At 35.6% G+C, this 49,629-nt stretch carries 45 protein-coding genes and 3 pseudogenes (1 of these 48 only partly in view); 20 read left to right on the plus strand and 28 right to left on the minus strand.

Features of this window, described 5'->3' with window-relative positions; genetic code table 11:
• Nucleotides 1-58, plus strand: the end of a protein-coding gene (locus tag BXU11_RS11945; protein WP_078212693.1) for a 1-deoxy-D-xylulose-5-phosphate synthase. It extends 1,721 nt beyond the left edge of the window; only the last 58 of its 1,779 coding nucleotides appear in the window; its start codon lies off the left edge, out of view; its stop codon occupies nt 56-58.
• Nucleotides 59-82: 24 nt separating this feature from the next.
• Nucleotides 83-1,153 carry a DUF3078 domain-containing protein gene (locus BXU11_RS11950; RefSeq protein ID WP_024981927.1) on the plus strand — a complete coding sequence of 357 codons (1,071 nt, stop codon included), beginning with the start codon at nt 83-85 and terminating at the stop codon, nt 1,151-1,153.
• A 3-nt stretch (nt 1,154-1,156) separates the two neighbouring features.
• Here BXU11_RS11950 and BXU11_RS11955 read toward each other — a convergent pair whose 3' ends face one another.
• From BXU11_RS11955 to BXU11_RS11980, 6 genes are all read right to left on the minus strand, one after another.
• Nucleotides 1,157-2,503, minus strand: a complete 1,347-nt coding sequence (locus tag BXU11_RS11955; RefSeq protein ID WP_078212694.1) for a deoxyguanosinetriphosphate triphosphohydrolase — start codon at nt 2,501-2,503, stop codon at nt 1,157-1,159.
• Nucleotides 2,504-2,558: 55 nt separating this feature from the next.
• Complete coding sequence (locus BXU11_RS11960; RefSeq protein WP_078212695.1) at nt 2,559-3,278, minus strand: AAA family ATPase; 720 nt, start codon at nt 3,276-3,278, stop codon at nt 2,559-2,561.
• Between the two features lie 130 nt (nt 3,279-3,408).
• Nucleotides 3,409-3,615 (minus strand): addiction module protein, encoded by a 207-nt coding sequence (locus BXU11_RS11965; RefSeq protein WP_078212696.1) that lies wholly within the window; start codon nt 3,613-3,615, stop codon nt 3,409-3,411.
• Between the two features lie 135 nt (nt 3,616-3,750).
• Entirely contained in the window at nt 3,751-6,174 is a 2,424-nt protein-coding gene (locus tag BXU11_RS11970; RefSeq protein ID WP_024981924.1) for a ribonucleoside-diphosphate reductase subunit alpha, read from the minus strand.
• 211 nt (nt 6,175-6,385) lie between these two features.
• Entirely contained in the window at nt 6,386-7,363 is a 978-nt protein-coding gene (locus BXU11_RS11975; protein ID WP_078212697.1) for a ribonucleotide-diphosphate reductase subunit beta, read from the minus strand.
• A gap of 265 nt (nt 7,364-7,628) precedes the next feature.
• Nucleotides 7,629-8,195: a DUF3109 family protein gene (locus tag BXU11_RS11980; protein WP_024981922.1), complete on the minus strand. Its 567-nt coding sequence runs from the start codon at nt 8,193-8,195 to the stop codon at nt 7,629-7,631.
• A 245-nt stretch (nt 8,196-8,440) separates the two neighbouring features.
• Between BXU11_RS11980 and BXU11_RS11985 the strand changes: the two genes are divergently transcribed.
• The 3 genes from BXU11_RS11985 (at nt 8,441) to BXU11_RS11995 (ending at nt 9,939) form a co-directional block, all read left to right on the plus strand.
• Nucleotides 8,441-9,019 (plus strand): MarC family protein, encoded by a 579-nt coding sequence (locus tag BXU11_RS11985; RefSeq protein ID WP_024981921.1) that lies wholly within the window; start codon nt 8,441-8,443, stop codon nt 9,017-9,019.
• A 96-nt stretch (nt 9,020-9,115) separates the two neighbouring features.
• On the plus strand, nt 9,116-9,319 hold the full coding sequence (locus tag BXU11_RS11990; protein ID WP_024981920.1) for a hypothetical protein: 204 nt from the start codon (nt 9,116-9,118) through the stop codon (nt 9,317-9,319).
• On the plus strand, nt 9,319-9,939 hold the full coding sequence (locus BXU11_RS11995) for an FAD-dependent oxidoreductase (RefSeq protein WP_078212698.1): 621 nt from the start codon (nt 9,319-9,321) through the stop codon (nt 9,937-9,939). The genes BXU11_RS11990 and BXU11_RS11995 overlap by 1 nt, the downstream gene beginning before the upstream one ends.
• A 2-nt stretch (nt 9,940-9,941) precedes the next feature.
• Here the strand turns inward: BXU11_RS11995 and BXU11_RS12000 are convergent, their stop codons facing one another.
• From BXU11_RS12000 to BXU11_RS12010, 3 genes are read right to left on the minus strand one after another with little or no spacing between them, the layout of a single operon-like run.
• On the minus strand, nt 9,942-11,513 hold the full coding sequence (locus BXU11_RS12000) for a S41 family peptidase (protein ID WP_078212699.1): 1,572 nt from the start codon (nt 11,511-11,513) through the stop codon (nt 9,942-9,944).
• Nucleotides 11,514-11,945, minus strand: a complete 432-nt coding sequence (locus tag BXU11_RS12005) for a dCMP deaminase family protein (protein WP_024981917.1) — start codon at nt 11,943-11,945, stop codon at nt 11,514-11,516.
• 2 nt (nt 11,946-11,947) lie between these two features.
• Nucleotides 11,948-12,541: a HupE/UreJ family protein gene (locus BXU11_RS12010; RefSeq protein WP_024981916.1), complete on the minus strand. Its 594-nt coding sequence runs from the start codon at nt 12,539-12,541 to the stop codon at nt 11,948-11,950.
• Nucleotides 12,542-12,805: 264 nt separating this feature from the next.
• Here BXU11_RS12010 and BXU11_RS12015 point away from each other — a divergent pair, with 264 nt between their 5' ends.
• Nucleotides 12,806-13,237: a TerB family tellurite resistance protein gene (locus BXU11_RS12015; RefSeq protein WP_078212700.1), complete on the plus strand. Its 432-nt coding sequence runs from the start codon at nt 12,806-12,808 to the stop codon at nt 13,235-13,237.
• A gap of 646 nt (nt 13,238-13,883) precedes the next feature.
• On the opposite strand, the gene fbp is transcribed toward BXU11_RS12015, so the two are convergent.
• Complete coding sequence (gene fbp / locus BXU11_RS12025) at nt 13,884-14,897, minus strand: class 1 fructose-bisphosphatase (protein ID WP_078212702.1); 1,014 nt, start codon at nt 14,895-14,897, stop codon at nt 13,884-13,886.
• Nucleotides 14,898-15,067: 170 nt separating this feature from the next.
• On the opposite strand from fbp, the gene BXU11_RS12030 reads away from it, so the two are divergent.
• Together BXU11_RS12030 and BXU11_RS12035 are read left to right on the plus strand one after the other, a co-directional pair.
• Entirely contained in the window at nt 15,068-15,541 is a 474-nt protein-coding gene (locus BXU11_RS12030; RefSeq protein WP_024981913.1) for a GNAT family N-acetyltransferase, read from the plus strand.
• Nucleotides 15,542-15,608: 67 nt separating this feature from the next.
• Nucleotides 15,609-16,868, plus strand: coding sequence for an aspartate kinase (locus BXU11_RS12035; RefSeq protein WP_078212703.1), 1,260 nt, complete (start codon nt 15,609-15,611; stop codon nt 16,866-16,868).
• Nucleotides 16,869-16,935: 67 nt separating this feature from the next.
• On the opposite strand, the gene BXU11_RS12040 is transcribed toward BXU11_RS12035, so the two are convergent.
• Nucleotides 16,936-18,234: a TlpA disulfide reductase family protein gene (locus BXU11_RS12040; RefSeq protein WP_078212704.1), complete on the minus strand. Its 1,299-nt coding sequence runs from the start codon at nt 18,232-18,234 to the stop codon at nt 16,936-16,938.
• Nucleotides 18,235-18,294: 60 nt separating this feature from the next.
• Nucleotides 18,295-18,999 carry a CPBP family glutamic-type intramembrane protease gene (locus BXU11_RS12045; protein WP_078212705.1) on the minus strand — a complete coding sequence of 235 codons (705 nt, stop codon included), beginning with the start codon at nt 18,997-18,999 and terminating at the stop codon, nt 18,295-18,297.
• Nucleotides 19,000-19,251: 252 nt separating this feature from the next.
• Between BXU11_RS12045 and BXU11_RS12050 the strand changes: the two genes are divergently transcribed.
• From BXU11_RS12050 to BXU11_RS12060, 3 genes are all read left to right on the plus strand, one after another.
• Nucleotides 19,252-22,683: a hypothetical protein gene (locus BXU11_RS12050; protein WP_078212706.1), complete on the plus strand. Its 3,432-nt coding sequence runs from the start codon at nt 19,252-19,254 to the stop codon at nt 22,681-22,683.
• Between the two features lie 415 nt (nt 22,684-23,098).
• A complete protein-coding gene (locus BXU11_RS12055) occupies nt 23,099-23,623 on the plus strand; it encodes a hypothetical protein (RefSeq protein WP_078212707.1) in 525 nt (174 codons plus the stop codon).
• Between the two features lie 163 nt (nt 23,624-23,786).
• Nucleotides 23,787-24,866, plus strand: coding sequence for a glycosyltransferase (locus tag BXU11_RS12060; protein WP_078212708.1), 1,080 nt, complete (start codon nt 23,787-23,789; stop codon nt 24,864-24,866).
• 61 nt (nt 24,867-24,927) lie between these two features.
• Here the strand turns inward: BXU11_RS12060 and phoU are convergent, their stop codons facing one another.
• From phoU to BXU11_RS12095, 7 genes are all read right to left on the minus strand, one after another.
• A complete protein-coding gene (phoU, locus tag BXU11_RS12065; RefSeq protein ID WP_078212709.1) occupies nt 24,928-25,596 on the minus strand; it encodes a phosphate signaling complex protein PhoU in 669 nt (222 codons plus the stop codon).
• 71 nt (nt 25,597-25,667) lie between these two features.
• Nucleotides 25,668-26,426 carry a phosphate ABC transporter ATP-binding protein PstB gene (pstB, locus tag BXU11_RS12070; RefSeq protein ID WP_078212710.1) on the minus strand — a complete coding sequence of 253 codons (759 nt, stop codon included), beginning with the start codon at nt 26,424-26,426 and terminating at the stop codon, nt 25,668-25,670.
• Nucleotides 26,427-26,767: 341 nt separating this feature from the next.
• On the minus strand, nt 26,768-27,715 hold the full coding sequence (pstA, locus tag BXU11_RS12075; RefSeq protein WP_078212711.1) for a phosphate ABC transporter permease PstA: 948 nt from the start codon (nt 27,713-27,715) through the stop codon (nt 26,768-26,770).
• A 3-nt stretch (nt 27,716-27,718) separates the two neighbouring features.
• The gene (gene pstC, locus BXU11_RS12080) at nt 27,719-28,894 is read right to left on the minus strand and encodes a phosphate ABC transporter permease subunit PstC (protein WP_078212712.1); all 1,176 of its coding nucleotides are present in this window, start codon (nt 28,892-28,894) and stop codon (nt 27,719-27,721) included.
• Between the two features lie 64 nt (nt 28,895-28,958).
• Entirely contained in the window at nt 28,959-29,792 is an 834-nt protein-coding gene (locus tag BXU11_RS12085; RefSeq protein ID WP_078212713.1) for a phosphate ABC transporter substrate-binding protein, read from the minus strand.
• A 366-nt stretch (nt 29,793-30,158) separates the two neighbouring features.
• Nucleotides 30,159-31,241, minus strand: a complete 1,083-nt coding sequence (locus BXU11_RS12090) for a cell wall metabolism sensor histidine kinase WalK (protein ID WP_024981901.1) — start codon at nt 31,239-31,241, stop codon at nt 30,159-30,161.
• Between the two features lie 166 nt (nt 31,242-31,407).
• Nucleotides 31,408-32,091, minus strand: coding sequence for a response regulator transcription factor (locus BXU11_RS12095; protein WP_024981900.1), 684 nt, complete (start codon nt 32,089-32,091; stop codon nt 31,408-31,410).
• Between the two features lie 242 nt (nt 32,092-32,333).
• On the opposite strand from BXU11_RS12095, the gene BXU11_RS12100 reads away from it, so the two are divergent.
• The 5 genes from BXU11_RS12100 (at nt 32,334) to BXU11_RS12120 (ending at nt 38,764) form a co-directional block, all read left to right on the plus strand.
• Nucleotides 32,334-35,117, plus strand: coding sequence for a TonB-dependent receptor (locus BXU11_RS12100; RefSeq protein WP_024981899.1), 2,784 nt, complete (start codon nt 32,334-32,336; stop codon nt 35,115-35,117).
• 191 nt (nt 35,118-35,308) lie between these two features.
• Complete coding sequence (locus BXU11_RS12105) at nt 35,309-36,490, plus strand: hypothetical protein (protein WP_078212714.1); 1,182 nt, start codon at nt 35,309-35,311, stop codon at nt 36,488-36,490.
• Nucleotides 36,491-36,600: 110 nt separating this feature from the next.
• Nucleotides 36,601-36,939 (plus strand): T9SS type A sorting domain-containing protein, encoded by a 339-nt coding sequence (locus BXU11_RS12110; RefSeq protein WP_024981897.1) that lies wholly within the window; start codon nt 36,601-36,603, stop codon nt 36,937-36,939.
• Between the two features lie 114 nt (nt 36,940-37,053).
• The gene (locus BXU11_RS12115; protein WP_078212715.1) at nt 37,054-38,034 is read left to right on the plus strand and encodes an acyl transferase; all 981 of its coding nucleotides are present in this window, start codon (nt 37,054-37,056) and stop codon (nt 38,032-38,034) included.
• 10 nt (nt 38,035-38,044) lie between these two features.
• Nucleotides 38,045-38,764 carry a hypothetical protein gene (locus BXU11_RS12120; RefSeq protein ID WP_078212716.1) on the plus strand — a complete coding sequence of 240 codons (720 nt, stop codon included), beginning with the start codon at nt 38,045-38,047 and terminating at the stop codon, nt 38,762-38,764.
• A gap of 50 nt (nt 38,765-38,814) precedes the next feature.
• Here the strand turns inward: BXU11_RS12120 and tyrS are convergent, their stop codons facing one another.
• Complete coding sequence (gene tyrS, locus BXU11_RS12125) at nt 38,815-40,107, minus strand: tyrosine--tRNA ligase (protein ID WP_078212717.1); 1,293 nt, start codon at nt 40,105-40,107, stop codon at nt 38,815-38,817.
• Nucleotides 40,108-40,188: 81 nt separating this feature from the next.
• Between tyrS and BXU11_RS12130 the strand changes: the two genes are divergently transcribed.
• Complete coding sequence (locus BXU11_RS12130; protein ID WP_078212718.1) at nt 40,189-41,181, plus strand: NAD-dependent epimerase/dehydratase family protein; 993 nt, start codon at nt 40,189-40,191, stop codon at nt 41,179-41,181.
• Between the two features lie 158 nt (nt 41,182-41,339).
• On the opposite strand, the gene BXU11_RS12135 is transcribed toward BXU11_RS12130, so the two are convergent.
• The 5 genes from BXU11_RS12135 to BXU11_RS12155 form a co-directional block, all read right to left on the minus strand.
• A complete protein-coding gene (locus BXU11_RS12135) occupies nt 41,340-41,894 on the minus strand; it encodes a YbhB/YbcL family Raf kinase inhibitor-like protein (RefSeq protein WP_024981892.1) in 555 nt (184 codons plus the stop codon).
• Nucleotides 41,895-41,982: 88 nt separating this feature from the next.
• On the minus strand, nt 41,983-42,819 hold the full coding sequence (locus BXU11_RS12140; RefSeq protein WP_078212719.1) for an AraC family transcriptional regulator: 837 nt from the start codon (nt 42,817-42,819) through the stop codon (nt 41,983-41,985).
• Nucleotides 42,820-42,923: 104 nt separating this feature from the next.
• Nucleotides 42,924-43,367, minus strand: coding sequence for a DUF4296 domain-containing protein (locus tag BXU11_RS12145; protein ID WP_139363495.1), 444 nt, complete (start codon nt 43,365-43,367; stop codon nt 42,924-42,926).
• On the minus strand, nt 43,357-44,697 hold the full coding sequence (locus BXU11_RS12150; protein WP_078212721.1) for a dihydroorotase: 1,341 nt from the start codon (nt 44,695-44,697) through the stop codon (nt 43,357-43,359). The genes BXU11_RS12145 and BXU11_RS12150 overlap by 11 nt, the downstream gene beginning before the upstream one ends.
• 11 nt (nt 44,698-44,708) lie before the next feature.
• Nucleotides 44,709-45,434 carry a polyprenol monophosphomannose synthase gene (locus BXU11_RS12155; RefSeq protein ID WP_024981888.1) on the minus strand — a complete coding sequence of 242 codons (726 nt, stop codon included), beginning with the start codon at nt 45,432-45,434 and terminating at the stop codon, nt 44,709-44,711.
• Nucleotides 45,435-45,537: 103 nt separating this feature from the next.
• Here BXU11_RS12155 and BXU11_RS12160 point away from each other — a divergent pair, with 103 nt between their 5' ends.
• From BXU11_RS12160 to BXU11_RS12170, 3 genes and pseudogenes are all read left to right on the plus strand, one after another.
• The gene (locus tag BXU11_RS12160; RefSeq protein ID WP_139363496.1) at nt 45,538-46,209 is read left to right on the plus strand and encodes a DUF4271 domain-containing protein; all 672 of its coding nucleotides are present in this window, start codon (nt 45,538-45,540) and stop codon (nt 46,207-46,209) included.
• 12 nt (nt 46,210-46,221) lie between these two features.
• A pseudogene (locus tag BXU11_RS12165) lies at nt 46,222-46,968 on the plus strand (uroporphyrinogen-III synthase).
• A gap of 372 nt (nt 46,969-47,340) precedes the next feature.
• Nucleotides 47,341-47,806 (plus strand): annotated as a pseudogene (locus BXU11_RS12170) (Lrp/AsnC family transcriptional regulator).
• A gap of 160 nt (nt 47,807-47,966) precedes the next feature.
• Here BXU11_RS12170 and BXU11_RS12175 read toward each other — a convergent pair.
• From BXU11_RS12175 to BXU11_RS12185, 3 genes and pseudogenes are all read right to left on the minus strand, one after another.
• Nucleotides 47,967-48,644, minus strand: a pseudogene (locus tag BXU11_RS12175) (zinc metallopeptidase).
• 124 nt (nt 48,645-48,768) lie between these two features.
• The gene (locus tag BXU11_RS12180; protein ID WP_078212723.1) at nt 48,769-49,293 is read right to left on the minus strand and encodes a hypothetical protein; all 525 of its coding nucleotides are present in this window, start codon (nt 49,291-49,293) and stop codon (nt 48,769-48,771) included.
• Nucleotides 49,280-49,629: RNA polymerase sigma factor (locus BXU11_RS12185; protein ID WP_078212724.1), on the minus strand; the 350-nt coding region annotated here is incomplete at its 5' end. The genes BXU11_RS12180 and BXU11_RS12185, both read right to left, overlap by 14 nt.

The following is a 49,629-nucleotide window of genomic DNA, read 5'->3' on the forward strand; positions in this document are numbered from 1 at the left end:
GTGCAAAATTGACGTTAAAAACTTGATAGATTTTTTTTCATCCTACAAAATCAGTTAATTTGCAATTACTAAATAGTTTATAATGAAATTTATACAGAATCATATTTTATTACTTTTTTTAATAAGTTTTTCTTTACAAAATTATAGCCAAGAAATCCCGGTATCAGAAGAAGAAAAGGATACCTTGTTCATTCTAACTCCAACAACAAAACCTACCTTTAGGCCTTTTGTAATTCCCAAAACATTGCCACCATTAAAAGCTCCTACTATTAGAAAAACATCCGTAAACACATTGGGAATTTCAAATTGGATTAAAACAAATAAATTAGGTTTTGACATCACCCAAATATCATTTCTAAACTGGAACGCAGGGGGAACAAGTTCTATATCAGGGTTGGTAAAAGGGAATTTCACCCGAGTATATACCCGTGAAAAATTTAAATGGCAAAACGAACTCATTGTTCGATATGGTTTAAATAAGCAAGATGGCATCGAATTAAGAAAAACGGATGATGCTATACTCATCAACTCTACCTTTGGATACAGACGCGACACCTTGACCAATTGGTATTATTCGGCCAAATACAACTTTAATACACAATTTACTGATGGTTATTCGTATCCAAACAAAGAAGTAGCTATTTCACGATTTTTCGCTCCTGCCTATGTTTTTATGGGTCTTGGTGCTGAAAACATAAATAAGGACAAAAAATATTCTTACTACATTTCACCTTTTACCATGAAAAAAACCTTTGTATTAGACCAAAGATTGGCTGATCAAGGTGCTTTTGGTGTTGATGGTGCCGTTTATGACGAAAACAATATTTTAATCAGAAAAGGAAAAAGAACAAAAACTGAGTTAGGTCTTTTACTACAATACCAGATCAAGAAAGAAATTTTCAAAAACATCATACTAGACAACCGTCTTATCCTCTATTCTGATTACGTAAATAATTTTGGAAATGTTGATGTCGACTGGAATATTCAACTGGAATTAGTCGTGAATAAATACGTTAAGGCCAATATAGGGACGCAAATTATTTATGATGATGACATCAAAGCAAAAAGCGAAAAGGATGGCGTAGAAATCACCGAAGGTCCTAAAATGCAAATGAAACAAGTATTAGGAGTTGGTTTAGCTTATGCTTTTTAAAAATCAATCACGCTTTCTTCCCTGCAAGGTTTCATAAATTTTTAAAGCATTCCCATCTGTCAACATCGAAATATAATGACAGATGTGCAGTAAGCGCTCGTATAGATTTTCTTTCTCGAGATGGTGTTTTTCTGGAAGCATTTTCAAAATTAGTTGGTCGTAATTGGAAGCCTTACCTTCAAATTTATTATTGAAAGCAACAATAAATTTATCCAATAGCGTCTGAATGATTTGATAACCCACCAACTCTTTTTCAATCACTTCTCGACTTTGATAAATATTCTTGACACTAATTTTGATGATATCATCCATTTGTGCTTTGTATTTGCTTTTATCCATTAAAGCAAAAGGAAAATTTCCTTCCAAAATACTGGTTTCGTTTTCGATAAAGACTTTTACGGCATCATTTATTAAGCTTCCTATTGCCAAAGCGCGTAGGTAACTAATTCTATCCTCTTTTGTTGCTAAGGTTTTGTATTTAGAAGTGTCAATACTGTCTTTTACCAATTTGATTAAATATTCTAATGCAAAATCCTCTGAAATCAATCCTAAATTGATGCCGTCTTCAAAATCGATAATGGTGTAGCAAATATCATCGGCAGCTTCTACCAAATACGCCAATGGATGTCTTTCGAAGCCAATATCTGGATTGTTTTTGTTGGGAATCATTCCCATTTCTAGAGCTGCTTCTTGAAAAAAATCTTTATCCGTTTGAAAGAAACCATATTTTTTGTCAGCAATATTTATGGTAGGCTTTTTTGGCAAACTCTCTTTGGGATATTTCATAAAAGCGCCTAAAGTGGCAAACGAAAGTCGAATCCCTCCTTCGACTCCTGGACGAGAACTATTCAATACCGAAAATCCATTAGCATTTCCTTCAAAATCGACCAAATCTTGCCACTGCTTGGGAATCAATTGATTTTTATATTGTTGTCCTTTGCCAATTGAGAAATACTCTCCAATTGCTTTTTCACCAGAATGCCCAAACGGTGGATTACCAATGTCGTGAGCGAGAGATGCCGCAGCAACAATGGCTCCAAAATCATTCATTTGATACCCATGAATGTCTTGCAAATAAGGATATTTTTCAATTATTTTTTTTCCAACCAATCTTCCCAAAGAACGTCCTACCACAGAAACCTCGAGGCTATGTGTTAAACGAGTATGCACAAAATCGGTTTTAGATAATGGAATCACCTGAGTTTTGTCTTGCAAACTTCTGAAAGCAGATGAAAAAATGATACGGTCATAATCTACTTCAAACCCCAAACGAGTTTCATCTTGTTCGATTCGCAAACGCTTTCCTGTGTCGCCTTGACGTTTTAATGATAATAATTGTTCCCAGTTCATTTTATTTTGTGCATGATTAGTTGTCAAATATACAAATACGATTGGTTTTATATTTCTATTCGGATAAATCCTGAGGATGATTCGCAATAGCGTCTTGAATCACATTGTTTTTCACAGATTGTAGTAAATGTTTTTTTGCTTCAGCAAAAGTAATGTCGTACAAGCGTTCCATTTTTTGAAATTGGAGCGGATACTTTTGAAGTAACGTATCATAATACCTATCTAAAACAGCTGAGTTTGGTGCTGTAAACTCAAGTTGTAATTCAAAGCGACGCACTAAGGCCTCGTCTATCATTTGAATTTGATTCGTAGCAGCAATTAAAACAGAACGACTCGGAAAACTATCAATCAATTGAATAATGGAATTGACCACTCGTTTCATCTCTGTATTGTCTTTGTTGTCGTAATCCCTTATTTGCCCTAAAGAATCAAACTCGTCAAAAAACAACACCGCACTTTCGTACTGTACTTCTTTAAATAAACCTTCGATATTTTTGGAGGTTTCCCCTAATTTAGACGAAACAATTCTAGAAAGGTTGACAATAATGAGTTTTTTGTCTAATTTTTTAGCAATAGCTTTGGCGGTCATGGTTTTTCCACAACCAGTTTTGCCATAAAGTAACATTTTATTGGCTACAGGTAAATCATACTGTTCGAGTACTTTTCGAAATTGATACTCCTTCAAAAATTGATTAATTTGATGAGAAACGGCTTCATTAAAGACAACATCTTCAAGGAGGACATTACTTCGGTCCGTAAAATATAATAAACTCAAAGGGATTGGATTGTTAAAAGGTTTTACTTTAAACCAAGTCTTTTTGACCAGTTTTTTGGAGAGCGAGAGGTGTGAAGAAAAGCAGCCTCAATATCAAATAATGCTTCTTTTGTAAATTGAATATCAAGCATTATCTAATCATTTTCAAATGCGCTTTTACGGCCTCCCATGAATACAATTCAGATTCGCCATCTTCCAAACTTTGAAGTCGAATATCCAACTCTTTTTGTATTTCATCAGAGATTTCTAATTCGTTTTTAGCAATACTATCCCATAATTGTTCTGCGAAAACAATTTTTTCAGCATTACTATATTTTGAAAAATCCTTAATCTCCATGATTGGCTATTTTTTATGATAACAAATTTAAGCAAATAAATTAATGTTCGTAGGGATTGGTATTATTTTAAGATTTTTTGAAAAAGTAAAATAAAAAAAAAGAGGTTGCCATTTTCGACAACCTCTTTAACTTAATTATGACCCACACATTTCGCAATCGTCTGGCCCTGCATTTTTGGCCAATTCAATCATGGCTCTGTATTCTTCAGGAGTCATTTCTACTGTTTCGATTTCAACCGCTTCAAGGGGTCTTGCTTTAGGTTTACTTTCTGGAATTGCCTCTTCTTTTTTGTCATTATTCAAAGTGAACTTAATAGCATCTACAGCTGCTTTGGTTCTCAAATAGTACATTCCGGTTTTTAATCCTGATTGCCAAGCATAGAAATGCATAGAAGTTAATTTTGAGTAATTAGCATCTTGCATGAACAAGTTCAGTGACTGTGATTGGTCAATAAAATAACCTCTTTGACGTGACATATCGATAATGTCTTTCATGGACATTTCCCAAACTGTTTTGTACAAATCTTTTAAATCTTGAGGAACCGCTTCAATATTTTGTACTGAACCATTATTTCTCATGATTTCTTGTTTCAACGTTTCGTTCCATAAACCACGCTCTACTAAGTCATGCAATAAATGTTTGTTTACTACAATAAACTCACCAGAAAGTACACGTCTAGTGTAAATATTAGAAGTGTAAGGTTCAAACGCTTCGTTGTTTCCTAGAATTTGAGAAGTAGATGCTGTTGGCATAGGTGCCACCAATAGTGAATTTCTAACGCCATATTGCATAACTTCTTTTCTTAAAGACGCCCAATCCCATCTTCCGGATAATTCTTCGTCTTTTAACCCCCAAAGGTTGTGTTGGAACTCTCCTTGAGAAATTGGTGAACCTTCAAAGGTAGAATAAGGACCTTCTTCTTTAGCCATTTCCATAGAAGCAGTAACCGCTGCAAAGTATAGTGTTTCAAAAATTTCTTGATTCAATTTCTTTGCTTCGTCGCTTGTAAAAGGCATGCGTAACATAATAAAAGCATCGGCTAAACCTTGTACTCCCAATCCCACTGGACGGTGACGCATGTTGGAATTTTCTGCTTCTTTTACGGGATAGTAATTCCTATCAATTACTTTATTTAAATTTCGGGTTACACGTTTGGTTACTTTAAACATTAATTCATGATTGAATTTTCCGTTTTCAACAAACATTGGTAACGAAATAGACGCTAGGTTACATACCGCAATTTCATCTTTTGAGGTGTACTCCATAATTTCGGTACACAAGTTAGAGGAACGAATCGTACCAAGATTTTTTTGATTCGATTTACGGTTAGCGGCGTCTTTATATAACATATAAGGCGTACCAGTCTCGATTTGAGATTCAAGGATTTTTTCCCACAGTTCTCTAGCTTTGATGGTTTTTCTTCCTTTTCCTCTGTTTTCATAATCGACATACATAGCTTCGAATTCGTCACCATATACATCATACAATCCAGGGCATTCATTTGGACACATTAACGTCCAGTGTGCATCTTCTTGTACACGTTTCATGAATAAATCTGAAGTCCACATAGCAAAGAATAAATCTCTGGCACGCATTTCTTCTTTTCCTGTGTTTTTCTTTAAATCCAAAAATTCAAAGATGTCAGCATGCCAAGTTTCGATATAAATTGCAAAACTCCCTTTACGTTTTCCTCCTCCTTGGTCAACATAACGAGCGGTATCGTTGAATACACGCAACATAGGAACAATCCCGTTTGAAGTACCATTCGTACCGCGAATATAAGAACCTGTAGCTCTCACATTATGAATAGAAAGTCCAATTCCTCCAGCAGATTGTGAAATTTTAGCCGTCTGTTTCAACGTATCATAAATTCCATCAATACTGTCGTCTTGCATTGCTAAAAGGAAACAAGAAGACATTTGAGGCTTTGGTGTTCCGGCATTAAATAAAGTTGGCGTTGCGTGCGTAAAGAATTTTTTAGACATTAAGTCGTAGGTTTCAATAACCGATTCTAAATCGTTTAAATGAATACCAACAGAAACACGCATCAACATATGTTGTGGACGTTCAACTATTTTTCCATTGATTTTCAGCAAATAAGAACGCTCTAAAGTTTTAAAACCAAAATAATCATAATTAAAATCACGGTTATAAATGATATGAGAATTCAAGAATTCAGCATTTTCCATGATTACTTTATGTACTTCATCCGAAAGCAAGGGTGCCTTTTGACCATTTCTAGGGTTTACGTAATGATACATTTCGTTCATGGTCTCTGAGAACGATTTGTTAGTGTTTTTATGTAAATTAGAAATAGCAATACGAGCGGCTAATTGAGCATAATCAGGATGCGCAATAGTCATAGATGCAGCTGTTTCGGCTGCTAAGTTATCTAATTCAGAAGTAGATACACCGTCATACAAGCCTTCTATAACTCTCATGGCAACTTTTACAGCATCTACTAAATCATTCAAACCATAGCATAGTTTTTTAATTCTATCTGTGATTTTGTCGAACATTACAGGCTCTTTGTGGCCATCTCTTTTTACTACGTACATAAGTTTTGGTTTTAAAAAACAGCAAATCCCTTTGCTATTTTAGGGTATTTGTAAAAATTGAATTGGGAAACTAATCCCTAGAATGCATTGATTGGTTTGAGGCAAAGGATCCCTTATCACCTTAGTAAGTAATGCCTAAAAAAGACAAAATTTAATAGGTAATAAAAAGAACTAATTACTTCTAATTACTAAACGATACTACTTCACTTTTTTAAAAATCAGCGTCGAATGAAATCTTCTGCGCTTCACTGTCTGTGTTCATTACGCCCGCTTTCTGATATTCTGCTACTTTTTTCTCAAAGAAATTGGTTTTTCCTTGCAATGAAATCATATCCATGAAGTCAAAAGGATTTGTGGTATTGTATTCTCTTTCGCAACCTAACTCAACCAACAAACGGTCGGTTACGAATTCTAAATATTGTGTCATTAAACCTGCATTCATTCCAATCAAACTAACCGGAAGTGACTCAGTGATAAACTCTCTTTCAATATTTAAGGCATCTACTAAGATGGCTCTGATGCGCTCTTTAGGAACTTTATTAATCAAATGATGATTATGTAAATGCACCGCGAAATCACAGTGAACACCTTCATCACGAGAAATCAACTCGTTAGAAAAAGTCAATCCTGGCATTAAGCCACGTTTTTTCAACCAAAAAATAGAACAAAAACTTCCTGAAAAGAAAATCCCTTCAACAGCGGCAAAAGCAATCAATCGCTCTGCAAATGAATCAGACTCAATCCATTTTAACGCCCATTGTGCTTTTTTCATAATGGCTGGAAAAACCTCAATCGCCGTAAACAATTGGTTTTTCTCTACTTCATCTTTCACATAGGTATCGATCAATAAAGAATAGGTTTCACTATGAATATTTTCCATCATAATTTGAAAACCATAGAAAAATTTAGCCTCAGCGTATTGTACTTCATTTACAAAATTCTCAGCTAAATTCTCATTTACAATACCATCAGAAGCGGCAAAAAAAGCTAAAATGTGTTTGATAAAATATTTCTCATCCTCACTTAATTTGTTGTTCCAATCACTTAAGTCTTGTGATAAATCAATTTCTTCAGCCGTCCAAAAACTGGCTTCCATTTTCTTATACCATTCCCAAATATCATGATGTTTGATCGGAAAAATTACGAAACGATTTTTGTTTTCTTGTAAAATTGGTTCTAATTGCGACATTTTTATGATTTATTTTTTTTAATTTTTAAGCGAATTTTAATGCATTTGGGGATTACAAAGATTGTGAAATTAAGCGTGGTTTGAAAGCCAAACTTATTCACAATCCCCCCTAGTTTTTAACAAAGATGGTTTTTTAAAAGTTTTACTACATTAAGATTCAATCTATTGAATTTCAATAATTTGCATCTCAACAAAACGGCTGAAGCACCGTAAAATATAGGATTTAAAAACTCAGATACAAGAGAAAAAAATTATTTTTTTTGATTTATTTTTTTAAGTCATTTGCTACTTTCTCCAGCTCTAAATACCAGTTTTCACCAAACCTTCTAATGAGAGCTTCTTTCACAAATTTGTACACAGGCACTTCGAGTTCTTTGCCCAGTGAACAAGCATCATCACAAATATCCCATTTGTCATAATTGACTGCTGCAAAATCACTAAAATCTTTCACTCGTATTGGATACAAATGACAAGAAACAGGTTTTTTCCAATCAATTACACCTTGATTATAGGCTTGTTCGATGCCGCAAAGCGCGGTCGCTCCATCAAAAATCACATAGGCACAATCTTTATTTTCGATTAAAGGCGTTTCTAAGTCACCATCCGTTCCTTTAAGCCAAGTGCCTTGTGCTTCTATTGCTTCTATCCCTTGTTTACGTAAAAAAGGCTTTACTTTTGGATAAATCGCTTCTAAGATTTTAGTTTCCTCCTCGCTCAATGGCGCACCTGCATCACCATCCACACAACAAGCTCCTTTACATGCTGACAAATTACATACAAATTCTTTTTCGAGTATATCTTCGGACACGATGGTTTTTCCTAATTGAAACATGATAGCAAGGTTCTTTTAATTTTGGGCAAAGTTAATCAAACCCGAGCACACGATTTCTATTTAATTATTCTTTAACAATTGCACTTCATTTAACTCAAAAAGCGCCTTAAAATTGATCGTTAAATCGCCTACCCTACACCCAAAACCCCAATAAACATTGCAACTCCATTTAAAGAAAACGTTTTCATAAGATAATTTGTTAATACTATCTACAAATTTTTAACTTTGACACCAAAAACAAGGATATGTTTGAATTCAATTTAAGAGAAGTAGCTACCGTGGGCATGGTGTTATTTGCTGTTATTGATATCGTAGGTTCAATTCCTATTATTATTAATTTAAGAGCCAAGCACGGTCATGTCGAATCAGAAAAAGCCTCCTTAGTAGCAGGTTTGATCATGATTGTTTTTTTATTCATTGGTGAAGAATTTTTAAGCTTAATTGGCATAGACGTCCATTCTTTTGCTGTGGCAGGATCATTTGTTCTTTTCTTTTTGGCACTTGAAATGATTTTGGGCATTCATTTGTATCGTGATGAAGAAGCGAACTCTGCTTCTATTGTTCCAATTGCTTTCCCACTTATCGCAGGAGCGGGTACAATGACGACCTTGCTATCCTTAAGATCTCAATTCCACACCATTAATATTGTTGTCGGAATCATCTTAAACATCATTTTGGTTTACGTTGTTCTAAAATCCTCGGGGAAAATTGAAAAAATGTTGGGCAAAAACGGACTTGGAGTGGTTCGCAAAACTTTTGGAGTAGTCCTTTTAGCAATAGCTGTTAAATTATTCGCTGCTAATGTTAAAGCCTTGTTTGTCTAATAAAAAAATATTTAAATTTACGAATAGAATGCCTTAACGACCTTTCTTGTTAAGAATTTATAATCAGATAGTTGTTTGTAATTAATAAAAAATACCATGAAAATCTTTACCTCTATTTTAATTTTTTTAGCCGTTGCTTTAATCATATTTAATATCACCATGTTAGATTTTTCTCAACCCTTAGAAGGAAAAAGTGCTGTTGCTCTTATTGGGGTTGGCGCCTCTTTTTGCGCAGTTTTGATTCTTCTTATTTTTAGAATTTCAAAGAAGATTGAAGAAAAAACAAATGGCAATTATTAATGTTTGATGTTCTCATCATTGGCGGTGGTGTCTCAGGAGTATCTTGCGCCTTAGTTTTAGGTTCCGCCCAAAACAAATTCTTTGTTTCAGACAAAAAGATTGGGATTTTTACCCATCAAAAAGCTTCTTCATTACAAGAAGCCTTGTTTAATAATGCCTATGGGATTCCTACTGGAACACTAGGGAGCGACTTGTTACCACAAAGTCTCTCACACTTGAGCACTTCTTATCCTAATATCATTCAAATTCCTGAAGAAAAAGTAATAAAAATTGAGAGTGATTCTACCTCTCCCTCGGGACTTGAATTTAAAGTCTTTACAAACAAAAGCACTTATACTGCCCGAAATCTTGTTGTGGGTATTGGTTCCGCCAACACATTTGCTATCGAAGGCTTGATGCAGTTTGTAGAACCTCACCAAAAAGCATTACCTGAGAAACAACGCATACAATTGCGTAATACAGACCACAAAGTTTCGGAAGGGATTTATGTTATAGGTACACTAGCGGGTTGGAGAAGTCAACTAGCTATTGCGGCTGGAAGTGGCGCAGCTGTAGCAACGGATATTTTGACTTTATGGAATAATGGCATTCAAACTCATGCGCATGATAGCATTCGCTAGTTTTATTTTTTAGTCAAGACTTTTTTAACCATTTCATCATTTTTCAAGACGATTTGATAGAAATATTCTTCGCCGAATAATTGTCTGGCAAATTCGGCCTTGATGTATTGATTTACTGCAGCCTTACTCTTTTCTAATTGCAACAACAAGCCATTCGATCTAAGATAATCTTGAAAGAAGTCAAAATACTTTTCTGCATTGTATTGCACTTGAAATTCTTGAAAAGTTAATCCTTTAAACACTTTCCGATCTTGATCCAACTTTTCAAAAACAAAATATCCCACCATTCCGGATTGTTCTAAAATTGCTGCATTTTCTTCTTCCTTTTCAGCACTTATGGGCACAAAAACATCAGGAACAATTCCGCCACCGCCATAGACTAATTTTCCTTTTTTGGTTTTGAACTTCAAAGTATCAGCAACTTTAATGCTGTCTTTGTAGTACAATTCGCCATTCAAAAAACGGTGTTCTGATTCTTTAAAATAATCGGTATTGCCTTTAGCATAAGGTTTTTGAATAGAACGTCCTGAAGGAGTGTAGTACCTAGCCACGGTCAAACGCACGGCAGAACCGTCTTTAAAATCCATTTCGCGTTGCACTAGTCCTTTACCAAAAGAACGACGCCCGACTATAGTTCCTCTATCGTTGTCTTGTATTGCTCCAGCCAGAATTTCACTTGCAGAAGCACTATTTTCGTTGATTAAAACGAATAATCTGCCCGATTCAAAATTCCCTTTTTCCGTAGCGAAGGTTTTTTCTATTGTTCCGCTTTTACTTTTGGTAAAAACAATCAAGTCATTATCTTTTAAAAAATGGTCAGCTATTGCAATGGCTTCTTCCATATAACCTCCACCATTGTCACGCAAATCCAAGACCAAGGTTTGTGCACCTTGCTTTTTCAACTGTGCCAATCCCGAATTAAATTCAGCAAACGTAGTTTCAGAAAAACGGTTAATTTTGATATAACCCACCGTAGGATTCAACATCAAAGACACGTCAACACTTTTCAGGGGAATTACCGCTCTTTTTATTTTGAATTTCAGCTTCTGACGTGTAGTTTTTCGGTAAACCATCACTTCAATATCTGAACCAACGGCACCTTTTAGTTTTGCAAAAAGACTATCACTAGGCAAATGACGCCCGAATAATTTGGTTTTTCCTGCGTATAGCAATCGGTCACCCGCTTGTATTCCTGCTTTTGCCGAAGGCCCATTAACGACAGGCTTTATGACCGCAACAGTGTCTTTGTACATGTAAAAATTGATGCCAATACCTACAAAATCACCTTTCATACTCTCGGCAACTTGCGTTTGAACGCTTGGTGGAATATAAACAGAATGAGGGTCTAACTTTGCCAAAATATTATCTACCGTTAAATTCACAATAGAATCCGTATTGACATCGTCTACATATTCGTTATTAATAAAATCAATCAATGAATTCAACTTTGATTTGGACGCATTAGAAGCTACCAAACCAGGGTCTCTCGAAACATTCAACCATCCGCCAATACATACGCCAAGCGCTAAAGTAGCACTCAACAGTATGGGCAAATATTTGTTTTCGAATTTCATTTAGTCGTCTAAATTGGGAATGTGAATTACCTCAACGCCTGCTTTGATTAAAAATTGTATTCCAGAATCATCACGATATCCGTTTTGATACACCACTCTCTTAATTCCGGATTGGTGAATCAACTTACTGCATTCTTTGCAGGGAGAAAGTGTGATGTACAAGGTGGCACCTTCACAAGATTGTGTCGACCGAGCTACTTTGAGAATGGCATTGGCTTCGGCATGCAATACATCCCAACGCGTTAATCCCTCGTCGTCTTCGCAACAATTTTCAAATCCAGAAGGCGTTCCATTGTAACCATCCGAAATAATCATTCGGTCTTTGACAATGATAGCTCCCACTTGTTTGCGTTTGCAATACGACAACAAACTCCATTCTCTTGCGATTCGCAAGTAGGCTTTGTCGTATTTATTTAATTTTATTTCGTTCATTTTTATCGTAACCAAAATTCACTTTCAATAATCATTGGAAGCACTACACCGATTATAAAAGAAGACATGACCAAAGTCCAATCTCTTTTGGAGAATCTAAATACCGTTTGTACAATATAAGACAGTACCAAAACTACAAAAACTACCGCAATCTGCGCCGCTTCTATTCCTAAAGCGAACTCGCACAGCGGTAATAATTTGGAATTGGCCGTTCCGCCTAAAATTGTCTTGAAATAGTTAGAAAACCCTAAACCATGAATGATTCCAAAGAACAAAGTGATAAAAAACACCAGATTAATACTCTCTTTTTTGCTGGACTTCCCAGCGGTAAACAAATTAAACAAAGCGGTAATCAAAATCGTAATAGGAATCAACAACTCGACTACATTTACTTTGATAGCTACAATTCCGTACACCGACAAAAACAAGGCCATCGTATGACCAACTGTAAACAAAGTAACCAATAACAAGATGCGTTTCCAATCGTTAAACGAATAAGGAACTGCCAAAGCGATTAAAAATAAAACATGGTCATAAGCATGAATATCTAAAACGTGGCGTAAACCGATTTGAAAATAAATCCAAAATTCTGACATAGGTAATTATATAAATTTGATTAAGGGTCTGTAAACTTACGACAATTTTTGAAAAGGAGTTGTTCGAAAACTTGCCACTAATTCACTAATTTTTATTGAAAATAAAGTTTGAATGCTGCTAATTTTCCACCACTCTCGGGATTAAGGCTGAATAAAGCATTTGATACTGCTATTTTTAAAGTACAATAGTGGATTATTTCAACCTGGTATTCCTACTTTTTTAAAAAAATTCGTATCTTTAATACAACCATAAAAACAACTATTATGTCAATTTCAGATTTATTTGATAACGAATTCAAAAGTCGCAACAAAGGTCATTTTTCAGCTATTGTTCGTGTAGCTTTAGCAGACGGAAATGCAACAACCGAAGAACAAGCTTTTTTGGATAAACTGGCTTCTCGCTTGGAAATTTCCACCGAGGAATACCGCGAAATTTTAAAAAACCCATTGAATTATGACATTAATCCTCCTTATTTGTATGTGGAGCGTTTAGAAAGATTGTATGATTTGGGTCGAATGGTTCACGTTGACCATCATTTGGGTGATAAACAAGAACGACTGTTGGTGCGTTTTGGTTTAGCGCTAGGCTTTACACCAGGAAATGTGGGTTATATTGTCAACAAAGCTTTGATACTCCTTGACAAGAAAGTAGACTTAGATACTTTTATTTTTGAAATGAAGAATATGAATAAGTAGTGATTAGTCCTTAGTAATTAGTGATTAGTAATAGTGATTAGTAATAGTGATTAGTCGTTAGTTCTTAGTGAAAAATATTTTAAAACAGAAAACCGGTGGCTTTTTACAGCTACCGGTTTTTTTGAGGTAGTACGACAAATTCTGTTCTTTTTAATAGGGTATGAATTGTCGCATTTTTTTGTGTGTAAGTCTTAATTGCCTCCAACTTTAGTTGGAGGGATAAGATTTGTTAGATTTTATAGGCTTTGGCCAAAATTATTGAATTTGGGCTAAAGCCAATTTACATTTATTCCTTTATCTCCAGCTAAAGCTGGAGCCAATTCAAAAATTATTGCAACTTAAAAGATGTTCCAAGCTAAAGCTGGAGCCAATTCAAAAATTATTGCAACTCAAAAGACACTTCAAGACAAAGCTGGAGCCAATTCAAAAATTATCAATAGAATGAAAGCTATAAAAATAACTTTTGATTGGGCTTTTTTACATTCAAAACGGAAACTTGTCGAATCCTTTTTTATGCTTACAAAGAAGCGAATTGTTTTTCTTTGAGCCCTGATCGCAGCGGTATCCTTTTGGGGCGGGGTTCGCCCCAAAAGATATAGCGGAGAGCAGGAACCCTTGTTTACTGAAAATGCCCGATGTTTCGCTCCTACTTATTTTTTGCTTTTGCCATAAATTCTTCGGCTTTTTCGACCATATTGTAGCTGCCACAAAAGAATGGCACGCGTTGGTGCAACTCTGTAGGTTGGATTTCCATGATGCGACCAAAACCATCCGAGGCTTTGGCGCCGGCTTGCTCGGCAAGAAATGCCATGGGATTGCATTCGTAAAGCAAACGCAATTTTCCGTTGGGTGCTTTGGAACTGGTAGGGTACAAATAAATTCCGCCTTTGATCATGTTGCGGTGGAAATCAGAAACCAAACTTCCGATGTAGCGTGAAGTATACGGGCGATCGCCTTCTTCGAGCTGGCAATACTTGATATAATCTTTGACTCCTTGAGGGAAATGCACGTAATTCCCTTCGTTGATGGAGTAGATTTTTCCATCAGGAGCGTATTGCATGTTAGGATGCGACAAGTAAAAGGTGCCAATAGCTGGATTCAAAGTAAAGCCGTTCACGCCGTGCCCAGTAGTATAAACCAACATGGTGGAGGTGCCGTAAATTACATAACCTGCCGCCACTTGGTTGATGCCCGGTTGCAAGAAATCCTCGATAGTTACCGGGGTCCCAATTGGCGTAACGCGACGATACACGGAAAAAATAGTTCCTACCGATACGTTTACATCAATATTAGAAGACCCATCCAAAGGATCCATCAATACCACATACTTGTTATTGTGACTGCTGTCCGAACCTTCGACGGTGATGAAATCGTCGTTTTCTTCGGAGGCGATACCGCATACAATCTCACGATTGATTAAGGTTTGAATAAATACTTCGTTGGCATAGACGTCTAATTTTTGTTGGTCTTCGCCTTGAATGTTTTGTTCGCCAGCCGCTCCTACTATATCTACTAATCCGGCTTGGTTCACCTTATAGTTGACCACTTTGGCTGCCAAGCGAATGGAGTTGATGATTCGGGATAATTCGCCCGAGGAGTACTGAAATTGGTTTTGTTTTTCGATGATAAATTCACCTAAAGTCTTGTTGCGTTCTTCCATTACGAAATCGTTGTAGTTAGTTTGAAGTCACAAATATCGTTTTTTTTGTGAAAATGAAATGATAATTATGAAGATACTTCATCACTATTGTATCTTTGTAATAAAATCGACAAAAAAATTGTATTTTTAGCGGTTTTTTTAGTCAATTTAGAACCTAAATATCAGAAAATATGATAATACGAAAAGGAACTGCAGCAGATATGAACGGTGTTTTAGCGCTTATTAAAGAACTAGCCGTATTTGAAAAAGAACCTGAAGCTGTGGTAATTACTGTGGAGGACTTGATTCGAGATGGTTTTGGAGCCCATCCTTTGTTCTCAGTTTTCGTTGCCGAGAAAGAGCAAGAGATTGTTGGAATCGCTTTGTATTATTATCGCTATTCTACTTGGAAAGGAAAAACGATTCATTTAGAAGATTTGGTGGTCAAAGAAAGCATGCGCGGCACTGGATTGGGCTCGGCATTGTACTCGGCCATCATAGAACAAGGTAAAACTGACGGTGTACGAAGAATAGAATGGAATGTTTTGGACTGGAATACGCCTGCCGTCAATTTCTATGAGAATTCTGGAGCCAAAGTTTTAGACGATTGGCGCGTGGTACAAATGGATCAACAAGGCATTGATGCCTTTTTAGAGAAAAAATAAATAACATAAAATAAGTCTTTCCGTTTCGGAACATAGAAAAGACTCGTTTACAATTTTAGCATACAACATGAGAGTATTTAAATTTGGAGGAGCCTCGGTCAAAGATGCCGAAGGGATCAAAAATGTTCACCACGTATTACAAACCGTGGGATTTGATGATGTATTAGTGGTGGTTTCGGCCATGGGAAAAACGACTAACGCTTTGGAAGTCGTGATCAAGAATTACTTTGAGAAATCTCCTGAATTGAACGCATCGGTTCAAGAAGTGAAAAAATACCACAATCAAATCATTTTGGATTTGTTTGAAAATGAAAACCATCCCGTTTTTAGTGCTGTGAATTTGTTGTTTGCAGAATTAGAATATTTCTTGGCACATAACAAATCGCCAAATTACAATTTTGTGTACGACCAAGTGGTAAGTTTTGGCGAATTGATTTCGACTACCATATTGAGCTACTTCATGAACTTCATGGATATCGAAACCCAATGGGTAGATGTTCGTAATTTGATTAAAACCAATGCCAATTATCGTGATGCCGAAGTAGATTGGGAGCAAACCAAAAAGAATATTACCAAAACCATTAAATCAAAGAGCCTAAACATCACTCAAGGATTTTTAGGATCGGATGAGAATAACTTTACGACCACTTTAGGAAGAGAAGGTTCGGATTATACTGCGGCTATTTTTGCGTATTGCTTGAACGCCGAAAGCGTAACGATTTGGAAAGACGTTCCTGGAGTGATGAATGCCGACCCAAGGTATTTTGAAAATGCAAGTTTGTTGAATCAGATTTCCTATCGTGAAGCGATTGAACTAGCTTTTTACGGCGCCACAGTAATTCACCCAAAAACCTTACAACCTTTGCAGAAAAAGGAAATTCCTTTGTTCGTAAAATCATTTGTAAACCCATTATTAAAAGGAACCGCTGTGGCAAAAGGAGCAGACTTGGAACCCAAAATGCCTTGTTTTATCGTAAAACGCAATCAGTTGATGATTTCGCTTTCCTCTATTGATTTTTCATTTATTATGGAGGAAAACATCAGCGAAATCTTTGCTTTGTTCCATCAATACAAAATCAAAGTGAATTTGATTCAAAACTCAGCGATTAGTTTCTCGGTTTGCGTAGAAGACAAATTTGGCAATTTTGGGGAATTGAATGCCAAACTCTCTAAGAAATTCAAAGTAGAGTTTAACGAAGATGTGACCTTGTACACCATTCGTCATTTTAACGACCAAGCGGCCAAACTGGTAGAAGAAAATAAGATTGTCTTGCTCAAACAAGTCAGTCGTGAAACGATGCAAATCATCACCAAAGAGACGTTATAAAAACAAAAAAGACCATTTTGAAAATATTTTAAAATGGTCTTTTTTATTGAAAACATCAATTTATGAATTACAAATGACGTTGTAATAACTTTTCAATATCTGGACTTGAAGGTCTAGGCGCGTCTTTGTGAAGTATTTTACCATCTTTTCCAAACAAAACATAACGAGGTATAGAATAAATCTTAATCTCTTTCATTAATTGGTCTTCTTCTGATTTTGTTAGCAAAAAACTATTGTCTTTATTTAAAATTTTGGGATACTGAAGCATTGCTTTTTCCCAAGCTGCTGCACTTTGATCAGTAGAAACAAAAACAAACGCTACTGCTGGAAACTTATCCATCAAAGCTTTTTCAGCAGGGAATTCTGCTCTGCACGGCTTACACCACGATGCCCAAAAATCGACTAAAACCAATTGCCCTTTGTACTTATCAATTTTACTTTGCAACACAAATGGCGTGTTCTTAGGTTGTAAATCTAAATTGATAGCATCAAGATATTCTTGGTCTTTACAATGCTTTCGAAATAAATCAATAGAGGGTTGATCTACTTTAGTTATCGATTTTGGGTCATTTAAAGCAAAATCCAAATTCTTAAACAAGAAATAATCTTTGACTTTTTGACTTTGAAATGTGGTCGTAACAAATATAAGTTTATTCAATAAGGTAGATGTCTTGCCTGTTTTAGCCAAAGACATTTCAATATATCTTCGTACTAAGAATCGATATTCATCCACAACAAAAAGGGAATCTGCTCCTTTAAAACTCTCTTCTATTGCTAAAATAGTTGCCGGATCTACAGTAGTTTTTTCAAGTGCATTCTCTTGAATCAAAGACCAATACATCATTTTAAAATACGAATAAAATTCTTTAGAAACTTTTCCTGATTTAAAATTACTTTCTAAGAATTCTTGTTCTTTTTGATACGTTGGGTCAAAATATTTAGTGTATTTGACTATCGAACGGATTTCCTTTCTTTCATTATAACTAGAGATACTTTCTGCTTCCCCATACTTTTCAAAACTCTCATTAACATATTGGGATTCGGTTGCTCGGAACTTGTTAGTTTTACAAGAATATTCGATTAACCCTTTTTTATTGAAATCAAATTCAATTACTTCATTAGGCAAAGCAAAAATGGGTATTGGCTTTTTGTAATGCGTACATTTAATCACTGCTGGCTGATTGAGCTTAAACACCAATTCCCGTTCACCAGGACTAAAACCTCTGGGGCCAATCAAAAATTTTTCGGAGTAACCAATAAATGAAATACCATCGTCATTATCGCCAATAAATTTTAAAACGATGTTTTGAGAAAAACAAAGGGAAGTAAGAAACAACAAGCTGAGCGTAATTTTGAATGCGTTCATAAATTTAGGTTTAGTGGGGTAACTGTATTTTTCAACGTAAATTACTATAGTTTATTATTTTTAAAAAAGTAAATGCAGCAGAAAAAAAGTCAAATTAGTCATACAATGTAGCAGTATTCCCCATACAAAACCTTGTTTTAATCTCAAATTAGTAGCAAAATAACCAATCAATATTTGTGGAAGAACAAAGAATGGATAGATTAATAGTAAAGAATAATATATCTTTTCTAAGTTATCAATATGTATCAGACCAAATGCTATTATTGAAACTATCGTTAGGCTTCTTTGTAAACGAATTGAAAACTTGATGTTGTCAATTACAAAAAAATACAGCACTACAACAACCGAAAGTGAAATTCCAACCTTTACCCAAGTAGAAATCAAAAAAAAGGCTTCACTAGTAAACCGAATTCCCAATACCAACAGCAACATCAAAAATACACTGAGACAAATTTCCTTTTTCTTGAAATTCAAAAAAAGGCGAAATAAAATCTCTTCGATAATTGGTATTATTATAACAACAAACCAAAAAGAAATAGTAGCAATCCTGTCACTAGATTTTTCTATTGCCTCCATTAAAGAGGGAAAACCCAATATGTCGGTAACTAAATAGTCAAGTGGTCTTAGCAAAAAAAGAACACTTAGTATGATTGCTAAATACATATAGCAATAAGACAACAGAAGGTTTTTGATTTTTGCCTTCCAATCGTAAGACGGGTGACTTTCTTCAGAAGGATTAAAAACAGTAAATAAATTGAAAAACATAAAATGATTTTAAGTACGCAATTAAAGATTGATATTGTAGGATTACTACTTTCTATCCTTTTTCAAATATACCATTATTTCCTACAAAACCAAATTCAAAAATCGAAAGAACAGTACTTTTCAACCTTAAATCACCAATATAATTATAATTCTTCACTACAAAATCTATCTAATTGCGAATCACTATTCACTAATTACTAACTGCCATTCACTATTAAATACTACTTTTGAACATTGGACGTTATCGTAGCTATGTGGAATAAAATTGTGCTTCTTGGAGTCTTCTTTTGGCTTTCTGGCGTATACGCGCAGGAAAATCAATCGTCCTATCGCACTAAAAAAATCCGTGTTACTACCGATACCATTTGGTTAGAAAAAACAAGCATCAATCCGAGCTTTTTTAAAATTACAACCGACAAAAAGGAGACACTTGCTACCACAAACTACAGCGTGAATTTTGAAAAAGGCTATTTGTTGTTACAATCTCTTTCGCAACTTAACTCTGAAGAACTAACGGTTCAGTACCTAAAGTATCCGGATTTTTTAACCAAAACCTACCAAGTCTACTCGGATAGTCTAGTGGTCAACAACGAGGCGCTGAAGGGTACTTTATATCAAATGGCAGAGACGAATCCAAAAAAAACAACGCCTTTTGATGGTCTCAACACCTTTGGAAGCATCACGCGAGGAGTGACGGTGGGTAACAATCAAAACGCAGTGCTCAACTCGAATTTAGACTTACAAATCAGCGGTAAACTCTCCGACAAAGTCAGTATTAGTGCCTCGATTCAAGACAGCAATATTCCGCTGCAAGACGGAGGCTATTCGCAAAAACTGGACCAGTTTGATAATATTTTTATGGAATTGTACAGCAAGGATTGGAGAGTACGTGGTGGTGATTTGTTTTTAGAAAATCGTACGGCTCAGTTTTTGAATTTCAATAAAAAAGTACAGGGTTTGAGTACTCAATTCGATTGGGGCGACACCGAGAAACACACCAAAATCGAGGCTGCTGTTGGTTTGGTCAGAGGGCAATATGCCAGAAGTGCGTTTATTGGCCAAGAAGGCAATCAAGGGCCTTATAAACTCAAAGGAAATAATCAAGAAGCCTACGTATTGATTGTTTCGGGTTCGGAGCGCGTGTATGTCAATGGCAATTTGCTAAAACGAGGAGAAAACAACGATTATGTGATGGATTACAACGCGGGTGAGTTGGTCTTTACGCCTTTATTCACCATCACTTCCGAAATGCGAATTGTAGTCGAATACCAATTTACAGATCAAAATTACACCCGAATTGTTGCCTATGGAGGTGGAATGCACGAAAACAAAAACTGGCGTTTTGGTAGTTATTTGTATTCCGAAAGCGACTTGAAAAACCAACCCGTACAGCAAAGTTTGTCCAAAGAACAAGTCGTCATTTTACAAAATGCAGGCAATGACCCAAGCAAAATGAATGCGCCTTCGGCCTACGAAGATTTGTATTCTGAAAACAAAATTTTGTACGAGAAAAAAAACGCCAATGGCATTGAATACTTTGAATTTTCTACCAATGACCAAGCCGTTTTGTACAATGTTCGCTTTAGCAAAATAGGGCCGAATCAAGGGAATTATCTCTTGAAAAACACTGGAGCTATTGGCCGAATTTACGAATATGTAGCGCCACTCAACGGGATCTTACAAGGAGAATATGAACCTACGATTCCGCTTATTGCTCCAAATAAACTACAAATCGCCACCTTTTTAGGAAGATACAATCCAAATGAAAAAAGCAGTGCTGATTTTGAAATTGGCGTAAGCAACAACGACCAAAACTTGTTCTCTAGTCTTGATGACAATCAGAATAAAGGATTGGCCGCAAAATTCAACACCAAACAACGTTTGTTTACCGGAAAATGGAATTTGGATTTCATAGGCAATTACCAATACATAGCCGAAAGTTTCAAAACCGTAGAACGCTTGTTCAATATCGAATTCAATCGCGATTGGAATTTGGGCACCACTACCGCTGGGAACCAAAGCTTCTGGACCGCAGGAATCCAAAGCGAATGGAACCCAAACTACAAAGGAGCGCTAAAAGGCAATGCCTCTTATCAACTAGAAAAATTAGATTTTACCGATTCTTTTTCTGGGCAAAAACACCGCATTATGGCACACTTCCAGCTTCCAAATTGGCGTTTTCAAAACCAGACTAGCGTACTCAAAAGCGACAATTTGTTGAGCACTTCTAATTTTATTCGCCAACAAACGCAAGTCCGTTTTCACAAAAAGAAAAACTGGGTGGGCGCTACTTTTCGCTTAGAAGACAACCAAGAGAAAATCAAAAGCACACAAACCTTCACTCCCATCAGCCAGCGTTTTTCAGAAATAGGAGGTTTTGCGGGTCACGGCGATAGTACCAGAGTCTTCGTGGCTTTGGGATATTTGCAAAGAGTCAACGACAGTATTCAAAATGGCGTCTTACAACGCGTCAACCACTCGCAGACCTTCAGCTTAAAATCGAAAGTTTTTCAAACTTCCAAAAGCGATTTATCTGTTTTTGCCAATTATCGTGTCCTAGAATACACCAATAATTCAGCCCAAAAAGAACCGTCACTCAATTCGAGAGTGGTCTACAACGACCGTTTTTGGAAACAATTGGTACAAAGCACCACGGCTTATGAAACCAATTCGGGTTCGATTGCCCAACAAGAATTTACCTTTTTAGAAGTCAATGCGGGTCAAGGAGTGTACGCTTGGAACGATTACAACGGTAACGGCATTCAAGAATTACAAGAATTCGAAATCGCGCCTTATCCCGATTTGGCCAAATACATTCGCGTGTTTTTGCCCAACCAAATCTTTATCAAAACCCATCAAAATAAGTTTTCGCAATCCCTAATCATCAATCCTAACCAATGGCAAAACGAAAAAGGGTTCAAAAAAATAGCCTCCTATTTTTACAACCAAACCTCGTTCATTATGGACCGAAAAATTAAAAACGAAGGTGGTAACTTCGATTTGAATCCGTTTGGAAGCCCGAAAGACGATGTCTTGGGACTCAACTCCGTTTTCAGAAACAGCTTGTTTTTCAATCGAGGCAAACAGAAACACTCGGTCACTTACACCTATTTGCAAAACAAATCCAAAAGTTTATTGTCCAATGGCTCACAGGAAAACAGCAATGCCTCGCACCAACTACAATACCAACATTTGTTTCAAAAAAGTTGGTTGTTGAACTTCTTTACCAAGACTTTGGCGACCGCCGTGGTTTCCGAAAATTATGCTGAGAAAAATTTCGACATCAAAGGCTACCAAATCGCCCCAAAAATCAGCTATTTGTTTTCTAAAAACGCCAGTTGGGAATTGCTTTATGAATTCCAACACAAAGAAAACCAACTCGCACAAGCCGAAACACTGCAACAAAACCGTTTGGGAACCGCCTTCAGTTATGCCCGCAACGCCAAATTCACCCTCAACGGCGAACTCTCTTTTTATCAAAACAAATTCGATGGCAATGCACAATCTGCCGTGGGTTTCCAAATGCTCGAAGGCTTACAAACCGGACAAAACCTCACTTGGCGTGTGTTATTGCAAAAAAACATCACCCAATTTCTCGACATTAATTTCAACTACCAAGGCCGCAAAAGCGAAACCAGCGCAGCCATCCACACCGGAAATGTACAGTTAAGAGCTTATTTTTAGGACAGCTATAAATTGTTATAACATATATTTATTTATCAAAAAACAAGCAAAAATAGCAGTCCAATTAAGCTGATTCATTGAGCCTTGAAACCAATAACCTTAACTTTTATGGACTTATATCCACTACTTCACAAAGTGATATCCTCAAATTTTCAAACTTATTTGACTTATATGTTAAAAATCAAATAGTAGGAGAGCCAACAAAAGGCTTTTTCAGCCATCAGGGGTTCCTGCTATCCACTATATCTCTTGTCTTGTTGTAAGGACAAGACAAGAGGATGCCGTTCCTATTAGGACTAGAAGGAAAATTGAGGCATTCCTACCAACAGTAACACTAAGATTTTTAGAACTTTATATCCAATTTACAAAAATAATTAGTAGTTTTAGTACACTTTTAATTTAAAAAAATACCATTATGAAAAGAATACTGATTTTATGTTGCTTGTTTATTGCGTCCAACACCATTTTCGCTCAAGAAACAGCCACGAAAAAGAAAACCACAAAAGCTAAAACAGAAGTGTCTGCTGCCGAAAAAGAAGCCAAACAAAAAGCAGCCAACGAAAAAAGAAAAGCAACTATAGCCACCAAAAAAGAAGCCGAAGCCAAGGAAGCTGAAGCTAAAGCAGCCAAACAACAAGCTGCAAACGAGAAAAGAAAAGCAACCATAGCTGCCCAAAAAGCCGCTGCCGAAAAAGAAACCGCTGAAAAAGAAGTCAAAAAAGCCAAAACTGAAAAAAGTAAAGCCGAAAAAGCAGTAACTGAAAAAACTACTAAAGCGAAAAAAACAGGCGAAGTAAAAATCAAAGAAACTAACGAAAAAGCGCCTAAAACTCCAGACAAAGTAACGGGTGAATACAACGGTAAAAAAGTGTACACTGGCCCAAGAGGTGGACGATACTACATCAACAAAAACGGAAATAAAACTTATATCGAAAACTAGTTTCGATGTAAAACACAGAATCACAAAGGCTTTCTTTTTACAGAAAGCCTTTTTTTTATATAAACAGTTGTTAAATTAAACTTTTCATAATAGTTTATAAACTTAACAAAATAGAACTATTGCTACCTTGCCCCCGAATTAATATTTAATATTGCATACTATAATGACATTGGATTCTACCTCAAAAACGATACTCATTGCGCCATTAAACTGGGGGTTAGGCCACGCCACCCGTTGTATTCCAATCATTAAAGCTTTACAAGAAAACAATTTTACCCCCATCATTGCCTCAGATGGAATAGCACTCGAATTGTTGAAAAAAGAGTTTCCATACATCCAAATGTTGGTCTTACCTTCTTATCAAATAGAATATGCCAAAAACGGCAAAAACTTCAAATGGAAACTTATTCAAAGTTTACCACGAATGATTGAAGCCATTCGGGAAGAGAAGAAATTGGTTCAAAAATGGATTACTAAATACGAGATAGACGGCATCATTTCAGACAACCGTTTGGGAGTTTATAGTCCCAAGGTGCCTTCTGTTTTCATCACCCATCAATTGAATGTAATGACCGGAAACACTACTTGGTTTACTAGTAAAATACACCAATATATTATCAAAAAATACACCCAATGCTGGGTACCCGATGTGGCTACAACCCCCAACCTAACAGGCGATTTGGGCCACGTAACTGGAAAGCATTTTCCCCTGCGTTACATTGGTCCCTTAAGTCGATTACACAAAAAAGAAAGTCAAAAAGTCTATGATCTGATGATCATTCTTTCAGGGCCTGAACCCCAAAGAGGCATTCTAGAAGAAAAATTAACAGAAGAGGTAAAACGCTTCAAAGGTAAAGTCGTTTTCGTAAAAGGAATCATAGAAAAAACACAAGTTAAAGAAACCGTTGGCAACGTAACCTTTTACAATTTTATGAATACACGCCAATTGGAACAAACCTTTAACGAAAGTGAATTCATTTTGTGCCGCTCTGGCTATACCACTATTATGGATTTGGTCAAATTAGGTAAAAAAGCCTTTTTTATTCCCACGCCTGGACAATACGAACAAGAGTATTTGGCCGTAAAACTAGACCAAGAACGCATCGTTCCTTATGCCACTCAAAACGATTTCAAAATTGAAATACTGTCAAAAATTGCCGATTACAAAGGGCTTTCAGAAATGGATACCACAATAGATTGGGAGGAACTTTTAGCTGTTTTTCAAACAACTAAAAAACCATAAGATTACTAAAACCCAAATTAGAAATCTATTACATCCGAAGTTGTAAATACCTTTCCAAAAACTACGCTTCTCCCGAAAGATCCAATTTCTCGTGTTTGATAATCTTTGCGTGAACCATAAAATAAACCGATTCAGCTACATTGGTGCAATGCTCAGAAATGCGTTCCAAATGTTTCAACACCATCACTAAATTGGTTCCAGAAACCACTACTTTCGAATTGGATTTCATTTCACTTATAATCTCGTGAATGGTATCATCGGTTTTGTTTTTGATGGCTTTATTCAAAACAAAAATTTCACCAATAGTATTTTCCTCTTTCGTTACAAAACAAGCGTTCGTTTTGGCTACAATTTGAATAATTTCATAGGTCAAACCCTCAATATCAAACTTGGCAATCAAATCATGTTTGTCCTTGATACTTTTAGTTTTCTTAATAATACTAATCGACAAATCGCCAATGCGCTCAATCTCATTGCTCATTTGCATGGCCGACATGATAAAACGCAAATCCGAAGCCACCGGTTGATGCAACGCAAAAATGTTTTGGCAAATCTCCTCGATTTTTACGTCCAATTTATCAATTTTATGCTCTGTCTTTTTGACTTCTTTCCCCGCAATAGGTTCAGACAAAATCGCTTTTACCGCCTCACCCACTTGCGTTTCGGCCAAAACACCAATTTTGGTAATGATGTCCCTTAACTTTACTAATTCTATCTCAAAATGTGTCATCCTCTATTTATTTAGTTTAAAAAGATTAATCGGTTATCGGTTAAACAAATAACCAATTCAACGGTTAACCATTAACCAAATCTTCCCGTAATATAATCTTCCGTTTGTTTCTTCTCTGGTTTCGTAAAAATATCTTTCGTTTTTCCCATTTCGATCAATTCTCCCATATAGAAAAACGCCGTATGATCACTCGTTCTAGCAGCTTGTTGCATGTTGTGTGTCACGATAACAATCGTGTATTGCTCTTTTAATTCATGCACCAATTCCTCTATTTTCGAAGTCGACAACGGATCGAGCGCACTAGCAGGTTCATCCATCAAAATAATATCCGGATTCACCGCCAAGGTTCTAGCAATGCAAAGGCGTTGTTGTTGTCCGCCCGAAAGTCCCATCGCCGAATCGTCCAAACGATCTTTCAATTCCTCCCAAATTGCCGCTTGCCGCAACGAAACCTCGACAATCTCGTCCAACTGTGTTTTATTTTTTATCCCATTAATCCTAGGACCATAGGCCACATTCTCGAAAATAGACTTAGGAAACGGGTTCGATTTTTGAAAAACCATGCCAATTTTCTTTCGAATATTCACCACATCCACTTCTTTATCATAAATATCAATGCCCTCCACCAGCATTCTTCCCGAAATTTTCACCCCCGGAATCAAATCATTCATTCTATTTATACAACGCAAAAAAGTCGATTTACCACATCCCGAGGGCCCAATCAAAGCCGTGACTTTGTTGGCCTGAATTTGCATCGAAACACTGCTCAATGCTTTCTTCTCACCGTAAAACAGCGACAAATCAGTAACGTCTATTTTTACATCTTTCATAATTGTATGGTATCAAATTAAAAAAATTAGTTGGGCGTGACCCCATTTGCAAAAGGCTTCCTTCAGCAACCCGTTAGTTTGCGCCTTTCGCAACTGCGGTCGGGCTATCCGCAGTACTTCGGTACTTGCTCCTATCCCTCACGCAAAATGCCATTAAGTTAAGAGATAATCAATAATTTGATTGCTGATTTTTGATCAACGATTTTTGATTGCTGATGTATAAGCTACTGAAAATCATTTAATTTTTTTCTCACTTGCTCAAAAATCTAAAATCAAGAATCGTTAATCTTCAATCTAAAATCTCTTATATTAAAACCGTTACCCTCACGCAAAAAAAAACATCACCCTTTTGCACTGCTTCTTATTCTAGATCTTATCAGAACCGCCACCAAATTCAGCGACAAGGTAAGCAACAACAAAACCAGCGTCGTAGCAAATTGAATCGGCATCGTTTTATCCACATCAGAAGATTGCGTCGACATAATATAAATATGATAACCCAAGTTCATAAACTGATCACTCAACGAACCGGGCAACGAAGCCAAATAATAAGCCGCACCTGTAAACAATATCGGCGCCACTTCACCCGCTCCTCGACTCACCGCCAAAATAGTTCCTGTCATAATCCCCGAAATAGAGCCGGGCAATACAACATTTTTTATCGTTTCCCATTTTGTTGCGCCCAAAGCCAAACTCGCTTCGCGTAACTCCCTCGGAATGGTTTTTAGTGCCTCCTCTACCGAAACAATAATGACAGGCAACGTCAACAAAGACATCGTTAGTCCAGCCCATAAAATATTGGGTTGTCCCCATCGCAAGGCACCTCCATTAAAAACAGTATCAGCTCCCGCACCCACAAATTGAATAAAAAAACCCAATCCAAAAAGTCCAAAAATGATGGAAGGCACCACCGCCAACGTACGAATCGAAAAACGAACCGCAGCCGCAATTTTTGAATCCTCGCTGGCATATTCTGTCAAATACAACGCGGTAATCGTTCCAAAAGGCACCGCAGCAATCGACATGACCACCACCAAAATAAAAGTACCAATAATGGCAGGCAAAATCCCCCCTTCGGTCATTCCGTTGGTGGGAAAAGAAGTGATAAATTCCCATGAAAATTTAGACCGCCCTTCATAAATAATGATCCCTAATATCACTGCTAAAATAGCGATGATTAAAAAAACCGCTAGTTGCGTAATGCCTAAAATAGCCCTTCCTTTCAAACCCTCATTTTGAGCATTTGAACTAAAAAAAGACAAACCATCAGACGTGTTTGAAGTCTCCATATTTTATTTTCCTTGAAATTTTTTGATCAATTTTCCTTTCACATAAAACTCTGCAATAGCATTCAGTACAAAAGAAAACACAAACAGTAAGGCACCTATAAAAAACAAAACGCTGTAATGGGTTTCACCAAACACCGTTTCGGCCATTTCAGATCCAATAGTAGCTGCAAAAGTACGCACACTCTCAAAAGGATTCGCCGATAATAAAGCCGCATTTCCAGTTGCCATCAAAGCAATCATCGTTTCGCCAAAAACTCGACCAATGCCTAATAACAAAGCCGCAAAAATTCCAGGTGTTGCCGCCGGCAAAACCACCAAGAAAGCCGTTTGTGCCTTACTCGCTCCTAATGCCAAACTGGCCTCAGTAAACGTTTTGGGAACCGACGACAATGCATCTTCAGAAATGGTATAAACAATAGGAAGCGCAGCCAAAGCCATGGCAACTCCTCCAATAAAAGCATTAAGTCGCGAATCGTAGCCGAAAATATCTTGAAAAAAAGACGCTAACACCATCATGGCAAAAAAACCAATCACCACCGATGGAAAGGCGGCCAACATTTCGATTACAGGCTTGATGATTTCTTTATGCCGATTTGAAGCAAAACAGGAAGTATAAACCGCCGCCAATATCGCCAAGGGACCAGCAATTAACATTGCTATAAGCGTTACTTTGAGCGTACCTACCAACAAAGAAAGCAACCCAAAACGGGGATTATGCGAAACAGGCACCCATTCTGAGGAGGCAAAAGTACTCCAAGTTTTATCCGCGCCTTCTTGATTGGGTTGGGCACTTTTTTCGGAAATGGGAGCACTTTCAATAAGGTCTTCTATAGGTTCGCCGTAAGTATCCGGCTGCAAAATTTCCGCTTCATCCACTGTGGGAGACAAATCTTCAATCGGGTCACCGTAAGTATCGGGTATCAAAACAGGTTTAGCCATTGCTTCCGTTTGAGACGGATCTGCTGACAGCTGAGAGGTTTCGGTTTGAGCGCGGTCTCTAGACGAACTAAAAAGAGGTAGCGACTCTTTGAACACAAAAACAAAAATCAAGAAAATAATTGCGATGGATAAAAACGCAACACTGGAAATGATTTTTTCTGCTAAAAATTCAGACCATCGAAATTGCTTTTTCAGGCTGTCTTTAGTAAAAGTCGCTTGCTCAACACGGGATGCCTTCATACTCTTGATTTAGTAGTGATAAAAAATCCTTCTATAAAGATACAGAAGGATATTTAGATTGCGTTTATTTCAAAGGATAATAACCTACTTCAACAATTACATTTTGTCCTTCGGCACTCAAGATCCAATCAATAAATTTTTTCGTATCGCCCGTGGGTTTTTCTCGCAAATACATAAAAAGATATCTTGAAATGGGATAGGTTCTATTCTTTATCGTAGCAGCAGAAGGCAACACACCTTTACTCTTCGCATCTTTCTTAACTTTACAATCTTTAACGCCTTCCGCATAGGCAGCACCTCCGTAGCCAATCCCAAATTTATCTCTTTTTATTGCATTGACTATAGCTGCCGTTCCCGGCAAGGTTTGGCAATTACGAGCAAAATCGGTTTTCACCACATGGTCTTTAAAAAACTCGAAGGTTCCCGAACTACTTTCTCTTCCATACAATTGAATCCTCGCGTCAGGGCCACCTACTTGTTTCCAATTCGTGATTTGACCCGAAAAAATATCAGCTAATTGTGGAATGCTCAATTCGCTGACAGGATTTGCATTATTTAAATATACCGACAAGCCATCTTTGGCACAAGCAATTTGAATACCGTTTTGGTTGTATTTGCTTTTTAGTTTTTCTAACTCTTGCTGATCAATCGGACGACTCGAATTGGCAATCACCGTTGAACCATTGATCAATGCCGCAATCCCAACACCCGAACCTCCGCCAGTCACTTGAATGCTAATGCCTGGGTTTTTCTTCATGAACACTTCGGCCCATTTTTGAGACAAAATCACCATCGTATCCGAACCTTTTACAGTTATTCGCTTGGGAATAGAAAAGGAAAAAGCACCGAATGCCACAACAACTAGAAGGATAACGACCTTGAAACTTGTTTTATACATGTAAAATAATCAATTTAATTTTTACAAAAATAATGGAAAATTAAACATTCCATGTTAACTCAAAATTATGCTGTTTGCTAAAAAAACAAAGTAAGCATTTGTCAAACATCAGAACTGACGATATAATCATACCCAACAATTCCTTAAACCCAGATTCCGCATTAGAAATCTACTACAACTAAATTACTTCACCATTTTTATATTCTTTAGCGGAGTTCAGTGAATGAATTTCTTCTTCAAAACCAAGAACTTACTCCCATTTTTTAATTCAAAATACAAAAGTATTCCTTCTTCAAAAATAGTCCGTGAGCTCCTGCTTTTATTGAATAATTCAGTTTCGCTACGAAGTCTAATGCGGATTCTGGGTTAAACAGTGTCGGTTTTGATTATAGGTTTAGCTTTCTCTAATGTAAATGAAAATTCTGAACCGATGCCATACTCACTTTCCACATAAATTTTTTCTTTATGGGCTTCAACAATGTGTTTTACAATAGATAATCCCAAACCTGATCCGCCTTCAGACCTAGACCCGCTTTTGTTAACACGATAGAAACGTTCAAATAATCTCGGGATATTATGTTTTTCTATTCCTTCACCATTATCCGTAACACGGATTAGTATTTTTTTACTGGTTAAGTTCACTATAGCGACTTCAGTTGCTCCACCATTTTTTCCATATTTTATGGAATTTACTAGAAGGTTTTCAACAATTTGCTGAATTCTATCTTTATCTCCATACACAAAGACGGGTTGAATATTATGGTGCTCGAAAGACAGTTTGATTTTCTTTTTGTCGGCTTTCATTTCCAATAAATCAAAAACATTCTGTATGATCTCTACAATATCAAAATTAGTGAACTCAAGATTCAAATCACCCGATTCTAATTTGGTGATCATGTCCAAATCTTCTACGATATAAATCAAGCGTTCCACTCCTTTTTCGGCTCTTTTGATGTATTTTTTTCGAACCGATTTATCATCAATAGCACCATCCAACAAGGTCGACAAATAGCCTTGAACGGTAAACAAAGGGGTTTTCAATTCATGTGATACATTTCCTAAAAACTCACGACGATAGACTTCGCGCACTTGAAGCATTTCAATCTCTAACTTCTTATCTGATGCGAATTTTTTAACCTCACGGGTCAGCGTTTCCATATCAGTAGTAATGGGTTGATTGACAAAAGAACTGGATTCAAGCAATGCCACATCATCGTATATTTTTTTTACTCTTCGGTAAATAAAGCGCTCCACTCGATATTGAATAACCAAAAATGCAAACGCATAGGTTCCTATGAAAGCAATAATGGCATAAGAAAAAATCAAGGTAGACTCGGGCTTGAAAAAAGCTTGAAGCAGAATAATGGATGCCAATGCTACAAATAAACTGATGTATAGTGCCGATTTGATCGCGAATTTGTAGGTTTTCTTAAAATTGATTTTAACCATGTTATTTATTTCCAAAGCAAAAAAATTAAATATTATAAAAACGAATTGATACGATGTTAAACTTCTATTTGTAACACAAAAATCACAAATAACAACCTAATAGCAAGTTATTATTTGTGATTTTACAAGAATATAAAAAGGTCCAAATGTAGTTTTGTATACAATACTACACTTCAAATTTATAGCCCACTCCTTTAATGGTTTTGAATAAATCCTCACCAATTTTTTCTCTTAATTTTCGAATGTGTACATCGATGGTACGTCCACCCACTACAACTTCATTGCCCCAAACTTTATCCAAAATTTCGTCCCTTTTGAATACTTTACCCGGTTTTGAAGCCAATAAATAAAACAATTCAAACTCTTTTCTTGGTAAAGCAATTTCGACATTGTCTTTGATGATTTTGTATTCTTCGCGATTAATCTCTATCCCTCCTACATTCAACGTTTCGCTATTTTGAGTCTCTTCCTTTACTCTTCGCAATAAGGCTTTGACTTTACTAACCAATAATTTTGGTTTAATGGGTTTAGTAATATAATCATCGGCACCTGCATCAAAACCTGCAACTTGCGAATAATCTTCGCTTCTTGCGGTCAAAAATGTAATGATCACATGACTCAATTCCGGTATTTTTCGAATGTTTTCACAAGCTTCCATTCCGTCCATTTCTGGCATCATCACATCCATAATAATAAGATCTGGAATTTCTTTTTTAGCTTTCAAAACAGCTTCTTTTCCATTGCTTGCGGTCACGATTTGATAACCTTCTTGAGCCAAATTGTAGCCAACAATTTCCAGAATATCTGGCTCATCATCAACTAATAAAATTTTAGTGCTTCTTTTTTTCATAAAAAATGGTGCAAAATCTATTACAATAATTCAAATTTAGGCTTTTATAACTAAAATTTCACAAAAACCATCGTAAATGTAGCCATAAAGAAATCATATAAAAAAGCGCATTCAGACTACTTAACTTTAATTTAACCTGTTAACATTTATGTAATGGTAATAAAACACAATGTTAATATTCAAGTAACATCGGCTTTACCACTAGCACGCTATTTTTGCCCCCAACAAACAAAGACAACACAATGAAATTAAAACTTTTGATCCTAACCCTTTGTATAAGTGTATTTGGATTTTCACAAAACAAAGGAACCATTACTGGAATCTTATCAGACAAAGACTCGAATAACCAACCATTGCCATTTGCGAATGTAACTTTAAAAGGAACAAAAATTGGGGTTAACACTGATATTGATGGTAAATATAGTATTAGCGTTTCACCAGGAAACTATGTAGTTCAATTTAGTTTTGTAGGTTATGAAACCGTTGAAGTACCTGTAAATGTAAAAGAAGGCGCAACAGTTACTTTGAACAAAGCCATTGGATCCGGTAGCTACAAACTTGAAGACGTAGTCATCAAAGCAACAGCTCCAAGCCGAGAAAAAGAGACCGCTATCTTGTTGGACCAAAAAAATGCTGTAGTTTTTAAACAAAGTATTGGAGCGCAAGAAATGGCTCGTAAAGGAGTAAGTGATGTCGAAGAAGGTTTAACTAAAATTACCGGTATCACTAAAGTAGAGTCAAGAGGACTTTTCGTAAGAGGCTTAGAAGATCGTTACAATAATTTATTGATTAATGAATTACAAGCTCCATCCAATAGCCCATTTACAAAAATCATCCCATTGGATATATTTCCAACTGACATAGTTGGTGTTTTGAATGTTTACAAAACATTCAATCCAAACATTTCTGGAGATTTTGCTGGAGCAACAGTAAATATTGAAACTGTTCAAGCTAAAAGCATCACTAAACTTTCTGTAGGTGTTGGCTATACTACCAACAATAACGCGGCTGATTTTTTAATCCACAGCGATGCTAATAATACACAAGGATTTTTTGGATTAAACGGTAAAGATCGTCAATTGAGTGGTGTTTTTGGAAAAGTGCCATCTACCAAAATCATGACTCCAGACGAATATAATAATGCGTATGAGAATAACACTTGGAATGTTGATAAAACATCAAGCCCTCTGAACACAAGTGTTGGCTTTATTCATGCTGAAAAATTCAATTTAGAAAACGGAAACAAAATCAATTATACTCTTTCATTAAACGGAGATAATAAATATGTAATCCGTAAAGGAGTTGACCGTACCTTCATTTTGGGTGCTGGAGATTATGATAACAATTTACAAAAAGAGAGTTACAGCTACCAAACTAATGCTTCTGCATTGGCAGCGATCAACTACAAAACTAATCGTTTTGACATCGGCTTAAATTCATTTTATTTAAGATCAACCGATAGTGAAATTCAAGATCAATTAGGGTATACTAACAACCAATCAAGTAATCCAAATATTTTAATTCGTACCAATCAATTTGATCAGTCTGACTATATCAACTCGCAATTGTTCGGAAATGTAAAACTGACTTCAGATGAAAAACATACCTTGAAATTTGGTGGTTCTTTCGTTAAAACATCATACGAACAACCAGATCGTAAGTTCATCATTGGAGAAAAAGTATCTCCTACTGAAATCAATGTTTCTTACGGTGGAAATCATTTGAACAGACAATACTTAGACATTAAAGGAAATTATTATTTTTCAGGTTTATTAGAATACAATCTTAAATTTAATGAAAAAGAAAATGGTAAATCCAACCGCTTAACAGTAGGCTACAATGTTTTTGAAAATGATTTAAAATCTACCTACAGAATATTTTCAGGACTTCGTTCAGTGAACAAAAATTACACCGCGCCTATCAACACAATCAATTCATTTATTGTTGACGACATCAACAATGGTATTCTTGCTGTACGCGAGGAATCAAATGCAGATTATAAAGTAAAATTAAATCAAATTGTTAACGCAGGATACATCAATTACTTGCACAACTTTGGCGAAAAATTAGAAGTAAATGCTGGTGTAAGAGTTGAGAATTCAGACAGAATCGTAAGCTACAGAAGCATTGGTCAAATCATAAACGGACCGTACAAAAAAATAGATGATCAAAATTTAGATATTTTACCAGTATTAAATGCCAAATACCAAGTAACAGAAACTAGTAATTTACGTTTTAACGGTTCTAAAACCATTACTAGACCAGTAACCATGGAATTATTACCTATACAATACATTAGCCCAGATGGTAAATCTATCTTAGGTAATCCAAACTTAAAAAACACCGAAAACTTCAACATCGATTTGAAATATGAATTGTTTCCAAAAAATAATGAATTAATTGCTGTTGGTTTATTCGCCAAACAAATTCAAAATCCAATTGAAAGAATATTCATTGCAAGTGCTGGTGGAAGTGGACAACAAATGAACTACAAAAACTCAAAAGAAGCATCACTTTTCGGAGCAGAGATTGAATTATTGTTACAATTGGATAGAATCTCACCTGCTTTAGCTGATTTTTCATTCGGATTAAACACATCCTTATCTAAAACAGATGTAAAAGTAGAGTACGGTGCAACATCTATTGAAAACAATCCAAGCAGGAAATTGCAAGGAGCTTCAGAATGGATAATTAACTCCGATTTGAAATATGATTTCGAATTTAGCGAAGTAATGAAAAACTCCATATCATTGGTATATGGCGTGTACGGGCCAAGAATATTTGCTGTAGGTTCTGCAGGGATGGACAACATTTATGAAAAACCATTTCATAAATTAGACTTCATCTGGTCTAGTAAACTAACTAAAAATATCGATGCTAAGTTTTCTGTAGATAATTTACTAAATCCATTATATAAAATGGAGCTAGGTAACAACAATAAATTTGCCATTAACGAAGACTCTCTTTTATTGGAATCCTTCAAGCGCGGAAGAGGATTTTCTTTAAACCTCTCTTATACATTTTAACATCAAAGCTACCCTCAGAGGTAGCTTTTTTTTTTGAAATATATTCAAAAGTTTATCAACCGATTTGTTTACATAAAATTTACCTAATGTTCAGCTTTTAGCAATAGTATTATAATATTTAGTTAACACCTTTAGCGAATTGTCACTATACATTTGTAACAAATAATCACAACAAACAAATAATAAGAAAAATGAAAAAATTAGTATTAAGCCTATCGATTGTAGCTTTATTTTTAGGAAGTTGTTCTTCTGACAATGAAGATATTTCAACACAACCGCTTCCAACTGGAACTATTTCAGGAGATATTACAACTGCAAAATCGTTCCCTAAAGGAAACTATACTATTCAAGGAACTGTTAAAGTTAAAAACGGTGGATCGTTAACTATTGAGGCTGGATCAGTAATCACTGCAACAGTTGGAGACGGAACTCCTGATGCGCTATTAGTAGAAAATGGTGGTAAATTATTCTTAAACGGAACCGCTGCTTTGCCTATCGTATTTACTGAGACATCAAAAACTCCAGGATCATGGGGAGGAATTATTATGTTTGGTGATGCTCCAATCGTTGGTGCTAATGGTGTTACAACGGCTACTTCTGAAGACGGAAACAACTTACCGTACGGAGGAACAAATGCAGCACATAATGGCGGTTCATTAAAATATGTTAGAGTAGAATACGCTGGAAAAAAATTAACTGACAACACAAGTGAAATGAACGGATTCTCTTTCTATTCTGTAGGATCAGGAACTGTTCTAGAAAACTTAGTAGCTTACAAAGGAGCTGATGATGGTTTTGAATTTTACGGAGGAACGGTTAGTGCTAAAAACTTAATTTCTTTCGGTAACTTTGATGATTCTTTTGACTGGCAAGATGGTTGGAGAGGTGAAGCTAACACTAACTGGTATGCTTACCAAGTTGGAACAGGTAACTACGGAATGGAAATTGAAGCAAAAGCAGTAAACAATGCTTTCGGACCAAAAGTTAGCAACATCACTTTAACTAGAGCTCCTGGAACGGTAACTGAAGGAGGATCTTCTGCTAATGAGTTTGACGCTATTCAATTCAAAAAAGATGGAAATGGAGAGTACAGCAATGTGGTGATTTCTGGTTACACAACTACTAACGCAACTCTTACTGCTACAGCGGTTAGAATTCAAGACAAAGCAACTAATGACAACCAAGTAACTGGAGGAAAAATCAAAATGTTGAATGTAAAAATCAACGACGGTACTTCTCAGTTTGCAGGTGTTGGAACAACTTTTACAGTTGCTTTCCCAACAGCAAATTTCACAACAAGTACTACAGCTACAGGAGCAACACTAACTGCTGGTGCATGGGCAATTGTTGATGGAGTTAGCTTGATCAAATAATTTCAAGAATAAACAAAATATACTATGAAAATGCCTTTCAAAATTGAAAGGCATTTTTTTTTTAATATATCAAATCAAATTCCATATCTTTACTATTAAAATTAAGGCTAATGGTAAAAAACTACTTTTATATTACACTCTTATTGGTTCTGTTTTTCTCCTTAGGCCTTTCGGCTCAAGAAAGTAAACCTCAGCCAAAGCCACAAGAAAACGTTTCTATTGAAGGGTTGAGCTTGTACCCTAATCCCGTGAATAATGGTAAAGTATACATTTCTACCAAAGAAGATTTAGAAAAAGAAATCACCATTTTTGATGTTTTAGGAAAAAAAGTCCTTCAAACACAATTAAGTTCGAGAGAACTCAACGTTTCAGCACTACCACCTGGAGTTTACATCATTAAAATTAATGAGAATCAAGCCACTGCAACACGAAAACTGATCATTAGGTAATTATAAAAAAACAACCACTAAACTCCAACCTTGTTGGAGTTTTTTTTGTTTACCCCTTTTTTTAACCACGCCAAAAAAGGGTAAAAAAGTATACCTTTGTAAAAAAACTTTCTATTGGTCTCAAATTCTGACATTTTCTCTATTTCCAATCAAAAGCAATTTGAAAAAATCGCTTTAAAAACCTTTCGTTATCAATACGAAAACAACTTGGTGTACCAAGAATTCTGTGACTTATTAAAAACCAATGTGCAACAAGTAAAAACACTGCAACAAATTCCGTTTTTACCCATTCAGTTTTTTAAAAGCCATGAGGTTGTGAGCAGTAACGAAGCTCCTCAAGCTATTTTTACGAGCAGTGGCACTACAGGAATGATTACCAGTAAACATCTCGTTACGGATGTCTCTTTATATGAAGAAAGCTATCGTAAGGGATTTTCTCAATTTTATGGCAACATAGAGAATTATGTAGTTTTGGCGCTTTTACCTTCTTATTTAGAACGCGAAGGCTCCTCTTTGATTTATATGGTCGAAGATTTGATTCAGTTATCCAATCAACCCGAAAGTGGCTTTTACCTCAACAATCACAACGAATTAATAGAAAAGTTAATCGAATTGGATAGTCAGGGACAAAATGTGATTTTGATTGGTGTTACCTATGCCTTATTGGACTTGATTGAAAAAAGAAAATTCCAGCTCCAAAATACCATCATTATGGAAACGGGCGGTATGAAAGGCAAACGCAAAGAGATGATACGCGAAGAATTACACCAACAATTATGCGCTGGTTTTGGAGTTTCTAGCATTCATTCAGAATACGGGATGACCGAATTACTCTCACAGGCGTATTCTCTTGGAGAAGGCCTATTTGAATGCCCTTCTTGGATGCAAATTCTCATTCGAGATACCGAAGATGCTTTAAGCTATATAACCAACGGAAAGACTGGAGGAATCAACGTAATTGATTTGGCCAATCGCAATTCCTGCTCTTTTATTGCTACTCAAGATTTGGGTAAAAAATACGCTAACGGTACTTTTGAAGTGTTAGGTCGTTTTGACAACTCAGATATTCGTGGGTGTAATTTGATGGTGGTTTAATTCTTTTTTTATGAGAAAAATAGTGATGTTGTTTTTTTGCTTTCCACTATTGGTTGCTGCTCAATTACAAATAAAAATCAACACAATTACTACTGATAACAGTGATAAAAACCATAGAAAGTTCAACATTGAATATACTCTAGAAAACACTAGTGATAAAGAAATTGCCTTTTTCTTCACTCCAAATCATTTCAATTCTGCTCACCGTGGATCCTTGCAAACAGCAATGTTATTTAAAATATTTGAAAATGACACGTTAATTCCAGCCGACGGAATGCTATCGAATTCAAAAAATGATTATTCCAAACTCTCAAATATATTAGATAATACTGAGAGACTTAAAATTTTGGATAAAATGAAAGCAGATGAGCTAAACATCTCTCTAGACTCCCTCCGTTCCTATCGAAAAAAAATCATCAGTGATCCTGATTTTTTTCAAAAAGAATCTAGTAAAAGACTCATGAATAGCATCATTAGGTTACCTCCAAAATCAAGCAAATCCTACCATAAAATTCTTTATTGGAACAAAAAAAGATACTTTAAAACCGATGATAACGAATATTATTTAAGTGAAACAAGTCCCTTTTTTATTGAACTTTCCATGGTAGCTCTTAAAGAAGAATTGAGTTTTAAATTAAGTTCAGAAGACTTCAAAACCATAAAAAAGGATACTTCTTTTATTAAAGGCTATTTTACATCTAACAAAACTCTTATCGATTTGTCAAAATAAAAAAGTCCGCAATAAAAATTGCAGACTTTTTACTGTAAAAATTTCGGGTGTTACACCACTCTAATCACAAAATAATTTTTCTTACCACTTTGCAACAAGACAAATCTATCGTTGATTAAGTCGTTGGCTGTCAACACAAAATCTTCTTTTACTTTTTCTCTATTTACCGAAATAGAATTGGCCGTCAAAGCTCTTCTCGCTTCACCATTCGATTTAAAGAAACCTGTTTTTTCATTTAAAACTATAATGATATCCAAGCCAGCTTCCACTTCATTTTTTGCAATTTCTGCCTGAGGAACACCATCAAAAACTTCTAAGAATGTGGCTTCATCTAATTGTTTTAAGTCATCAGCCGTAGCATTTCCAAACAAAATTCCAGAAGCTTTAATTGCATTTTCTAAATCTTCCTTAGAATGTACCATAATCGTGATTTCCTCGGCTAATTTCTTTTGTAACAAACGCAAATGTGGTGCTTCTCTATGTTGCAACGTTAACTCCTCGATGGCTTCTTTGGTCAAGAACGTAAAAATCTTGATATATTTCTCAGCGTCAACATCAGAAGTATTCAACCAATATTGGTAGAATTTATACGGAGAAGTTCTAGCGGAATCCAACCAGATATTCCCTCCTTCGGATTTTCCAAACTTAGTTCCATCGGCTTTGGTAATCAACGGGCAGGTTAAAGCATAAGCTTTCCCTCCTTCTTTTCTACGAACCAACTCAGTTCCTGTGGTAATATTTCCCCACTGGTCGCTTCCTCCCATTTGTAGGGTACAACCTTTAGCTTTGTATAAATGCAAGAAATCATAACCTTGCACCAACTGATAAGTAAACTCCGTGAAGGACATTCCCTCGGCTGCCTCAGATGTCAAACGTTTCTTTACCGAATCTTTCGCCATCATATAATTCACTGTAATGTGCTTTCCGATATCGCGAATGAAATCCAGAAACGAAAATTCTTTCATCCAATCATAGTTGTTCACTAGCTCAGCAGCATTATCATTATTCGACGTGAAATCTAAAAAACGTCCTAATTGCGCTTTGATCGCTTCTTGATTGTGACGTAAAGTAGGTTCGTCTAATAAATTCCTCTCATTTGATTTCCCAGATGGGTCTCCAATCATTCCAGTGGCACCACCAACCAAAGCCAATGGTTTATGCCCAGCTAACTGAAAATGTTTCAATAGCATCACGCCTACCAAATGACCAATATGCAATGAATCGGCAGTTGGGTCAATACCCACATATGCCACACGCATTTGCTCCAACAAATGTTCTTCGGTGCCTGGCATAACATCGTGGAGCATTCCTCTCCAAGTCACTTCTTCAATAAAATTTTTCATTTTTTTTCAATTTTGACAAAGATAAGAATTTCAACGGCAATGACAATTTGAGTTATGAGTCAAAATAGTATATTTGTCCTTATGATATTAGTAACAGGAGGAACCGGCTTAGTTGGCGCACATTTATTGCTTCATTTGATAGAAAATGGAGAACAAGTTCGGGCAATCTATCGAACAGAAACAAATTGTTTTAAAACAAAAGCGCTCTTTAGCTATTACCAAAAAGAGCATTTATATAATTTGATTCAGTGGACTAAAGGAGATATTTTGGACATTCCTTCTCTTGAGATGGCATTCCAAAACATAAAACAAGTCTATCATTGTGCCGCATTGATTTCGTTTGACCCCAAAGACGAAGACACCATCCGAAAAACGAATATCGAAGGAACCGCCAATATTGTCAATTTTTGTTTGGCAAAAAAAACTGAAAAATTATGTTTTGTGAGTTCGATTGCCGCATTGGGTGACTTAGCTCCACACGAATCAGAAATCACCGAAACCACCGAATGGAATCCAGAAAAACCGCATAGCGATTATGCTATTTCAAAATACGGTGCCGAAATGGAAGTTTGGCGCGCTCAACAAGAAGGACTGAAAGTGATTATTGTAAATCCAGGTGTAATTTTAGGCCCAGGTTTTGCTGACCAAGGTAGCGGCACTTTATTTACAGCTGTACAAAAAAGAATGTTCTTCCATACTTTGGGTTCCACGGGTTTTGTTGCAGTGCCTGATGTAGTAAGCCTGATGTACCGCTTAATGAAAAGCGACTGTTGTGGAGAACGCTTCACCTTGATTGCAGAAAACCTTAGCTTCAAAACGATCTTGTTTGAAATTGCCGATGCTCTAAAAACAAAAAGACCGACGTTATACGCCAGTCCTTTTTTAACTTCTATAGCATGGAAAATGGATGCTTTATTAGCCTTTTTGCACCTTAAAAAAAGAACTTTTACCAAAGTGACCGCTATTGCTTCTCATACCAAAACGTTGTACTGTAACGAAAAAATAAAAAACGAAATGCACCCAAATTTTACTTGTATTAAAGAATACATTCACAAAATTGGATCGTCGTTTTAAGTACAACAATCCCATTCAAAAAATTCAATACAATTAGTTATAACTCAAAGAGCATTTTACAGCGATAAGAAGCTAGAAAAGAACTCCCAAAATACAAAGCAAACGATAACAAAATCTGCTTCTCTTACAACCCTTTTGTGTACACTACTTTTCCAGTACTAATTGTCTCGCTTGTAATATGCTACAATACTCGCTTTTGCAAGAGTGTTGTTCCAAAGATAAAAGCCAACAACAGCAGGATTAATATTTGCATCAAGCCCCAATTTGTCCGTTTTTAAGGCATAAACTGTTATAATGTACTGATGAAAACCGTGTCCGATAGGTGGGCAAGGACCACCAAAGCCATTAATTCCGTAGTCCGTTTTGCTTTGTATAGCCCCTTTTGGAGCCAAATTAAGCTTAACATTACCTGCGTTAGTCACCAATTCGTTTATGTTTTCAGGAATATCAAATACAACCCAATGCCAAAAACCACTTCCAGTTGGAGCATCAGGATCATACATTGTAACAGCAAAACTCTTTGTTCCTTCAGGTGCATTTTCCCAAAACAACTGTGGTGATTCGTTGTCTCCCGAACAGCCAAATCCATTAAATTCTTGTGTTTTAGTGGTTGATCCTCCCAAATTTTTACTGGATAGAGAAAATGTTTTTTGTCCAAAAACAGAGGTTCCTAAAAGCAAGAACAGTACTAAAATTAAATTTGTTTTTTTCATTTTTGTAAATCTTATAATATAATGCAAAGTTAAGAGCAACACTACCGATTAAATTAAAGATTAACGTTCGAAAACTGTTGACAAAAGTTCAATTTTTATACTGTTGTTTAGGCGTAATTCCGAATTTCAATTTATAAGCCTGAATAAAACTTGATAAACTCTCATATCCTACTTCTAAATATATTTCTGACGATTTTTTTTGTTCTTCTTTGAGTAAATGTTGTGCATACTCCAACCTTTTGTTCAAAAACCATTTTATAGGCGATTCTGCATACTGTTTTTCAAATTCTCGTTTGAAAGTAGACACACTCATGCTACATAAAAAGGCTAATTCTTTTATTGCCATCTTTTTAAAACAATTCGCTTCAATAGTTTTAATGAACTTTTGGGTTATGTCACTACTTTTTTCTAACAATGAATACAAAAATTCTGTACCATAAATCCCAATCAAATAAAGCATTATCTCTTCAAACTTTACTTTAAGTAATTTCAATTGTATGTTCTTTGGAAGTTTAGAAATAACTAGTAAACTACTCACATAACCTTGAACAAATCGATCGTTTTCAAATGAAAAAACAGATTTGTATTTAGTAGGTTCGTTTTTATCTAATTCATATTTAAGTACAAATTTTGATAAGGCTTCCGTTGTAAAAAACATAAGAACACTTCTGTAATTACTACTTTCTGAAAGCTTTTCAGTCATTAAACAATGTCCCGATTTCATTATCAGAAATTTTGAATTGTCAATTGATAACGAAGAATTATCAAAAACAACTTCTTTGGTTCCCTCTATTAAAAAACTAAATGTGTTTTGATTTAGAATAATTTGTTGCCTAGAAATTACTTTTGAACTACAGTAGTCAAAAACACCAACGGGTTGTAAATCCTCTAAACTTAAATCATCGGGAAGCGTAATTGTGTCCATTCCTTTCTTTGTTTTTCAACTTTAGTGAAGCTGTACCCACAACTACACCATGGCCGTATTTCTTTTGAAAAAAAACCAAATTAGATTCAAGTATTTTTTTACACTTACTGTGCTAATGCTTCAGCTTTACTCTCCGTTTTATCGTTTCTTTTATGCTTTGCTTTTTTCTTAAGTGCCTCTTGTTTTCGTTTGATCAAAGTATCCATTTGGTTGCTTCGGGTTTGCAAACGTTTTTCTACTTCTTGAAACATCGCCTTGTAATCCTCGATGGAAGCGGCATAAAATTGATTGTTTTGTGCGAACTGCACACTATCAATTTTGTATTTTTTAAAAATAAAGGCTTTGGGTGTTGTTTTTTGGTATTCGGTTTTAGACAACATTTGATATTTTGACGCCTCTAAAAGAGCCAAATCATAATAAATAGCAATCATGACCGCTCTGTCAATGGGCTTTTTGGGAGCTTTAACGGTCGAATCCTCTTTACAGCTTACCAAAACCATAAGAGCGGCTAAAACAAACAAGGCTTTTTTCATCATTTTATCTTTCAAACAATAAACGTTTTCCAGCTTTCACTTCACTCACTTGTTCATCGGCATACACTAATTGTCCGTTTACAAAGGTATGCGTGATTTTGGAAGTAAAAGTAAAATCCTCAAACGGAGACCAACCACATTTGGCCAAAACATTTTCTTTAGTAACTGTCCACGGTGAATGACTGTCGACAATGACTAAGTCAGCGAAATAACCGGGCTTAATAAATCCTCTTTTCTCAATTTGAAAAAGCAAAGCTGGGTTGTGACATATTTTCTGTACGATTTTTTCAACGCTAATTTTTCCTTGATGATGCGCCTCAAATAGAGCCACCAAAGCATGTTGTACCAAAGGACCTCCAGAGGGAGCTTCGGAATATTTTTTACTTTTTTCTTCTAAAGTATGCGGTGCGTGATCTGTAGCAATTACATCAATTCTATCATCATTCAAGGCTTCCCAAAGCGCTTCGCGATCTTGGGCTGTTTTTACTGCGGGATTCCATTTGATAAAATTCCCTTTGGTTGTATAATCTTCATCCGTAAACCATAAATGATGAATACAAACTTCGGCAGTAATCTTTTTATCTTTTAACGGAATTTCATTGGTAAACAATTCCATTTCTTTGGCAGTGGACAAATGAAAAACATGCAATCTAGCTCCTGTTTTTTTGGCCAAAGCAATCGCTTTTGAGGACGACAAATAACAAGCTTCTTCACTTCGAATCAAATGATGCGCTGTTACAGGAATATCATCACCGTATTGTGCTTTATAGTTGACTAAATTATTTTTAATGGTAGCTTCATCTTCGCAATGTACCGCAATCAATAAAGGAGTACTCGAAAATATTTTTTCAAGAACCGCCTCGTTATCAACCAACATATTTCCTGTGGAGGAGCCTAAAAAGATTTTTATACCCGCAACATTCCTTGGATTTGTTTTTAAAACTTCTTCTAAATTATCATTGGTTGCTCCCATCATAAAGGAATAATTTGCAAAAGAAGCCTTCGATGCAATTTCATATTTTTGGGCCAACAATTCTTGTGTCACAGCATTAGGAACTGTATTGGGCTGCTCTATAAAAGAGGTTATTCCACCCGCAACCGCTGCTCTAGACTCAGATTCAATATCGCCTTTATGCGTAAGACCTGGTTCTCTAAAATGTACCTGATCATCAATAGCACCGGGAAGTAAAAAATTTCCTTCGGCATCAATGACTGTACATTCAGCATTACTAGCGTTGACAACTTCTCCAACCTCAACAATAAGATCGTTTTCAATCAACACTTGACCGTCAAAAATCAAACCTTCGTTTACAATTTTAGCATTCTTGATTACAATTCTATTCATCATATAATTTTTTAAAGTCTTCCAATTAATTGACGCATACGCAAAGAAATCACTCCGAAAACGGCTTCTACAATGATGGAGTTACTCATTTTGGAAACCCCTTTGGTTCGATCGGTAAAAATGATAGGCACTTCGGTAATTTCTAATTTATTACAATAAGTTCTATATTTCATTTCGATTTGAAAAGCATAGCCCACAAATTTAATCTTATCCAAATTTATACGCTTGAGCACCTCGCTTTTGTAACACACAAATCCTGCGGTAGCATCATGAATCTTCATTCCCGTAATCAACCTTACATAAACAGAGGCAAAGTAAGACATCAACACGCGACTCAAAGGCCAGTTCACCACATTTACTCCTGTTACATATCGAGAACCGATGGCTAAATCTGCTCCGCCAAAATGACAAGCATCGTATAATTTTTCTAAGTCGTTAGGATTATGTGAAAAATCGGCATCCATTTCAAAAATAAATTCATATTTACGCGCAAGAGCCCATTTAAAACCGTGAACATAAGCTGTTCCCAAACCTGATTTTTGAAGTCTTTTTTCTAAAAACAATCGTTCGGGATATTCTTCCTGAAGCAGTACCACCTTATCAGCAGTATGATCTGGAGAATTATCATCAATAATTAGAACATGAAAATTTTTATGTAAAGAAAGCGTAGCTCTTATGATTTTTTCGATATTCTCAATCTCGTTATAGGTAGGAATTATAACTATACTATCATTCATATTTGTAGCAATTTCAGGGCAAAAGTAAACTTTTTAAAGCATTTGATTCATATTAAATCGAGAATAAAAAGATTGAAACAAAAAATTAGTAATTTTGCGAGCTATGATGGATCCTGTACTTCAACTGAGAATAATTGAAAACAAAGACTGGGCAACCGCACTGTTTGTATTGTCCTTACTTTTAATTGCCTTTACCAAATCGGCATTTGAAAATCGCTTTAGTGATTTTACCAAATTGATTTATTCTGACAAATACATAAAATTGTATCGGGACAGCATTCATTTGATGAGTGGTTTTACTATTGCATTATTTATTGTTCAAATTATTGCCTTTTCATTTTTCGTGCAACTCTTTTTGAGTTCTTATGGACGTGCTTCAAAAACCGATTGGATGTTATTTATCCAACTCTTCACCTTTATCACCTATTTTGTTTTAGCCAAATTTTTAATTGAAAAAATTATTGCAACTGCTTTCAAGATAGAAGATTTTATGGAGCAATACAACCTGAGAAAAGTAACCTATCGTACTTATATGGGGCTTTTTATACTGCCTCTTGACTTGATTCTTTACTATTATGATGCCTTTTCAAAAGACCTATTTATACCAATTTTTATTATCGCATTGATAATTAACCTCTTTACTTATTTGCTTACAATAAAAAGCTATCAAAATGCAATTATGAGCAAATTGTTTTATTTTATTTTATATCTTTGCGCACTTGAAATAGCACCCTATTATTTTATGTATTATTGGTTTGCAAAAGGGAATACTTAGACAATATTAACTATGAAAGTGAAAACAATTTTGGTCTCACAACCAGAACCCAAAGTAGAAAACTCTCCGTACTTTGAGTTACAACAAAAGCATAAAGTAAAAATTGATTTCAGACCTTTTATTCATGTAGAAGGAGTCAACGCAAAAGAAATTCGATTACAAAAAATCGATCTTCACAATTACAATGCTATCATCTTAACCAGCCGTAATGCAGTAGACCACTTTTTCAGAGTTGCTGAAGAAATGCGCTACAAAGTCCCCGAAGATTTAAAATATTTTTGTCAATCAGAAGCTATTGCTTTTTACCTTCAAAAAATATGTAGTGTACAGAAAACGCAAAATCTACGTTGGACCAAAAGATTTTGCTGATCTTTCGCCACTGATTAAAAAATACAAGGACGAGAAATTTTTACTACCTGCTTCAGATCAATTAAATGCGACATACGGTTACCTTAAATGCTTTAAAAGTAGATTGGACACCCGCTACTTTTTACAGAACAGTAATGAGTGATTTGTCAGATTTGGCCGATGTGTATTATGACGTTTTAGCGTTTTTCAGCCCAACAGGTATCAAATCATTATACAAAAACTTCCCAGATTTGAGCAAAACAATACTCGAATTGCAGTTTCGGAAGCACTACTCAGAAAGAAGCTTTAGATCGCGGATTACGAGTAGACATTATGGCTCCCACTCCAGGAACACCTTCAATGACTATGGCTTTAGAAAAATACATCAACGAGGTTAACAAAGGAAAATAACACATCTCAATTCCAAAATATAAAATCCAAATTCCAACTAAAACGGAATTTGGATTTTTTTATGCAATCAAAACACTTAATGCCTCAAAATATAGCATTTTATAAAAAATCAAAAACATGTAAGTCATTTCAGTTTCTTTAGGACAAGGAGAGTAAATAAATAGCTCAATAAAGTAATTCAGATCGTTTTAAAAAGTATATCAATAACTTATATTCACTTTTGACCACGAACATTAGTACACTGGCAAAAAAAAACTTAGCTGACTTATATGTTTACAACCAAAAGCTTTTGATTTTGGAAAATAGCACCATGAAATTATATTTACTTTCAAATTAAAACCAAAATGACTATTTTAGTTAAAAATTTACCACATGAAAATCAATTCTCTTATAGTTGAAATTGACGGAATCGACAAAGAAATTTTGCGCTACCTCATGGAAGATGCTAGAAAACCCATTTTGCAAATTGCCAATAAAATTGGGATTTCGGAGCCGCCATTCATCAACGCCTCCGCAAACTTGAACAATCAGGTGTAATATCTGGTTCTAAGTTCACTGTAAACCACAAAGTTTTAGGCTACAATACGATGGCTTTCGTTGGAGTGTATCTCGACAAAGCCGCCCGAAATTTAGAAGCTGTTCGGGATTTAAAAAAAATTCCAGAAGTACTCGAATGCCATTACACACTGGTAACTGTCTATTTTGATTAAAATCATTTGTCGAGATAATGAACACTTAATGCAACTTTTGAATTCAAAAATCCAGACTATAGAAGGTGTTTCTAGAACGAGACATTCATTTCACTAGAGCAACAAAAGAACGACAGATACAACTTTGAGGACAGTGAAAAGTTAGAGGTGAAAAGTGAGAAGTGAAAGGTGAGAAGTGAAAGGTGAGAAGTGAAAAGTGAAAAGTGAGAAGTGAGAAGTGAAAAAATAAAAAAATCCAAACTCCATTGAAAATTGGAATTTGGATTTTATTTTTATTGGATTATTCTTTTATTCCCTTCTACCACCCAAATAGATAGAAACATAGTACAACAAAGTCGCTATAGACCCTAAACCGCTACTACATAGGTTCTAGCTGCCATTTTAAGGAATCTTCGGCCCATCATACTCGGCACGATTAAGCATGTTCTTATTTTTCAACCAACCAAAGCGCGATTGCTAGCATCATATTCTACTGGCAAAGTAACAATAGAAAACAAAGTGTCGCTGCAAAAATGATTATTCCAATCAACAACAACTTGGAAACGTTTTAATCATTAGAATTCCCGCCAACAAAATCCATTGTACAAATCAGAAGCCACACTTACAATTGGCACCAACTTAGAACGCATTTGTAACCATTCATAACCTACAGCGTGTTGTACGCATGACACATTCGTGCGCCGCTACAGCAGCAGCTGCCGCATTACGCTGATTATATACCGCCTCACTCAAATTGACCGTTTTATCTACTGGATTGTAATGGTCTGTTAATTGTCTGGAGTCGAAATGACACGAACATCATAAATCCCATTATCTGCGAGCATTTTTTGAGCAATCTCTGCACCGGACATACGTTTTGCAATTGTAATTTAGAATAGTGTTCAAATTTACTCTTCAATCTTGAACTTACTAACCCAGCTGAAAAGCATAATGGCTCCAGCCAAAATCAAAATAACCACTTCCCATATTTTTGTTTTTAGTTTATATTTTTGGTCTCAGTTGTTGACAACAATTTACGAACCAACTCCAAAAATGCCATTTTGACACGAGTTAAATATTCTTTAAATATTTTAATCAGTCAAATCTCTTTTTACAATTTATATAAAATGAAACTAAAAAAAAATAAAAATCCAAATCCACTAAACTGAATATATAAATAAAACCCATTTGACGTATTTTCTTTAAAGAGAGGCAATATTGAAATGAATCCATAAACATATAAGATATAGATAATTGGAGTTAAAATAAAATGGATCGATCTTCTAAATTTATAGAACAACACTAATTGCTTAGTATAGCTTGTGAAATCAGTTGTGAAATCAATTTTTCTAAATTTGAAAATACTTATCGATTCCAAAATAACCCTTACTATGATAACCATTATCATTATCTCTAATCCTTTAATTTGCTTAGAAATTTGACTATTAAAAATAGAATAATAAAAGTAGCTTAAAACAATAACTAATATCGATAGAATTCCAATTGTCCAATAATAATTATTCTTAAGCTTTTTAGCTTTTTGATTAGATTCATCAATAATGTCATTACTATTTCTATTTGGATCAGCTTCTAATTGCTGATTCCACATAGATTTTATTTCGTTAAACTCTTCCATTTTGTACACATTTTGTTAATTTAGACTTAATTCTATGAATTCTCACTCGTAAATTTTCTTCGGTTATACCTATTACTGTTGCAATTTTATCATATTCTAAATCTTCTAAAACCATCATAATAATTAGCTTATTACTTGGCTCTAATTGATTGATACAATTATACATTTTAGAAAACTTTTCTTCGGTTTCTTGTAAATCGGTTACATTATTAATTTCTGGAAATTCATTTGTAACAACTACTTTTCTATTGGAAGCTTTTCTTAAATACATCAAACAAGTATTAGAAGTAATTTTATAAATCCAAGTGCTTAGATTAGATTCATTTCTAAATTTTG

Source organism: Flavobacterium sp. LM5 (assembly GCF_002017945.1).
GTDB lineage: Bacteria > Bacteroidota > Bacteroidia > Flavobacteriales > Flavobacteriaceae > Flavobacterium > Flavobacterium succinicans.

Bases quoted from the DNA above. Each gene is read 5' to 3' on its own strand.
- BXU11_RS12160 (WP_139363496.1), top strand. From the start codon at position 45,538: ATGATGGATCCTGTACTTCAACTGAGAATAATTGAAAACAAAGACTGG.
- BXU11_RS12055 (WP_078212707.1), top strand. From the start codon at position 23,099: ATGAAAAGAATACTGATTTTATGTTGCTTGTTTATTGCGTCCAACACC.
- BXU11_RS12085 (WP_078212713.1), bottom strand. From the start codon at position 29,792: ATGTATAAAACAAGTTTCAAGGTCGTTATCCTTCTAGTTGTTGTGGCA.
- phoU (WP_078212709.1), bottom strand. From the start codon at position 25,596: ATGACACATTTTGAGATAGAATTAGTAAAGTTAAGGGACATCATTACC.
- BXU11_RS12110 (WP_024981897.1), top strand. From the start codon at position 36,601: ATGGTAAAAAACTACTTTTATATTACACTCTTATTGGTTCTGTTTTTC.
- BXU11_RS12150 (WP_078212721.1), bottom strand. From the start codon at position 44,697: ATGAATAGAATTGTAATCAAGAATGCTAAAATTGTAAACGAAGGTTTG.
- BXU11_RS12040 (WP_078212704.1), bottom strand. From the start codon at position 18,234: ATGAACGCATTCAAAATTACGCTCAGCTTGTTGTTTCTTACTTCCCTT.
- BXU11_RS12045 (WP_078212705.1), bottom strand. From the start codon at position 18,999: ATGTTTTTCAATTTATTTACTGTTTTTAATCCTTCTGAAGAAAGTCAC.
- BXU11_RS12010 (WP_024981916.1), bottom strand. From the start codon at position 12,541: ATGTCAGAATTTTGGATTTATTTTCAAATCGGTTTACGCCACGTTTTA.
- BXU11_RS12050 (WP_078212706.1), top strand. From the start codon at position 19,252: ATGTGGAATAAAATTGTGCTTCTTGGAGTCTTCTTTTGGCTTTCTGGC.
- BXU11_RS11985 (WP_024981921.1), top strand. From the start codon at position 8,441: ATGTTTGAATTCAATTTAAGAGAAGTAGCTACCGTGGGCATGGTGTTA.
- BXU11_RS12060 (WP_078212708.1), top strand. From the start codon at position 23,787: ATGACATTGGATTCTACCTCAAAAACGATACTCATTGCGCCATTAAAC.
- BXU11_RS11970 (WP_024981924.1), bottom strand. From the start codon at position 6,174: ATGTACGTAGTAAAAAGAGATGGCCACAAAGAGCCTGTAATGTTCGAC.
- BXU11_RS11950 (WP_024981927.1), top strand. From the start codon at position 83: ATGAAATTTATACAGAATCATATTTTATTACTTTTTTTAATAAGTTTT.
- BXU11_RS12035 (WP_078212703.1), top strand. From the start codon at position 15,609: ATGAGAGTATTTAAATTTGGAGGAGCCTCGGTCAAAGATGCCGAAGGG.
- BXU11_RS12005 (WP_024981917.1), bottom strand. From the start codon at position 11,945: ATGAACGAAATAAAATTAAATAAATACGACAAAGCCTACTTGCGAATC.
- BXU11_RS12140 (WP_078212719.1), bottom strand. From the start codon at position 42,819: ATGGACACAATTACGCTTCCCGATGATTTAAGTTTAGAGGATTTACAA.
- pstA (WP_078212711.1), bottom strand. From the start codon at position 27,715: ATGGAGACTTCAAACACGTCTGATGGTTTGTCTTTTTTTAGTTCAAAT.
- pstB (WP_078212710.1), bottom strand. From the start codon at position 26,426: ATGAAAGATGTAAAAATAGACGTTACTGATTTGTCGCTGTTTTACGGT.
- BXU11_RS12095 (WP_024981900.1), bottom strand. From the start codon at position 32,091: ATGAAAAAAAGAAGCACTAAAATTTTATTAGTTGATGATGAGCCAGAT.
- BXU11_RS12100 (WP_024981899.1), top strand. From the start codon at position 32,334: ATGAAATTAAAACTTTTGATCCTAACCCTTTGTATAAGTGTATTTGGA.
- pstC (WP_078212712.1), bottom strand. From the start codon at position 28,894: ATGAAGGCATCCCGTGTTGAGCAAGCGACTTTTACTAAAGACAGCCTG.
- BXU11_RS12180 (WP_078212723.1), bottom strand. From the start codon at position 49,293: ATGGAAGAGTTTAACGAAATAAAATCTATGTGGAATCAGCAATTAGAA.
- BXU11_RS11975 (WP_078212697.1), bottom strand. From the start codon at position 7,363: ATGTCGCAATTAGAACCAATTTTACAAGAAAACAAAAATCGTTTCGTA.
- BXU11_RS12135 (WP_024981892.1), bottom strand. From the start codon at position 41,894: ATGAAAAAAACAAATTTAATTTTAGTACTGTTCTTGCTTTTAGGAACC.
- BXU11_RS12130 (WP_078212718.1), top strand. From the start codon at position 40,189: ATGATATTAGTAACAGGAGGAACCGGCTTAGTTGGCGCACATTTATTG.
- BXU11_RS12155 (WP_024981888.1), bottom strand. From the start codon at position 45,434: ATGAATGATAGTATAGTTATAATTCCTACCTATAACGAGATTGAGAAT.
- BXU11_RS11965 (WP_078212696.1), bottom strand. From the start codon at position 3,615: ATGGAGATTAAGGATTTTTCAAAATATAGTAATGCTGAAAAAATTGTT.
- BXU11_RS12015 (WP_078212700.1), top strand. From the start codon at position 12,806: ATGTCAATTTCAGATTTATTTGATAACGAATTCAAAAGTCGCAACAAA.
- BXU11_RS11955 (WP_078212694.1), bottom strand. From the start codon at position 2,503: ATGAACTGGGAACAATTATTATCATTAAAACGTCAAGGCGACACAGGA.
- BXU11_RS12120 (WP_078212716.1), top strand. From the start codon at position 38,045: ATGAGAAAAATAGTGATGTTGTTTTTTTGCTTTCCACTATTGGTTGCT.
- BXU11_RS12000 (WP_078212699.1), bottom strand. From the start codon at position 11,513: ATGAAATTCGAAAACAAATATTTGCCCATACTGTTGAGTGCTACTTTA.
- fbp (WP_078212702.1), bottom strand. From the start codon at position 14,897: ATGGAAGAACGCAACAAGACTTTAGGTGAATTTATCATCGAAAAACAA.
- BXU11_RS11980 (WP_024981922.1), bottom strand. From the start codon at position 8,195: ATGTTTCAATTAGGAAAAACCATCGTGTCCGAAGATATACTCGAAAAA.
- tyrS (WP_078212717.1), bottom strand. From the start codon at position 40,107: ATGAAAAATTTTATTGAAGAAGTGACTTGGAGAGGAATGCTCCACGAT.
- BXU11_RS12030 (WP_024981913.1), top strand. From the start codon at position 15,068: ATGATAATACGAAAAGGAACTGCAGCAGATATGAACGGTGTTTTAGCG.
- BXU11_RS12105 (WP_078212714.1), top strand. From the start codon at position 35,309: ATGAAAAAATTAGTATTAAGCCTATCGATTGTAGCTTTATTTTTAGGA.
- BXU11_RS11990 (WP_024981920.1), top strand. From the start codon at position 9,116: ATGAAAATCTTTACCTCTATTTTAATTTTTTTAGCCGTTGCTTTAATC.
- BXU11_RS12090 (WP_024981901.1), bottom strand. From the start codon at position 31,241: ATGGTTAAAATCAATTTTAAGAAAACCTACAAATTCGCGATCAAATCG.
- BXU11_RS11995 (WP_078212698.1), top strand. From the start codon at position 9,319: ATGTTTGATGTTCTCATCATTGGCGGTGGTGTCTCAGGAGTATCTTGC.